Below are 56,460 nucleotides of genomic sequence, written 5' to 3'. Positions count from 1 at the left end.
CGCGGATGAGCGACCCCGACATGATCGACGGCATCATCGCCGCAGTGTCCATTCCGGTGATGGCCAAGGCCCGCATCGGACACTTCGTCGAGGCCCAGGTTCTGCAGGCGCTGGGCGTCGACTACATCGACGAGTCCGAAGTGCTGACTCCGGCCGACTACGCCAACCACATCGACAAGTGGGCCTTCACGGTGCCCTTCGTCTGCGGGGCGACCAACCTCGGCGAGGCGCTGCGACGTATCACCGAGGGGGCGGCCATGATCCGCTCCAAGGGCGAGGCCGGCACCGGCGATGTCTCGAACGCCACCACCCACATGCGCAAGATCCGCGGCGAGATCCGCCGCCTGCAGAATCTCCCCGAGGACGAGCTCTTCGTGGCCGCGAAGGAGTTGCAGGCCCCGTATGAGCTGGTCAAAGAGGTCGCGCAGGCGGGCAAGCTGCCGGTCGTGCTGTTCACCGCCGGCGGCATCGCCACCCCCGCGGACGCGGCGATGATGATGCAGCTCGGCGCCGAGGGCGTCTTCGTCGGCTCCGGGATCTTCAAGTCCGGCAACCCGGCCCAGCGCGCCGAAGCCATCGTGAAGGCGACCACCTTCTTCGACGACCCCGACATGATCGCCAAGGTCTCGCGCGGCCTCGGTGAGGCGATGGTCGGCATCAATGTCGATGAGATCCCGCAGCCGCACCGACTGGCCGAGCGCGGCTGGTAAGGGTCCGATCGCGTCCGGCATCGTTCGCGACCCGGCCGGCGATCTCACCCAGTCGCCCGCCGATAGGCAGTCCGCTCGCCATGCCAGGGTGTAGGCCGCGGCCAGCCATTGGATGGGTGTCTCGCCGCCCCCGAGATCGCGCACGATGGTCGGGCCGGCGATCGAGGTGATCAGGGCATCGAGCAAATCCATGATCTCCGCGGCGAGGAGGACGCCCGGCGAGGCCTACCGCAGGACGTATGCCGTTGTGCCCTGATCGGGGGCGCGTCGCCGACGCTCCCGGCCGATCGCTATCCCTATCTGACGGCCATAGTCGGGGCGATGACCACCGGCGGCGGCGACGAACGCTTCGCCTTCGGCGTCGAAGTCTTCATCGCCGGGCTCGCCGCCCCGGCCGGACAGGCGCCCTGATCGCTCGCCGGGCCGCCGGCCCTCAGCCTCCCAGCAGCGCCGCCAGATTCCTGCGGTATGCCGTGAAGGCCGCCCGCCCGCCGTCGGTGACGTGGGCGGTCGTCACCCGTCCCGTCTTGACCGTTTCGACGTAGCGGGCCTCTTCGAGCTTGCGCAGGTGGGTGATCAGATTGCTCGGCGTGAGTTCTAGGAGGTCCTGTAGCCGCGGGAAGGACATGGTGTCGCCTGCCGGGAGCTCGGTCAGGATCACCATGAGCCGCAGCCGGACCGGGACGTGGATGACCGGGTCAAGGTCGGTGGCCGTCGTCGTCTCCCGTGTCATCGCCGCGTCACCGTCAGCCACCCGGCCGCCGCCAGGAACCCGCCGCCCCCAAGGACGGCACCGATAAGCGCGGCGGTGACCGGGCCCGCCAAGCCCGCCCCTGCGGCGACGATGAGGAGCCAGGCGCCGAGCACGGCCATCGGGCGCACGCCCCATACGGCCGCCCCGAAGAGATACATCAGGCCGACGACGACCAGGGATCCGACGACACCCTGGACACCCATCGCGGTGGCCGGTGCGCCGGCGCGGACCAGTGCCCCGGCCAGCGCGAAATGGGCGAGGAAGCCCAGGCCCCACCCGAAGCCGTAGATCGAGCCCTGCCAGTCGCTCGATCCGCTGATTCCGGCCGTGGCCTGGCGGGTCCGCACGGCGGTGAGGGCACCGGCGAGCACGAGCAAGATCCCGAAGAAGGCCGCGGTCGCGGCGGTCGGCCCGGCATACGGCTCCTGCCTGCGCACCTGGAGCCAGATGACGCCGATGCCGATGGCGGCGGCGACCGTGACGAGCGCAGCGAGGACGGACCCGATGCCGAGGACTGCGCCGAGCCGGTGTCCGGCCTGGCCCCAGCCGAACCAGGCGATCGCCGCACCGGCGAGGATAGCTGCGCAGATGGCGTTGTCCTTCGCGGCGGAGCCGCGCGGGGCCGGGCCGGTCGGCGTGGTGCGCAGGTGGGCGTGGGTCGTGCTCGTGGTGAGGTCGGTCATCTGTGGTCTCCTGACTTTGCGGCACAAACTTTGCACGGCAAAGCTCGCATTACTTTGCGAGGCAAAGTCGAGGGATCGTCTGCCGCGCGTCTTCTCCGGTGAAGGCAGCGGGGACTGGTCACTAGACTGCCGGCTGTGTCCGGCCGATCCCAAGCGCAGGTGCTGCCAGGAGTAGACGTCACCCTGGCGAGCCCCTCGCCCGCATGACGACGATCGGGGTCCTCGCGGTTCAGGGCGATGTCCGAGAGCACGTCGATGTGCTGCGCAGCCTCGATGTCGACGTTGTGACGATCCGCCGCCCGCAGGAGGTCGCCCGGATCGATGGCCTCATTATCCCCGGTGGCGAGTCGACGACCATGGACAAGCTTGTGCGTGCCTTCGCCCTCGACGACCCGCTCCGGGAGCGGCTTGCGGCGGGGATGCCGGCATACGGCTCGTGCGCGGGGATGATCATGCTCGCCGATCGGATCGAGGGCGGGCGCGCCGACCAGCAGACTCTCGGCGGCCTTGATATCACCGTGCGCCGCAACGCCTTCGGCCGCCAGGTGGACTCCTTCGAGGCGGATCTCCACATCCGGGAACTCGGCCCCGAGCCGCTGCGCGCCGTGTTCATCCGCGCCCCCTGGGTCGAGGCGGTCGGCCCGCACGCGAGCGTCCTCGCGCGGGTCGAGGCAGGACCGGCCACCGGCGCGGTGGTGGCGGTCCGGCAGGGTAATCTCCTGGCGACGTCCTTCCATCCGGAGGTCACCCGCGATCACCGCATCCACCAGCTCTTCGTCCGCATGGTCGAGGGCCGGCCGGTACTATCGCCCGACAGCCCGTAACAACCCGACTTTCTCGAAGGTGACGCATGTCCGGCCACTCCAAATGGGCCACTACGAAGCACCAGAAGGCCGCCAAGGACGCCAAGCGCGGCAAGCTCTTCGCCAAGCTGATCAAGAACATCGAGGTCGCGGCGCGCAGTGGCGGCGGCGACCCGGACGGCAACCCCACCCTTTGGGATGCGATCTACAAGGCCAAGAAGTCCTCGGTCCCCAATGACAATATCGACCGGGCCGTCAAGCGCGGCTCCGGTGCCGAGGCCGGCGGCGCGGACTGGCAGACGATCATGTATGAGGGGTATGCCCCCGGCGGCGTCGCGCTTCTGATCGAGTGCCTCACCGACAACCGCAACCGCGCGGCGGCCGAGGTGCGCACGGCGCTCACCCGCAACGGCGGCAACCTCGCCGACCCAGGCTCGGTGGCCTACATCTTCAATCGCAAGGGCGTCGTGATCGTCCCCAAGGGCGAGAAGAGCGAGGACGACATCCTCGAGGTCGTCCTGGACGCCGGAGCCGAAGAGGTCAACGACAACGGCGACTCCTACGAGATCGTCTCCGAGGCCTCGGACTATGTCGGCGTGCGCAACGCCCTCAAGGACGCCGGCATCGACTACGACTCCGCCGAGGCGTCCTTCGTCCCCAACCTGCAGGTCCCGCTCGACCTCGAGGGCGCCAAGCGGATGATCCGCGTCATCGTCGCCCTGGAGGATTCCGACGACGTCCAGAACGTCTTCGCCAATGGCGACATCTCCGACGAGGTGCTCGCGGAACTCGACGCCGAGGACTGAGCGACGCCGGCATACGGGCCGCGGGCGTGTTGACGGCATACCGGCGGCTCGCATCGCGTACGGTGGGCTACCGAACAGGTGTTCGGTAGTCCACGCGCAATTGCGCCGTCGAACTCACGAAGGAGGCAGCCATGCGAGTGCTGGGTGTCGACCCGGGTTTGACGCGGTGCGGCCTCGGCGTCGTCGACGGCAGTGCCGGCCGTGCCCGGATGATCGCCGTCGGCGTCGTCCGCACGCCCAGCGACGCGGAGCCGGGGGAGCGACTGGCCTATCTCGAGACTCAACTGGGGGAGTGGCTGCGGCGTTTCAGTCCCGATGTCGTTGCGGTAGAACGGGTTTTCGCCGATGCCAATGTCGCATCCGTCATGACCACGGCCCACGCAACCGCCATCGCCCTGCTCACCGCGCACAAGCACGGCGTGCCGATCGTCTTCCACACGCCGACCGAGGTCAAGGCCGCCGTGACCGGGAGCGGGCGCGCCGAGAAGGCCCAGGTCACCACCATGGTCACCAAGATCTTGCGCCTGGACGAACCGCCCCGCCCGGCCGACGCGGCCGACGCCCTCGCGCTGGCCATCTGCCATGCCTGGCGAGGCAGCGCGGCCGCGCGCGTCGCCGCACTGACCCCCGGAGGTATGCCGTGATCGCCAGCATCACCGGAACCATCGAGCACGTCGGCCTCGATCGGCTGGTCTTGCGCGTGGGCGGAGTGGGGCTGCTCGTCCATACGACCCCCGCGACGGCCGCCACCCATCGGGCCGGGACCGAAGCGTCGCTCGCGACCAGCCTCGTGGTGCGCGAGGACAGCCTGACGCTCTTCGGCTTCGGGACGGCGGGCGAACGCGAGATGTTCGAGACCGCGCAGACGGTGACCGGTGTCGGCCCGCGGCTCGCGCTGGCCATTCTGTCCGTCTTCAGCCCGGTGGAGCTAGCCGTTGCGATCGGTGCCGGCAATATCACCGCGCTCACCAAGGTGCCCGGTGTCGGCCGCAAGGGCGCCGAGCGCCTCATCCTGGAGTTGCGTGACAAGGTCGGTATGCCGTCACCCGCCGACGCGGCCGGCCTGCCCACCGTAGTGGCGCACGACCGCGACCAGGTCGTCGAGGCACTCGTCGGGCTGGGCTGGACGCAGAAGGCCGCCGGCGACGCCGTGGACAAGGTCGCTGCCGCCGACAATGCGCCGACCGAAGTGGCCGCCCTGCTGCGCGCGGCCTTGCGAGAGTTGGGCCGGTGAGCGGTTTCGCCAGCGAGATCCGGGAGGGCACACCAGAGTCGGACGACGCTCGCTCGCCGGAGTCGAGCCGGGTAGTGGATCCGGCGCGCGAGAACGACGAGCAAATCGTCGAGGCCGCGCTGCGACCGAAGCGGCTGGCGGACTTTCCCGGGCAGCCACGGGTGCGCGACCAACTCGATCTAGTGCTGCGGGCCGCCCGCCAACGCGGCACGGCGCCGGATCACATCTTGCTCTCGGGGCCGCCCGGGCTGGGCAAGACCACGCTCGCGATGATCGTCGCGGCCGAGTTGGAGCAGCCGATCCGGGTCACCAGCGGTCCAGCCATCCAGCACGCCGGCGACCTGGCCGCGATCTTGTCCTCGCTGGCCGAGCACGAGGTGCTCTTCCTCGATGAGATCCATCGGATGTCCCGGGCCGCCGAGGAGATGCTCTATTTGGCGATGGAGGACTTCCGGGTCGACATCATCGTCGGCAAGGGTCCCGGCGCGACGGCGATCCCTCTGGAGTTGCCGCCCTTCACCGTCGTCGGTGCGACCACCCGGGACGGCCTGTTGCCTGCGCCCCTGCGCGACCGCTTCGGCTTCACCGGCCGGCTCGACTTCTACGACCCGGCCGATCTGGCCCGGATTCTGCGCCGGTCCGCCGGGTTGCTGGCCGTTCAGATCGACGACGACGCGGTGGTCGAGATCGCCGGCCGATCGCGCGGCACCCCGCGCATCGCCAACCGGCTGCTGCGCCGGGTGCGCGACTGGGCACAGGTGCACGGCGACGGGCGGATCGACCGGGGGGCCGCCGCGGCGGCGCTGGATCTCTTCGATGTCGATCCCGTGGGCCTGGACCGCCTCGACCGTGCGGTGCTCGATGCGTTGTGCCGCAAATACGGCGGCGGCCCGGTTGGCATCACCACGCTCGCCGTCGCCGTCGGCGAGGAACCCGACACCGTCGAGACGGTGGCCGAACCCTACCTCGTGCGCCAGGGCTTCCTCGAGCGGACGGCCCGCGGACGCACCGCCCTGCGGGCGGCGTGGACGCACCTCGGCCTCATACCGCCGCATACGGCCATCGGCCAGGACGTCCTGCCGTTCGACGGCGTCGCCACCCGCTTCGAGTGACGGGCCCTGTTCCTCAACCCTGGTAGCAGCACTTAGGTCACGTTCAGCATGGTCGAACCTGCTGCAGGTGACCTAAACCCTGCTAGCAGACTTTAGGGACAGGGGGAACCACGGGCTCGGGCGGGCCGTTCACCTCGGCGGACGCCACCGATGGCCGTATGCCGCCCACTCGCCGACGCGGGGTCGGCATTCGTCCCGCTGCGGGGGCGTCGCCTAGACTCGGTCGGTGGCTCCCGCGTGAGCCGTCGATTCCGCACGCCTGACACCAAGGATTTCTCACGATGCATACGGGCTTGGCCACCGCCACCCAATCGGGCTCGGGCATGGGCAGCGTGCTTCTGCTTCTCCTGCCGCTCGTCCTGCTCTTTGTCCTGATGTTCTCCCAGCGCCGCCGCACCCAGGCGCTCAAGAATGTCCAGGCCTCCATCGGGGTGGGTGATGAGGTGGTGACGACGTCGGGCATGATCGGACGGGTTGCCGCGCTGGACGGTCAGGTGACCACGCTCGAAGTTGCCCCGGGTGTGCGCGTTCGCTTCGACCGCCGCGCGATCGGGTCGCGCTACCAGCCCGCGCCCCCGACCGGCCCCCTCGACCAGACCGGACCCGTCGATCAGGGGAGCAACTGACCCATGGCTCGTGCATCGACGCGCCCGACGCGCGGTCGCCCCGATGGTGCCGTCCGCACCCTTGTCACCTTCTTCGTGATGGTCGCAGCCCTGGCCGCTGTGCTCGGCGGCGCCGTGTGGAAGAGCACTGCCCAGTGGACACCGAAGCTCGGTCTCGACCTCGAAGGCGGCACCCAACTCGTCCTCAAGCCTCGGCTCGTCGGCGACCAGACGGTCACGTCGCAGCAGGTGGCCCAGGCCCGCGACATCATCGCCGAACGTGTCGACTCCCAGGGCGTCAGCGGCGCCGAGGTCACCACGCAGGGCGCCGACAATATCGTCGTCAGCATGGCGGGTGACCCCACCCGGCAGCAGGAGGACAGCCTGCGGCGATCGTCGGCCCTGCAGTTCCGGCCGGTCCTGACGGTGGCTGCCGGGACGCCTGCACCCACGCCGACGTCGACCTCGACCGGTTCGTCGACGTCCACCGGCACATCGACCAGCACGTCGGCCTCCAGCACCGACAAGAGCACGAGCAGCGCGTCGGGGGGCGCCACGTCGTCGGCCGCCCCCTCGGGCACGCCGACCAGCGCGACCGACCAGGCCTGGGTGACGCCCGGGCTGACTACTCAGTTCGACGCGCTCGACTGCAGCAAAGACGGCGTGCTCGACACGATCGTCGATGACCCGGCCAAGCCCTTGGTCACCTGTAGCACCGACAAGACGGCCAAATACATCCTTGGCCCGGTCGCCGTCGGCGGCGCCGACATCACCGACGCCCAGGCGGGCTACCGCCTCGCGCAGAACGGCCAGCCGACCAATGTCGTGGAGATCCAGCTTTCGCTCGACTCCAAGGCGACCAAGACCTATGGCGACCTGAGCATCGAGATGCTCAACCTGCCCAGCCCCCGCAACCAGCTCGCGTCGGTCCTGGACTCCAGCGTGATCATCGCCCCGCAGTTCAACGAGCCGATCACCAACGGCCAGGCCTCGATCACCGGCGGCTTCACCTTCCAAGAGGCGCAGGAACTCGCCAAACAGCTGAAGTTCGGCTCGCTGCCGATCTCCTTCGACCTGCAGACGCGCACCCAGATCAGCCCGACCCTGGGTGAGGAGCAGTTGCGTCTGGGCATCCTCGCCGGGCTCGTCGGACTGGTGCTCGTTGTCCTCTACTCCCTCTTCCAGTACCGCGCCCTCGGCCTGGTCACGGTCGCCTCGATCGTCATCGCGGCCCTGCTGACCTATCTGACGATCGCCATCCTCGGCTGGGCGCAGAACTACCGCCTGGACATGGCCGGAGTGACCGGCCTGATCGTGGCCATCGGTGTCACCGCCGACTCCTTCATCGTCTACTTCGAGCGCATCCGCGACGAGGTCCGCGACGGCCGCACCCTGCGCACCGCGGTGGACTCCGGCTGGAAGCGCGCCAAGCGAACCATCGTGGTCGCCGATGGCGTGAACTTCCTCGGCGCCCTGGTGCTCTACCTGCTCGCCTCGTCCAGCGTCCGCGGCTTTGCCTTCACCCTCGGCCTGACGACCCTCATCGACATCCTGGTGGTCTTCGTGTTCACGCACCCGGTGGTCTCGCTGCTCGCCCGGCGCAAATTCTTCGCCGACGGGCACAAGTGGTCGGGCCTAGATCCCGAACGCTTGGGCGCCAAGGTCCGGTATGCCGGCCGCGGCCGCATCTCCGCACCCCACCGCGCCGCGGCTGAAGGAGGCCAGGCATGACGAGCTTCGCCCAGTTCGGCAACGATCTCTACACCGGCAAGCGGTCGATCGACTTCATCGGCCTGCGCCGCCGCTGGTATGCCCTGTCGGCCATCGGCCTGCTCCTCGCGGCCCTCGGTCTCGGCGTGCGCCACCTCAACCTCGGTCTGGAGTTCACCGGCGGCTCGGAGTTCCGGGTCTCGACGACCTCGGTGCCGGCCAACTACGAGCAGGTCGCGAGCGACACGCTCAGCAAGGTCGCGCCCGGCCACGAGGCCGGCGTCACCAAGCTCGGCAGCGACACCATCCGCCTGCAGACCGAGAAGCTCAGCGACGCCCAGAGCAATGACGTCCGCGACGCCCTCGCGACCGCCTTCAACACCCCGCAGGAGAAGGTCAGCGCCAATTTCATCGGACCGTCCTGGGGACAATCGGTCAGCAAACAGGCGCTGAAGGCGCTCATTGTCTTCCTGGTCCTGGTCTCGCTGGTCATGGCGATCTACTTCCGCACGTGGAAGATGTCGGTCGCGGCCCTCGTCGCGTTGATTCACGACATGGTCTTCACCGTCGGCATCTATGCCCTGACCGGCGTGGAGGTCTCCCCGGCGACCATGATCGGCTTCCTGACGGTGCTCGGCTACTCCCTCTACGACAACGTCGTGGTCTTCGACAAGGTCCGGGAGAACACCCAGGAAGCCTTCGCCAATCGCCGCATGTCGTATGAGCGGGCGGCCAACCTCGCGGTCAACCAGACCCTCGTGCGCTCGATCAACACCACGGTTGTCGCCCTGCTGCCGATCGCCGCGGTGCTCGTCATCGCCTTCACGAAGCTCGGCCCGGGCACGCTGCTCGACCTCGCGCTCGCCCTGTTCATCGGTATGGCCGTCGGTGCCTACTCCTCGATCTTCATCGCGACGCCGCTGCTCGTCACCATGCGCAGCCGGGAGGACGACGTCGTCAAGCTCGCGAAGCAGGCGGCGCGCGCCGAGACCAAGGCCGCGACCCGCGCCGCCGTCCCCGCCGCGTCGACAGCCCCGGCTGCGCCCATCCAGCCGTATGCCGGCGCCCCCACTACCGCGACCGCCCTCGCCGACGATCCGGCGGATGACGTGCGTGACGCCGCCACCGGTCAAGCGCCCGCGGGTGGCACCATCACCGGCCGGCAGGTCCACAAATACGCCCAGCAGGGTCCGCGCAACCAGCCGCGCCGACAGCCGAAGTCCAAGCGTTGAGCGCCATCGCGGCGATCGTGGCCGGGTCTCTGCGGAATGTTCCGGACTTCCCGAGCCCAGGCATCCTGTTCAAGGACATCGGTCCGTTGATCGCCGATCCGGTCGCCTTCGCCGCGGTCATCGAGCACTGGCGTGCACGGCATACGGGCCGTCTGGAGGTGATCGTCGGCATTGATGCGCGCGGCTTCATCTTCGGTGCCGCCCTGGCGCACGCGCTCGGGACCGGCTTCGTGCCGGTGCGCAAGGCGGGCAAGCTGCCCGGCCCGACGATCGAGCGCAGCTACGACCTGGAATACGGCAGCGCGACGCTGGCCATCCAGGTCGGGGCGATCAGCGCTGGTCAGCGCGCTTTTGTCGTCGATGACGTCTTGGCCACTGGCGGCACCGCCGAGGCGGCATGCCGGTTGGTCGAGGAGGTCGGCGCCGAGGTCGCCGGCATCGGGATCGTGCTCGAACTCGCCGGCCTCGGTGGTCGTCCGCGCCTGGCCGAGTGGGATCTGGAGACCCTCGCTACTGCCTGACCGGGCGATCGTCGAGCGCAGCGAGCTTGATCGTCCGGAACGACGCTGGCGTGAGCGGAGCGAACTCCGTCCCCGGGTCTCAGCGACCGAGCGGAGCGCAGGTCGATGACCGGGCGATCGTCGAGCGCAGCGAGCTTGATCGTCCGGAACGACGCTGGCGTGAGCGGAGCGAACTCCGTCCCCGGGTAAAGTCTGTTCATGGACGAGGACGGCGGTGCCGGCACTGGCACGACGAGCACGGTCACCACAGCGCGGGGACGCGCGCGGGCCCGGCTCGAGCGCTTCAGCCGCCCGCGCTCGGCGAGCATCAACCCGACACTCGAGCCGCTCTTCACGCTGGTTCGCGCCAGCCATCCACGCGCCGACCTGACCATCATCGAGCGGGCCTACGAGGTCGCGGAACTTGCGCACCGGGGGCAGATGCGCAAGTCCGGGGATGCCTACATCACGCACCCGCTGGCGGTCACGACCATCCTGGCCGAGTTGGGCATGACGCCCGAGACCCTGGCGGCCGCGCTCCTGCACGATGTCGTCGAGGACACCGACTACCCGTTGGCGGAGATCGAACGCGAGTTCGGCCCCGACGTGGCGCACATGGTCAACGGCGTCACCAAGCTCGACAAGGTCAAGCTGGGTGAGGCCGCAGCGCAGGCCGAGACGCTGCGCAAGATGGTCGTGGCGATGGCCGGCGACATCCGCGTCCTGGTTATCAAGCTCGCCGACCGCCTCCACAATGCCCGCACCTGGCAATACGTCCCGGCCGCGTCGGCGGCGAAGAAGGCGAACGAGACCCTCGACATCTATGCGCCGCTCGCCCACCGGCTGGGCATGAACACCATCAAATGGGAGCTGGAGGATCTCTCCTTCAAGACGCTCTACCCCAAGGTCTATGAAGAGATCAAGCGGCAGGTGGGCGAGCGCGCGGGGGAGCGGGCCGAGTATCTCGCCCAGGTGCAGCAGCAGGTGGAGGCCGATCTCGCCGACGCCCGGGTCAAGGCCAAGGTGACCGGCCGGCCCAAGCACTATTACAGCGTCTACCAGAAGATGATGGTCGGCCAGCGGACCTTCGACGATATTCACGATCTCGTCGCGCTGCGGGTGCTGGTGGACACCAGCCGCGACTGTTATGCCGCGCTCGGGGCGCTGCATGCGCGATGGAAGCCCATTGCCGGGCGCTTCAAGGACTACATCGCCATGCCCAAGTTCAATATGTACCAGTCTTTGCATACGACGGTGATTGGGCCGAGCGGGCGGCCGGTGGAGATTCAGATCCGCACCTGGGATATGCACCGCCGGGCCGAATACGGGGTGGCCGCGCACTGGAAATACAAGGAGAACAAGTCCACCGGTCGCAATGAACTCGCGAGCGAGACCGGGCCGATTGCCGATATGCAGTGGCTCAAGCAATTTCTCGACTGGCAGAAGGAGACCGAGGATCCCACCGACTTCCTCGACTCCCTGCGCTATGAGATCAATGCCCGTCAGGTGTATGTCTTCACGCCCAAGGGCGATGTCATCGCCCTCCCCGCCGGCTCGTGTCCGATCGACTTCGCGTATGCCGTGCACACCGAGGTCGGGCACCGCACCGTCGGTGCGCGCGTCAACGGCCGCCTGGTGCCGCTGGAGTCACCGCTGGAGAACGGCGACGTGGTCGAGGTGCTCACCTCCAAGGCCGAGGGCGCCGGCCCGTCGCGCGACTGGCTCACCTTCGTGCACTCGCCGCGGGCGCGCAACAAGATCCGCCAGTGGTTCTCGCGCTCTCGCCGCGACGAGGCCGTCGAGCGCGGCAAGGACGCGATCGCCCGGGCGATGCGCCGCCAGCACCTGCCGCTGCAGCGGCTGATGACAGCCGATTCCCTGACGGGGATCGCCACGGACTTGCGGTTCGCTGATATCGATGCGCTCTATGCCGCGGTCGGCGAGAACCAGGTTTCCGCCCAACATGTCGTCTCGCGCCTGATCAAATCGCTCGGCGGTGAAGAAGGCATTCAAGAGGATTGGGCCGAGGCGCAGAACCCCAATCGGGAGGCGCGCCGCCGGACCGACGATCCGGGCATCATCGTCAAGGGCATGAATACGGCCGATGTCTGGATCAAGCTGCGTCGCTGCTGCACGCCAGTTCCCGGTGACGAGATCCTGGGCTTCATCACTCGCGGCGACGGCATCGCGGTCCACCGCGTCGACTGCACAAATGTCAAGTCACTGCGCGAGCACCCCGAGCGGATCATCGAGGTTGCGTGGGCACCGCGCGCCGGCTCGCTCTTCCTCGTTCAGATTCAGGTCGAGGCGCTCGATCGCAATCATCTGCTCGCCGATATCACCCGGGTGCTGTCGGACAATGGCGTGAACATTCTCGGTGCCCAGGTGCATACGACCAAGCGGCGGGTGGCCTATTCGACCTTCATGTTCGAGATGGGCGATCCTGCCCATCTCGAACACGTGCTCAATGCGGTGCGCAATGTGCAGGGCGTCTTCGACGTCCAGCGCGGTGCCGGCGCCGTTCAGCGCGAAGCCGCCGCGACATAAGAACCGGCTCAGTCGCCCATGAGGACGTCGGGGCGCAGGTCCGCTGCCGGTGGTGTCCACGCGGCCGGGTCGGCGGCCACTTGGTCGCCGGAGCGGATGTCTTTGACCTGGTCGCCGTCGTCACGCGGGAACCAGACGTAGGGTATGCCGCGGCGATCGGCATACCGGATCTGTTTGCCGAATTTGTCGGCCTTCGGGGCGACTTCGCACGCGATGCCACGCGCCCGGAGAGCCGTGGCGACCGCCGTGGAGGCTGGCCGGCTCGCCTCGTCGGTGACGGCGACCAAGACGCAGGCCGGCGTCGATCGGGTGGCGGCGAGCCGCCCGTGACCGAACAACAGCCCGAGGATCCGGCTGACCCCGATGGAGATGCCGACGCCCGGATAGGTGGTGCGTCCGTCGGAGGCGAGCGCGTCGTAGCGGCCGCCGGAGCACACCGCACCCCAGTCCTCGTGGCCGACCAACTGGGTCTCGTAGACGGTGCCGGTGTAGTAGTCGAGGCCGCGGGCGATCTTCAAGGCCGCGACCACGCGGCCGGGCGCGTTGGCCGCCGCCGTCTCGATGACCGCGGCGAGCGCGTCCAGACCCTCATCGAGGAGGGGGTGATCGACGCCGAGGGCCCGTACCTGGTCGACGAAACTTAGGTCGGGGGTGCGGATCGCCGCGAGGTCGAGGCAAGCCTGCGCCTGGGTCGCGGTGCAGCCGGCGGCGGTGAGCAGATCCGCCACGGCATCGGGGCCGATCTTGTCGAGTTTGTCGATGATCCGCAGCGTCCCGGCGACATCCGTGATGCCCAACCCGGCATAGAAGCCGTTGGCGAGCTTGCGGTTGTTGACCTGGATGACGAAGTCCCCGATGGGAAACTTCTCGAAGACATCGGCGACGACGAGCGGCATCTCGGCCTCGAAGTGCGGCGCGAGCGTGCCGACATCCACGACATCGATATCGGCTTGCGTGAACTCGCGGTAGCGGCCCTCCTGGGGCCGTTCGCCGCGCCACGCCTTCTGGATCTGATAGCGCCGGAAGGGGAACTCCAAGGTGCCGGCGTTCTCCAGCACATAACGGGCGAACGGCACCGTCAGGTCGAAGTGCAGCCCCCAGCGCATGCCCTCGGCGTCGCCGCCCGCGAGCCGGGCGATGCCATAGATCTCCTTGTCGGCGTCCTCGCCCTGGGAGCGCAGCCGCTCGATGGGCTCGATCGCGCGGGTCTCGATCGAGGCGAACCCGTGCAACTCGAAGGTCTCCCGGATGACGTCGAGGAAGCGCTGCTCGACGATGCGCTGGCCCGGGGAGTACTCCGGGAATCCGGAGATGGGGGCGATCTTGCTCACGCGCCCAATCCTTGCAGGTAGGGGTTGGTGGCGCGCTCCCTTTTCATGGTCGTCGCGGGGCCGTGCCCCGGCAGCAGGAGCGTCGAATCGGCAAGGGGGAGAACAACATTGCGCAAGGACTCGCGCATGGCCGTGTCGCTGCCGCCGCTCAGATCGGTGCGCCCGATCGACCCGGCAAAAACGACATCACCAGTGACCATCGTGCGGTCCAGATCGGCGGGCACCCCGTCGGGGACAGCGTCGATCCCGAACATCATCGACCCTTCCGTATGCCCGGGGGCGTGCCAACAACTCAGCTCCACTCCCGCGATGCTCACCTGAGCGCCGTCGGTGACCGTGACGATGTCGTCGGGCTCGGTCCAACTCGCCTTGGCGCCGAACTGCTGCTCGAACATGCCGACCAGGCCCGGACCCAGCAGGCTGATCGGGTCGGCGAGCCGGTAGCGGTCGTCGGCGTGGATATAGGCCGGCAGCACGGCGGGGGCCGTGGAACGGCATACAGGAGTGACCGAATAGACGTGGTCGAGGTGGCCATGGGTCAGCAGCACGGCGGCCGGCCGCAGGCGGTGCTCGGTGAAAACATCGCGCAGCGTCTCGACCACGCCGATGCCCGGATCGACGACGAGGCACTCCTGCCCGGGGCCTTGCGCGACGACATAGCAATTGGTCGCGAATGCGGCAGCGGGGAAGGCGATCATCAGCACCCGCCGACCCTATCCGGCCGCATGCCTAGACTTAGCGGCCGTGACCAAGGAGCAGGAGCGCGCGCGGGCCAAACGGCGCTACGTCCGTCAGCAGGACAATGCTGCGCAGCAGCGGGTCCAGCGGCAGCGGAACCGGCAGATCGCGGCCGTCGTCGCCGTCTTCCTGGCGCTCGTTGCCGGCCTGATCTGGCTGGTGAACATGATGGGTTCGGAGCCGACCGCGGCCTCACGCACCCCGGAGCTGGCCGCGACCGTGGCCGACGGGTGCATTGCTGCACCTGCGGTCCCGGGCACCGGCGCCACGCTGGACAAACCGGATGCCGCCCAGATCGCCAAGGTCACCGGCAAGACGGTCACCGCGACCATCGAGACCAACTGCGGGCGGATCGTGCTGTCGCTGGACGGGGCCAAGGCGCCGACGACCGTGGCGTCCTTCGTTCAGCTGGCCCAGCAGAACTATTGGAAAAATGCGCCGTGCCACCGCTTGACCACCTCGGGGATCTTCGTGCTCCAGTGCGGAGATCCGACGGGGACCGGCAATGGGGGACCGGGATACGGCTACGGGATCGAGAATGCGCCCACGGACGCGATGTATCCGCGGGGCACCGTGGCGATGGCCAGGACCGCAGACCCGAACAGCAATGGTGGTCAGTTCTTCATCGTCTACAAGGACTCGACGATCGACGCGAGCACGGGGGGCTACTCAATTTTCGGCACTGTCACCCAGGGGCTGGATATTGTGGACAAGATCGCCGCCGGAGGGGTGGGCAACGGGGTCGCTCCCACGTTCCCCATCAGCTTCTTGTCGGTGACGACCGAGACGAAGGGCTGAGCAGTGACCGATACCCCGACGACGCCGGACCGCGACGTGACGGCGACGGACGAGCCGGCGGCTGACGTGAGTTCAGTCGGTGCCGACGTCCTCGCCGCCGAGGCGGCGACCGCACCGGACGAATCGACTGCCGAGCCCGACGTCCCCGCTGCGGAGAATGACGTAGCCCCGAATGACGTGGCCCCCGTGGAGCAGGAGCCGGCAGCCGATGAGCCGGCAGCGGAAGAGCCGGTTGCCGAGAGCGTCGTCGTTGAGGCCGCGGCCGTCGATCCCGAGCCCGTGGCAGCAGACGAGGCGGAGGCCGCGGCCGAGTCCGCCCCGGCGGCGAGCCCCGCAGCCCTACCGGCACCGTCCGCGCCCAAGCCGGGTCCGCGACCGGGCATGCCGAGCCCGGCGATGTTCGCAGCCAAGCCCAAGCCGGCCGCCGCGCCGGCCCACCCGCACTCCGACTCTGTCCGCTTCGGGCGGGTCGACGCCGACGGGACCGTCTATGTCGGCGAGGGCGAGGGCGAGCGGGCCGTCGGCTCCTACCCCGGTGCCAGCAATGACGAGGCACTCAACTACTTCGCCCGCAAATACGACGAGCTCTTCGCCGCGGCCGAACTCCTGCACCAGCGGGTGGCGGTCCCGGAGGTCACCGCCAAGGATGTCGCCGAAGGCCTCAAGGGCCTGCGCAAGCACATCGGTGACGCCAATGTCGTCGGCGACCTCGCGGCGCTCAACGCCTTGGTCAGCACCATCGAGGGCGAGCTGACCAGCAAGCGGCAGGCCGAGGGGGAGGCCCGCGCTGCGGCGAGGGCCGAGGCGCAGACCGCTCGCGAGGCCCTCGTCGCCTCGGCCGAGCAGATCGCGGCCGTTCCGGTCGAGCGCGTCCAATGGAAGACCGCGAGCGCAACCATGCGCAGCCTGCTCGACACCTGGAAGGAGCACCAGCGCTCCGGGGTTCGGCTCGACAAGGAGATCGAGGCCGCCTTGTGGCAGCGCTTCTCGAAGGCTCGCAACTCCTTCGACAAGGCCCGACGCAGCCACTTCGCGGAGTTGGAGTCCACGCGCGCCGGCGCCCGAGCCACCAAGGAGAAGCTCGTCGCCGAGGCCCAGCACTTGGCCACCAGCACCGACTGGGCGGCCACTGCCGGCGCTTTCAAGCGGCTGATGGATCAGTGGCGCGTCGCCGGCCGGGCCTCGCGCGCCGAGGACGATTCCCTCTGGGAGCAGTTCAAGTCGGCCCAAGACAGCTTCTTCAACGCCAAGGACGCCGTCGTGGCGGCCGAGGACGAGGAGTACCGCGCCAACCTCGAGGTCAAACTCGCCTTGCTCGCCGATGCCGAAAAGTTGCTCCCGGTCACCGACCTCGAGGTCGCCAAGGCGGGCTTGCGCGGCATCCAGGACAAGTGGGACAAGGCCGGCAAGGTGCCGCGCGCCGACATCGAGCGCACCGAGAAGGGCCTGCGCCGCATCGAGGCCGCTGTCCGCGACGCCGAGGATCGCAAGTGGCGCCGCTCCAACCCTGAGGTCGCCTCGCGCGCCCACTCGCTCGCCACCCAGCTGGAAGCGTCGGTCGCCAAGCTGGAGGCCGACCTCGCCGCCGCCGAGGCCAAGGGCAACGCCAAGCAGGTCGCCGACCTGACCGCGAAGCTCACCGCCCAGCGGGCCTGGCTCGATCAGGCGCGGGGCGGCTTGGCCGAGTTCGGCGGCTGACGCTGACAGGCCGCCGCGCGGGCATAAAATGCCTGGCGGAGGGCATCCAACCCGCCGGCCGCGATGACATCGTCGTCACCGCGGATTCCTTTCCCGGACAAGGGAGTCACGCAGTGAAGATCGGCGTCCCCAGCGAGGTCAAGAACAACGAGTTCCGCGTCGGCATCACGCCCGTGGGGGTGGCGGAACTCGTCGCGCACGGCCACGAGGTGCTCATCCAGAAGGGCGCGGGCGAGGGCAGCGCCATCGCCGATGCCGACTTCGTCGCCCAGGGTGCGCGCATCATCGACGACGCTGACGACGTCTGGGGCGAGGCCGATCTGGTAATGAAGGTCAAGGAACCGGTCGCCCAGGAGTACCACCGCCTTCGGCCCGGCCTGACGCTCTTCACCTACCTCCACCTCGCGGCCGATCGGCCACTGACCGACGAACTGCTCGCCAGGCAGGTCACCGCGATCGCCTACGAGACGGTTCAACTCCGCTCGGGGATGCTGCCCCTGCTCTATCCGATGTCCGAGGTCGCCGGCTGCCTCGCGCCCCAGGTCGGCGCCCACTCGATGATGAAGGCCAACGGCGGGCGGGGCGTCCTGATGGGCGGCGTCGGCGGCGTCGCCAATGCCAAGGTCGTCGTCCTCGGCGCCGGCGTCGCGGGCCAGAATGCGGCAAATATCGCGCTCGGCATGGGCGCCGAAGTCACCATGCTCGACACCGACCTCGACAAGCTCCGCATGAGCTTCTGGCGCTACGACAACCGCGTGCGCCAGATCGCCTCGTCCGCCTTTTCGGTCCGCGAAGAGGTGCTGCGCGCCGACATGGTCATCGGCACCGTGCTCATCCCCGGCGCCAAGGCCCCCAAACTGGTCACCGACGAGATGGTCGCCCAGATGAAGCCTGGCTCGGTCCTCGTTGACGTCGCCATCGACCAGGGCGGCTGCTTCGAAGGCTCGCGCCCGACCACGCATGCCGACCCCACCTTCACCGTGCACCACTCCATCTACTACTGCGTCGCGAATATGCCCGGCGCCGTCCCCAACACCTCCACCTGGGGCCTGACCAATGCCACCTTGCCGTATGCCGTGCGCCTGGCCGACTCCGGCTGGCGGGCCGCACTCGCGGCCGATCCCGCGCTCGCCAAGGGTCTGAACACCCAGGACGGGCAGATCACCTGCCCGGGTGTCGCGGCGGCCTTCGACCTGCCCTGCCAGGACGTCGCCGACCTCTTGGCGTGAGCGTGCCCGGCGCCGGCACCGCGCGGGCGATCGACGCCTGGCTGGTCCACCTCGAGGTCGAGCGCGGGCTGTCACGGCATACGTTGGCGGCCTATCACCGCGACCTGCGCCGGTATGCCGATTTCCTCGCCGCCCGCGGCATCGACGATCTCACACGGGTCGATGAGGCAATGATCACCGACTTCCTCGCCGCCCTGCGGCAGGGGGACGCCGAGCACCGGGCCCTCGCCGCGACGTCCGCAGGCCGCACGCTGGTCGCGGTCCGGACCTTCCACCGGTTCCTCGCCCTCGACGGCGTGCTGCCGTCCGATCCGGCTCGCCCCGTCTCGCCACCTCAGACGGCTGCCCGCCTGCCCAAGGCCCTGCCGCTGGATCAGGTCGAGGCCATCCTCGACGCCGCTGGCGTCGGGGACACGACGGCCGCGCTGCGCGACCGCGCTCTGCTGGAGGTGCTCTATGGGCTGGGCGCCCGCGTCTCCGAGGCGACCGGGCTGGATGTCGACGACATCGTGCCGGGTGCCGGCATCGTCCGGCTGCGCGGCAAGGGCGGCAAGGAACGATTGGTGCCCCTTGGCTCCTATGCCGGGGCCGCCCTCGACGCCTATCTGATCCGGGCGCGCCCTACCCTCGCGGTCGGCGGCCGCAGCGCCTCGCCGGCGCTCTTTCTCAATCACCGCGGGGGGCGCCTGACCCGGCAAGGCGCCTGGGGGATCCTCAAGGCAGCGGCGGACCGGGCCGGCGTGCGGGCCGCGGTCACACCGCACACGCTCCGGCACTCCTTCGCCACGCACTTGCTGCAGGGCGGGGCGGATGTCCGCATCGTCCAGGAGCTGCTCGGCCACGCGTCGGTGACGACGACGCAGATCTACACCAAGGTCACCATCGACCAGCTCCGCGAGACCTATGCCGCGGCTCATCCCCGGGCGCGCTGATAGGGTCGAGGCCGATCAGCGCGAGGCTGACCGCGACGGCAATCGGCAGGGTGTGGAGGAATGACGGTGGACGAGGCCGAGGTCCTCCCCGGCATCGATGCGGCCTTCGTCGGCACGACGGGGCCTACGGGCCGCCCGCTGCCCGTCTTCCCCGACCCGGCCCCGCTCGCCGGTCACGGCCCGGCCCGCGTCATCTCCCTGTGCAACCAGAAGGGTGGCGTCGGCAAGACGACGACCACCATCAACCTCGGCGCGGCGCTCGCCGAGTGCGGGCGAAAGGTGCTGCTGCTCGACTTCGACCCCCAAGGGGCGCTCTCGGTCGGCCTGGGCGTCAACAGCAATGATCTCGACGTCACGATCTACAACCTGCTCATCGAGCGCGGCCATGACATCCGCGAGATCATCCGGCCCACCCGCGTGCCCGGCCTCGACATCGTCCCGGCCAATATCGACCTGTCCGCCGCCGAGGTCCAGCTCGTCGGTGAGGTCGCCCGCGAGCAGGTGCTCGCCCGGGTGCTGCGCCCGGTCATGGACGACTACGACCTCATCCTCATCGACTGCCAGCCCTCCCTCGGTCTGCTGACCGTCAACGCCCTCACCGCCAGCCATGGCGTGCTCATCCCGCTGGAGACCGAGTACTTCGCCATGCGCGGCGTCGCCCTGCTCGTCGAGACGATCGAGAAGATCATCGACCGGCTCAACCCCGGCCTGCGCATCGACGGCATCGTCGCGACGATGTACGACGGCCGCACCCTGCACAGCCGCGAGGTCGTCGAGAGCGTGGTGGCGCACTTCGGCGACCAGGTGCTGCATACGGTCATCGCGCGCACCGTGAAGTTCCCGGACGCAACGCTCGCCGCCGAACCCATCACGACGTATGCCGCTACCCACCCCGGTGCCGCGGCCTACCGGCAGCTCGCGCGCGAGTTGATCGCCCGCGGCAGCGCCCCGTGACCCGGCGCCGGGACGCCGCGCGATGACCAGCGACCTGCTGCTCAGTGAGGGCGAGGTCCCCGGCGGGGTGCTCACCCGCCGGGCATCCGGCACCGCGTTCGAGGTGCACCTCGACGTCTTCGAAGGACCCTTCGACCTTTTGCTCGGCCTGATCGCCAAGCACAAACTCGATATCACCGAGATCGCGCTCGCCCAGGTGACCGATGAGTTCATCGCGCACCTGCGCGAGCGCCGCGAGAGCAACGACTGGGATCTGTCGCAAGCCAGCGAGTTCCTGCTCGTCGCGGCTACTTTGCTCGATCTCAAGGCTGCCCGACTGCTGCCCCAGGTGCGCCCCGAGGACGAGGACGACATCGCCCTGATCGAGGCGCGTGACCTGCTCTTCGCCCGGCTGCTGCAGTATCGCGCCTTCAAGGACGTGGCGGGCGAGTTCGCGGAGCGACTGGCCGTCAACCGGGCGAGCCTCGCCCGCCGGGGAGGTCTGGAGCCGCGCTTCGCGGCCCTGCTCCCCGAGTTGATCATCGGCGTCTCGCCCGAACAACTTGCCAAGATCGCCGCCCGGGCGATGACCCCCAAGGCCGTGCTCAGCGTCGGCCTGGATCACCTGCACGCGCCGGCCGTCAGCGTCCAGGAACAGGCGGCGATCCTCGGCGAGCGCCTGCGCCGTCATCAGGTCGCGACCTTCCGCACCCTGATTGCCGACGCCGACTCGACGCTGGTCATCGTCGCCCGGTTCCTGGCGCTGCTGGAGCTCTACCGGGAGGCGTCGGTGTCCTTCGAGCAGGTCGAAGCGCTGGGGGAGCTGACCGTGCGCTGGACGGGCGCCGACGACGGCGAGATCACCGTGAGCGACGAATTCGACGAATCCGACCTGGCGCCGCCGGCCGATGCCGGACCGATCAAGGAGCACGCATGACGCAGACCACCGAGCCGGCGCCAGCCGTCGGCCCGCCCCCCGAGGTCGAACCTGACGTCCTGGACGTTGCGGCCATGCCCGGCGGGGTGCCCGGGGCCATCGAAGCGATCCTCATGGTCGTCGATGAGCCCGTCAGCGATATCGCCCTCGCGACCGCCCTGGAGATCCCGCTCCCGGAGGTCACTGACGCGCTGCGGGCGCTCGTCGACGACTACGACGGTCGCGGTTTCATGCTGCGCGAGGTCGGCGGGGGCTGGCGCATCTACAGCCGGCCCGAGTACGCCGCCGCCGTCGAACGCTTCGTCCTCGACGGCGCCCAGGCCAAGCTCAGCCATGCCTCCCTCGAGACGCTCGCGATCATCGCCTACCGACAGCCGATCTCCCGCGGCCGGGTCAGCGCTGTGCGCGGTGTCAACGTCGACGGCGTTGTGCGCACCCTGCTCTCGCGTGGCCTGATCGAGGAGACCGGCGCCGAGTCCGAGACCGGCGCCGTGCTCTACGGGACGACGGGCTACTTCCTGGAGCGGCTCGGCCTGCGTGACCTGGGCGAGTTGCCCGCGTTGGCTCCCTATCTGCCCGCCGTCGAGACTCTCGACGACCTCGCCGAAGCGGGGCGGTCATGACGCCCCGGCCCGCCCGAAATGGCGGCAATGACGCGCGTGGCGGGGGCCGCGGGCAAAGCGGTGGTGGCCAAGGTGGCGGACGGCCCCGCGGCGCTCCCGGCGCGGCTGGGGGCTCCGGCCGCGGGGCCTCCGGCGGATCGCGCGGCTCCACCGGTGGTCCGGGCGGTGGCTCGTCCGCTCGCGCGGCCGGAGGAGGCGGTTCGGGAGGTCGCGGTGGCCGCGGCCGGCCCGTCGGCGGAGCCAAGACCCGGCTCGGGCAGCCGGGCGGCCTGAGCCCGGCACCACCCGAGCGCGACCGCGTCGACGTCCACGATCCCGACGGCACCCGGCTGCAGAAGATTCTCGCGGCCGCCGGCGTCGCCTCCCGGCGTGGCTGCGAGCAGCTGATCAGCGAGGGCCGGGTCGAGGTGGACGGCCAGGTCGTCACCGAACTCGGCATCCGCATCGACCCCCTACGGCAGGTCGTCCACGTCGACGGCGTGCGCGTCCAGACCGATCTGGACAAGGTCTACCTTGCCTTCAACAAGCCGCTCGGCGTGGTCACGACCATGCAGGACGAGCTCGGCCGGCCCTGCGTTGGCGACTATGTCGCCAAGCGCCGCGAGCGGCTCTTCCACGTCGGGCGGCTCGACACCGACACCGAGGGCTTGTTACTGCTGACCAACGACGGTGAGCTTGCGCACCGGCTGCAGCACCCGGCATACGGGGTCCGGAAGACGTATGTCGCGCAGGTGCCCGGCCCCATTCCGCGTGATCTCGGCAAACGGTTGCGCGCCGGCATCGAGCTGGAGGACGGCCCGGTCGCCGTCGACAGCTTCAAACTGCTCGACAGCGCGCCCGGCCGCGCGGTGGTCGAGGTCGTCCTGCACGAAGGGCGCAACCACATCGTGCGTCGCCTGCTGGAGGCGGTCGGTCACCCGGTCATCGCCCTCGCGCGCACCCAGGTCGGACCGGTCCTGCTCGGTGACACCAAGCCCGGCAAGACGCGCGCGTTGACGCGGGGCGAGATCGGGGCCCTCTTCGCTGCGGTGGATCTCTAGGAGCCGTATGCCCGCGTCCATCCCGCCCGCCCGCCTGCCCGCCAGCGTGCACGTCATCGGTGCCGGCCTGATCGGCACGAGCATCGCGATGGTGCTCGCGCGCGCGGGCGTCCGGGTCACCTTGGCCGATGGATCACCGACCGGTGCGGCCCTGGCCGCCGACCTCTCCGGAGGGGTCGTGGCGGAACCCGGGGAGGTCGACCTCGTCGTAGTTGCCACGCCACCCGATGTCGCCGGTGGTGTCGTCGCCGTCGCGCTGGATCGCTGGCCGCGGGCCTTCGTCACCGATGTGGCCTCGGTCAAGCGCGCGGTGCGCGCCGATGTGCTCGCCGCGAATCCCACGGCAGCCGAGCGGTATGTCGGTGGCCACCCGATGTCGGGCCGGGAGCGGTCCGGGGCGATCGCCGCGCGCATCGACCTCTTCGAGGGGCGCACCTGGGTGATCACGCGGGCCGAGGAGACCTCGGACGCCGGAGTCGGCCTGGTCCGCGGCGTCGCCGAGGCGGCGGGCTCGGTGGTCCGCGTGCTCTCACCCGCCGAACACGATCAGGCTGTGGCCGCGGTCTCGCACGTGCCCCAGGTGGCCGCATCGCTCGTCGCCGCGCGTTTGGCCGACCTGACCGAGGAGTCGGTGGCCCTCGCCGGTCCCGGCGTGCGGGATGTCACTCGAATCGCGGCGAGCGATCCGCGGCTGTGGACCCAGATTCTCACCGGCAATGCCCCGGCCGTCGCGGGCGTGCTGCGCGAGCTGGCGCTCGACCTCGGACGCGTCGTCGACGCCCTCGATGCCCTGACCGACCCCGATGCGCTCGCCCCGGGGGCCCGGGCGACGATTGCGGGGGCGATCGCGGCCGGCAACCGGGGCCACGACCGGCTACCGGGCAAGCACGGGGCGCCGCAAACGGCATACCGGATCGTGACGGTGCTGATCCCCGATGAGCCGGGCCAGCTCGGCCGGCTCTTCCAGGACGTCGGGGACGCGGGCGTCAACCTCGAGGAACTCAATCTCGAGCACGGCCTCGGCGCGCCCTTCGGCCTGCTGGAGCTCTCCATCGTCCCCGAGGCTGAGACCACGCTGATCGCTGCGCTGACGGCGCGCGGGTGGCGGCTGCATACGTGACCCTGGTGGCACGCACTCGGTAGGCTCCGGGCCCATGCAGCCAGTCGTCGTCGCGATCGACGGACCCTCGGGGTCCGGCAAGTCCAGCGTCTCGCGCGCGGTCGCGCGGCACTTCGGCTATGGCTATCTCGACACCGGGGCCATGTATCGCGCGGTCACCGTCTACTGCCTGCGCCAGGGCATCGACCTGTCCGACGCCGACGCCGTGGTGGCCGCGGCGGAAGAACTCCCCCTCGGCCTGGGCGCGGATCCGGACGACCCGGCCGTGACCCTCGACGAGGAAGACATCGCCGCGGCCATCCGCACCAGCGAGGTGTCCGCCGTCGTCTCGGCGGTGGCGACCAACCTCGGCGTGCGGGCCGTCCTCCAGGACGCGCAGCGCGAACTCATCGACGCGATCGCCGAAGACTGGGGCGGTGTCGTCGCCGAAGGCCGCGACATCACGACGGTTGTCGCGCCCGACGCGGACGTCCGGGTTCTGCTCACGGCGTCCGAGGAGGCTCGCCTGGCGCGCCGCAGCACCGAGCTGCACGGTTCGGCCGACGAGGCTGCTGTGGCCGCCACGCACGATCAAATCGTGCGGCGCGACCGGGACGACTCCACTGTCTCCCAGTTCACCGAGGCCGCCGACGGCGTGGTCCTGCTGGACACCTCCGCACTGGATTTTGACGGCAGCGTCGGCGCCCTCGTCGAGATCGTGACCGCAACGCTCGCGCGCGCCTCGTGAGTGGGCCCGCGCCCTGGCAGGCGGTCTGGGCCAGGCACACGGGCAGCGTCCTGTTCCGCGTGCTCTATGACAGTCGCGCCTACGGCCGCGAGAACGTCCCTCGGCGCGGGCCGGTGATCCTCGCCGCAAACCACCTCGGTTTCCTCGACGGCGCTCTCGTGCTCGGGATGGCGCCCCGGCCCTCGCACTTCCTGGTGTGGGACGGCTCCTTCGACCGCGCCGTCGGGCCGCTGCTGCGCCTGAGCGGGCAGATCCCGCTCGCGGAGGCCCACGGCGACCGGACTGGCCTCGGGCAGGCGCTGGAGGTGCTCAAGCGCAATGGCGTGGTCGGGATCTTCCCCGAGGGCGCGCGGGGCAAGGGGGATCTCGCGACCGCGAACAAGGGGGTGGCCTGGCTCGCTCTGCAGTCGCGGGCGGCGGTGGTGCCGACCGCCGTTCTCGGCACCCGCGCGACCGGCCGCCTCGCGGACTCGGTGCCGCGACCGCGGTCCCGGTTGGTGGTCGACTTCGCCCGCCCGATCATTCCCACGCCGCCGATGGGTGTGCCCGGCAAGAAGCGTCTCGAGGTTGCGGCGGAGCAGATCCGCACTGCCCTGGCCACCCACGTGTCGGCCGCGTCCGCCGAACACGGCATCCCGCTGCCCACCGACATCCCGCCCGACCTCTGGAGCTGATCTCGTCGCTGGTCGGCGGGGCAGCGGGCATACGGGACAATGGTCGGATGACCAGTGTGACCCGGCCGCCGGCCGATGACGACGCCCTCGACCGGGCCTTGCGTGCCGGCCTGGCGGACTTCGAGCTGACCGACGAGGACCGCGCCCTCGTCGACGGCCTGGCTCCCGATGAGTCCGGGGCGGCGGGCACCGGCCCGGTCCCCGTGGTCGCCATCGTCGGCCGCCCGAATGTCGGCAAGTCGACCCTCGTCAACCGCATCCTGCGCCGGCGCGAAGCCGTCGTCGAGGACGTCCCCGGCGTCACCCGTGACCGCGTGTCGTATGACGCGGAATGGGCCGGCCGCCGCTTCACCGTCGTCGACACCGGCGGCTGGTCGATCGACGCCACCGGCATCCACCTGCGGGTCGCCGAACAGGCCGAAGTCGCGGTCGACCTCGCCGACGTCGTGGTCTTCGTCGTCGATGCCAAGGTCGGCGCAACGGACGACGACGAGGCCGTCGTCAAACTGCTGCGCCGGGCCGGCAAGCCGGTGATCCTCGTGGCCAACAAGGCCGACGACGAGCGCACCGAGACCGATGCCCTCACCTTGTGGAATCTCGGCCTCGGCGAGCCGTATGCCGTCTCCGCCCTTCACGGCCGCGGCTCGGGGGACTTCCTCGACCGGCTGCTCGAGGTGCTCCCGGCGACCTCCGCAGTCGCCGGTGATCGTCCCGTCGAGGGCGGTCCGCGCCGCGTCGCGCTCATCGGGCGCCCGAACGTCGGCAAGTCCTCGCTGCTGAACAAGCTGGCGGGCACCACCCGGGTCGTCGTCGACGACCTCGCGGGCACGACGCGCGACCCGGTCGATGAGCTGATCGAGCTCGGTGGGCGGCCCTGGATCTTCGTCGACACCGCCGGCATCCGCCGCCGGGTGCACCAGACCAAGGGCGCCGACTTCTATGCCTCGCTGCGCACCCAGACGGCGCTGGAGAAGGCCGAGGTCGCGATCGTGCTGATCGACGCCGAATCCTCGATCACCGAGCAGGACATCCGGGTCGTCCAGCAGGTGATCGACTCCGGGCGGGCCCTGGTGCTGGCCTTCAACAAGTGGGACCTGCTGGATGCGGAGCGCCGCTACTACCTCGAGCGGGAGATCGAGCGCGAGTTCGTCCAGGTCTCCTGGGCGCCCCGCGTCAATATCTCGGCGCGGACCGGGCGGCATACGGATCGCCTGGTGCCGGCTTTGGAGGTCGCGCTCGACTCCTGGGATCAGCGCATCCCCACTGCGCGCCTCAACGCCTTCCTCGGCGAGGTCGTCGCGGCTCACCCGCACCCGGTCCGGGGCGGCAAGCAGCCGCGGATCCTCTTCGCCACCCAGGCGAGCACCCGGCCGCCCCGCTTCGTCATCTTCGCCACCGGCTTCATTGAGGCCGGCTACCGGCGCTTCCTGGAGCGGAAACTGCGCGAGATGTTCGGCTTCGAGGGCAGTCCGATCGAGTTGTCGGTACGCGTCCGCGAGAAGCGCAAGCGCTGACTCCGCCCGGCGTGGCCACGATTCGGTGGCACCTGGGCGATGGGTTAAGCTTGCGCCTGCCCTTCCACGCACGGGAGGGCATTGCCACGGGCTGTGGCGCAGTTTGGTAGCGCACTTGACTGGGGGTCAAGGGGTCGCAGGTTCAAATCCTGTCAGCCCGACCGAGTGCCGTTGTGCGACAAGGGATATGGGCTCTGGCGCGTCGTCAGCTCCGGGGTCCTTGGGATCTCCCGGCGACATCGGACCCCGACCCGGCGACGACCTCGCTGACCATCCTGGTCTCGCGGTTCGAGTGCAATAGCGGCGAGACCGGGCAGGTGAAGGCGCCGCGCGCCGCCGAAGGGGCGGACAGCATCGTCATCACGGCGTTTGTCGCACCATCCACCGCACGATCTGGCACCTGCTTGGGCAACGACCAAGTGCCGCTCGACGTGCACCTTGCTCGGCCTTTGGGCTCCCGGACGCTGGTCGACGGGGCCTGCGTCGGACCGGCCACCAAATAGCCATGTGCGTCGACGACGTGCGCTGGCCGCGCCCGGCACACTGACCTGGCGCGCGCATACGGGGAGCCAGCATTACTGACCCGTATCGGAGTCAAAGTGGGCGGTATCGCGCACTCGTTGCCGCCTCTACTGCCGGTAATCATCCGGTGATGACGAAACGGCCCGCCCCCGGGAGCGGGGGGCGGACCGTTTCAGCTTGGACGGTCAGCGACCGGTCAGCACCAGTCGACCGAGCCCTGAACGTAGGCGGTGAGCTTGATCCCGGACTGCGTCTGGACCTGACACTTCACCGCGTCCACACGACCGAGGAACCAGCCGTCCGGCGTGAAGACGACCTTGCCGTTGACGACCTTGTAGGTGCCGCCGTTGACCCGGACCGAGCTGACCGCGTTGCCATTGATGTCTAGCAGCGTCAGGGTGGACAGCACGAGCGGCATTGGGTGCGCCCGCGCAGTCATTGGCGAGGACATCGACCGTGACCGAGGTGTTGCGGTAGGTGGTCGCCGTGTCCGGGCGGGCGATCGGGGTCACCGTGGTGACATCGACCGACACCGTCGAGCTGACGGTATTGCCCATGTCGTACGAGACCCTGTAAGTCGCCGCCGGAGCGGTACCGGCGAAGTCGGCATTCGGGGTGAAGACGACCTTGCCGCCGACGACCGAGTAGGTGCCACCCGAGACGCTCAGCGTGGTGACCGCGTTGCCATTGCCGTCGATCAGCACCAGCGAGGACGCGACCAACGGCACAGCCGCGGAACCCGCGGAGTCGTTTGCCAGCACGTCGATGGTCACCGGGGTGCGGACCGGGGTCGTCGCACTGTCGGCGTCAGCCTTCGGCGCAACGGACTCACCGCAACGGTCACGGGGTGTTGCCGAGTTCGTCGGAGACCTCGTAGCGCACCGACGGCGCGGTCCCAGGGAAGTTGGCGTCCGGGGTGAAGACGACCTTGCCGCTGACCGCGGAGTAGGTGCCACCGACCACGTTCACCGAGTTGACGGCGTTGCCGCTGCCGTCGATCAGCTTCAGGGTGGTCGGGTCGAGCGGCAGGTCGGTGGCGCCACCAGCGTCATTGGCCAGGACGTCGACCGTGACCGGAGTGCGGGCCTCGGTCGTTGCGGTGTCGTTCGCCGCCGTTGGCTTGACGGTCTTGACGGTGACCGTGACGGTCGAGCTCGCGGTGTTGCCGAGGGTGTCGGCGACCTGGTACTTGACCGTGCCGGCGGTGCCCGTGAACTTCGCGGCGGGGGTGAAGACGATCTTGCCGTTGACGACCTTGTAGGTGCCGCCCGAGACCGTCAGGGTCGAGACCGCGTTGCCGCTGGCGTCGATGAGGGTCAGGGTGGAGGGGTCGAGCGGGTAGGTCGAAGTCCCCGGCGCGTCCTTGCCCAGGACGTCGATGGTGACCGGCGTGGCGTAGTCGGTCGTCGCGGTGTCGGCGCTCGCCTCCGGGGTGACATCGATGCCCTTGGCGTTCACCGGGTCCGAAACCGGAGAGGAGTCGGAGTTCGGGCCGGACATCACGACGGAGTAGGTCTCGGTGAACTGGGCGTTCTCCGCGACCGTCGCGTCGATGACGACGACGGTGGTTGCCCCGGCGGCGAGGGCCGGAACGTTGGCGACCACATGTCCGCTCGAGTCCTTGACGACGCCACCGGTCTGGTCGACATACCCGGTGTTCTTGACGACGAGGGACAGCTTGGTCGTTCCGGGAAGAATCGAGACACTGGGCGCGGTGTTGGCGTCCGAGTTCTGGCCGTCTGCGGTCAGGCCGGAGGGTCTGTTCGGAGTCTTGTCGGCGATGTAGGCGACGATGGATGCCTTGGGCGTCTGGATCCCGCCACCGCCGGCGCCGCCGAAGTTGAAGGATGACGAGCTGACAGTGGTGACGCCGGTGGCACCCGAGGTGCGGATCGTCGTGACGTGGTACGGACCGGTGACACTGTTAACGATGGCGTCCTCGGTCAGCAGGACCGCGTCACCGGTCGTGCCGACGCGCGCCCCGACAAGCGTCAAGGTGAAGCCCTTGTAGGCCTCGGTCTGGGTATAGGTGACGGTGACCTGGGTGTCGGTGCACGAGACGACCTGCCTGTTGAGCGGATCGCTGGCCGAGGAGGCGAAGTAGCCGGTCACGTTGCCCTTGTCCGGCCCATAGAAGTAGCGGACGCCGTTCGCCCCGGTGATGCGTCACAGTTGAACGTCGCGTCCGGCTGTGAGCCCGGGTCGATGTTGAAGGTCTGCGTCATCTGGACGCCGACGTCGGCAGGCTTGAAGTACGGGGCGGATAGAGGTAAGCGAACCCGGGCTGGGCGCTCTGCGTGCTCTGGGCCAGCGTCGTCGACTCGCTGAAGCCGAGGTTCTCCGAGTACGAGAGCGTCAGCTGTCCACGGATGGCCGTGTTGCCGGCGTTGGTGACCGAGATGTCCTTGCTCGTGTTGTTGGTCTACTGAGCGGCGATGGGGGAGAGCGTGCGGGTGATGTGGACCGACACATTCTCGTGGGTGTTGACATAGCTGCTGTAGATCAACCTGTAGGTCTGACCGCTCCCCGAGGGCGTGCCCACGATGTTGCCGTCTGCGTCCGGGACCTGCATGCCGCAGACGGGCGCGCCCTGGACATGGTTCGGCAGGGTGAAGGTCGGGGTGTCGCCTTCGGTCGCCCCGCTCGGGACATCGAAGCTCCAGCTGAGCTTCATCGTGTCCGTGGTGTTGATCTTTGAACCCGATGCCGGCGTGTCCAGTGTCGCGGCGAAGTTGGTGACGGCGATCTCGGTCGGGGCGGAGGCGGACGTGGCCATCGCGAGCGCGCCGACGGCGGTGAATACGGGGATTGAAGCGAGGGTCGGCGTGGTCAGTAGACCGGTCGCGGCAACGACCGCGGTGCCGCGACCGGAGCGGGTCTTGGGCGCGGTGTGCCGGGCGCGATACGCGTTCGACATGGGAATCATTTCATCGATCATGGCTTTCGCCACGTGGAAAAATGACGAAGCTACTCCTCGGTCAGCCAAATAACAAAGAGGGAAAGCCGTGTCTCGCGATGTGGCAAGGTAACAACGTCATGTTTACCCTCGGCAATATCCGAATTTTGACGTTACCCACGGTTGGAACCGCAGCTCAGGGGTTCAGGGAATCCATGAATGATCTTTTAGCTAATCGCGGAAACGCTTTTGCGCGCATATAACGAAACGGCCCCGGAGAGTCTCTCCGGGGCCGCTCAATAGGCGGGACTTCGAATGTCACAAGTTATCTATGACGCGAACGCTCCCGCACAGAAGCTGTCAAACGGTCAACTATCTCGCCCAGGATCGCGGGGGAGGTGGCGATGTTCAAACGGACATGGCCCGACCCGCGCGGGCCGAAGGTCGGCCCGGAATTCAGGGCTACTCGAGCCCGGTCGAGGAAGAAGGCGGCCGGATCCTCGGCAAGCTCCAGCGCCCGGCAATCCAGCCACATCAAGTACGTGGCCGCCGGCATTCTGACGGTGATCTCGGGCAGGTCCCGTGCAAGCTGTTCAACGACGAGACGCCGGTTCTCGTCCAGTTCGGCAAGCAATCGCGCCAACCAAGCGTCCCCGTGGACCCAGGCGGTGGACTGCGCGATGACCCCGGACAGGCTCGCGTTCGGGCCGTGGGCCAACTGCTGGAGAACCGCCGCGCCGTCGCTGCCGCCGACGAGCATGCCGGCCTTGAGGCCCGCCAACGAGAATGTCTTTGCCGCGGAATGCACGGCAAAAGCACCCTCTGTCATTGGCACGGTCAAATGGGGCACGAAAGTCGATGGCGCATAGACGATCGGTGCGTGGATCTCATCCGAGATCACCGTGACGCCGTAGCGGTGCGCCAACCGCGCCAGGGCGGACAGCTCCTCCACATCGTGGACAGTGCCCGTCGGGTTGTGGGGGCTGCACAGCAGGTATGCCGCTCGCCGGCCGGTCCGCGTAGCCGCGGCGAAGGCGCTCTCGAGGGTCTGGAGATCGAGTCGATCATCGACCGTCAACTCGGCACGGAGCACCTGACGCCCGGCGAGCCGGGGGAAGTGATCGAACGGCGGATAGACCGGATCGTTGATCACCACGCTGTCGCCCTCGTCGGTCACCTTCAACAGCAGCAGCAGGATGCCCATCATCACGTCCGGCGCCAGGCGAGTCAGTTCCGGCGCGACCGCCCAGCCCCAGTGCCGGTGGGCGAAGTCGACGAAGGCAGAGGTGTAGGTCGGCGCGGTCGGATACCCCGTGTCGCCCAAGTCGAGGGCAGCGCCCAGGGCCGAGCGCACCTCGGGGGCCAGGCGCACGTCCATCTCGGCTACCCAGGCCGGGATGACGTCGGGGGGATAGGCCGTCCACTTGGCGCTCGTGCGCTCGCGCAAGGCGGCCAGGTCGAGATCGAGGATGCGCTCACTCATACGGAAGTCTCTCGTCGTCGGTGGGATGTCGAAGGGAATGTAACGCCGCTGCTCGGCCCACCGTTTAGGCTTCCGGTGTGGCTCGTGAGGCAGTGGCAACAGGAACGGCGGATCGGGTCTGGACCATCCCCAACGTCTTGTCCATGCTTCGCCTGCTCGGCCTCCCGGTCTTTCTCTGGGCGATCCTGACCCATCGCGACGGGCTCGCGCTGCTCGTGCTCATGGGCTCGGGGATCAGCGATTACCTCGACGGGAAGATCGCCCGCTCCTTCGGACTGGTCTCGAATCTGGGTGCGGTCCTCGATCCCGTCGCCGACCGGCTCTACATTCTGACCACGCTGCTCGGGCTGGCCTGGCGCGAGATCATCCCGTGGTGGCTGGTCGTGGTCCTGATCGGCCGCGAGGTCTTCCTCACGGTATTGCTCCTCATCGCCCGCACCCGCGGCCTGCGTGAGTTGCCTGTGCATTTCGTCGGCAAGGCCGCGACCTTCAATCTGCTCTATGCGTTCCCCCTGCTGCTGCTCGCCGACGGCACGGGCACTCCCGCCACCTGGGCCCGCCCGATCGGCTGGGGCTTCGCCTGGTGGGGTGTGGTGCTCTATTGGGTCGCCGGTCTGATGTATGCCGCGCAACTGCGCCGTTACCTGCGCGCCGCCCGCAGCTCTCCCGTATGACCGCCCCCACGACGCGGCGCGTCGATGAGTCCATGACGCTGATCACCGCGATGATCGAGCGTCCCCAAGACCCGGCGTATGCCGCGGCCGCCGCGCGCCGCGAACGCGCCGGATTGCCCGGGGCCACCCCGGTCGGCACCCCGGTCGTCGTCGTTACCGCGATGCTCATCGGCCTGCTTCTTGCCCTGGCTTCGACCACTTTGCGCACGGATCAGGTCGCGGGCGCCAAAGTCCGCGCCGATCTGATCGCCCAAATCGACGCTCATCGCACTCTCGTCGATGAGCGTTCGGGGGCGATCCAGGAGCGCGCCCGCGACATCGCCACGCTGGAACGAGCCGCTCTGTCGCGGGCGCAACTGAGCGGCCTGTCCGGCGAGATCGACAAGCTCCGCCTGACCACCGGGATCGAGGCCGTGCACGGTCCCGGCATCACCGTCACCCTCGATGACGCCGCGACGGCGGCGAGCGGGTCCGACGGAACCACCGGCACGGTGCTCTCGCGGGACGTCTTCATCGTCACCAACGCCCTGTGGGAAGCCGGCGCCGAGGCCATCGCGATCAACGGGCAGCGGCTGACCGCCAGATCGCCCATCCGTTTTGCCGGGAGCGCGATCCTCGTCAACTACCGGCCGCTCGTGCCGCCCTACCGGATCGTGGCGATCGGTGACCCCGACACGCTGCTGGCGCGTTTCGGGGCGGGCCTGGGCGCGGCATACGTGAAATCCTTGACCGACAACTACGGAATCCGCTCCGACATCTCCACCCAAGGCGATGTGACCCTCCCGGGCGCGCCCGTGCCGGCCACCGAACGCGCCCACCGACCGACAGAAGGCAGCTCGTGATCCCCGCTCTCGGCCTGGTGGCCGGCATCCTCATTGGCCTCGTCGTCAAACCGGACGTGCCGCTCTGGCTGCAGCCCTACCTGCCCATCGCCGTCATCGCGGCCCTCGACGCGGTCTTCGGCGGCATTCGCGCTGTGCTGGACGGCAACTTCAACGACAAAGTCTTTGTCGTCTCGTTCCTGTCGAATGTCGTGGTCGCCGCGGTGATCGTCTTCCTCGGCGATCAACTCGGCGTCGGCTCACAACTGTCCACTGGCGTCGTCGTCGTCCTCGGCGTGCGCATCTTCTCCAACGTGGCCGCCATCCGCCGCCACCTCTTCCACGCCTGATCCCGTATGCCGATCGACGACTCCGCGAGTGCGCCGCCCACCCCGCCGGCCGGCGACGACCGAGGCGCCTGGCGTCGCCTGATCCGGATGGGCGGTCCGCGGCCGACCCGAGCCAATCTGCTGGCGCTGTGCTTGGCGCTGCTGCTCGGATTCGCCATCGCCACGCAGGTACGTCAGACGCGCAGCCAGGGCCTTGAGACGCTGCGCGAGCAGGATCTCGTCGGGATCCTCGACACCGTCACCCAGGAGGGGGTCCGCCTCGGCGTCCAGTTGCGGGAGTTGGAGCGCACTCAGGACCGGCTCGCCAGCGGCGCCGACAGCGAGGCCGCCGCCTTGGCTCTGACGAAGTCACGTGCGGATTCGCTGGCGATCCTCGCGGGCACCGTCCCGGCGCAGGGACCGGGCATCAAGATGACGATCACCGATCCGCAGGGCAAGGTCGGTGCAACCCTCCTGCTCGACACCCTGCAGGAGCTGCGGGACGCGGGGGCGGAGGTCGTCCAAATCGGCGACGTCCGCGTGGTCGCCCAGACCTTCTTCACCGAGAGCGACGGCGCCGTCAGCGTGTCCGGCACCAGCGTGAGCGCCCCCTACACCTTCCTGGTCATCGGCGATGCCCAGACGCTCTCCTCGGCGATGGGCATCCCCGGCGGGGTGCAGGAGTCGGTGCGTAATGCCGGCGGTGAGGTCACCATCGTGCCTGTCGAGTCGGTGCAGATCACGGCCGTGGTCACCCCGAGCACACCGCGATTCGCCGAGCCGGTACCCTCACCGTCACCGACCTCGGGCTAGCGGCGGAAGCTGCGTCTTGGGCACATTAGGGTTGACACAGACCGACGACGAAGGAGCCGCTGCCATGACGGAGTTCGACTACCCCGAAGATCTGCGTTACACCCCTGAGCACGAGTGGGTGCGTCTGGGTGCGGCCGACACCGTTCGGGTGGGCATCACGGCATACGCGCAGGATGCGCTCGGCGACGTCGTCTATGTCACCTTGCCGACCGTTGGAGCCGACCTCACCGCGGGCGATGCCTGTGGCGAGATCGAGTCGACCAAGTCGGTCAGCGACTTGTACTCCCCGCTGAGCGGCACGGTCACCGCGGTCAACGAGGCCCTCGACGGTGCACCGGAGTTGCTCAACACCGATCCGTACGGCGAGGGGTGGGTCTACGAGATGACCGCCGGCGACGCCGCTCAAATCGAAGCGCTGATGGACGCGGCTGGCTACCGCGACAATCTCGCCTGAACCACCGCCAGTCCCGGCCCGAGGAGGCCCATCATGAGCGACGCGACGTCGAACCCGGACGGACCACCGCCGGAGGATGTCTTACGATTCGGCCCGTCCACCCAGCGCCTCCCGGCCACCGGTGGCGGGCCGGACTGGTCCGATCCCGACCCCGGGCTCTCCCGCGAGGATCTGGGGCTGATCGATGCCCTGCGCCCCGGCACCGCCTTGCTCATCGTGCAACACGGCGCCAATGCCGGTGCCCGGTTCCTGCTCGACAATGCGGAGGTCACCTCCGGGCGCGGCCCGGACAGCGACATCTTCCTCGACGATGTCACGGTCTCACGCAAGCACGCCGTCTTCAGCTGGGAGGACGACCGCTTCGTGATCCGGGATGTGGGATCGCTCAACGGCACCTATGTCAACCGCCAGCGTGTCGACGAGGTGGCCCTGCAGGACCACGACGAAGTCCAGATCGGCAAGTTCCGCCTGGTGTTCCGCCAAGCCCGCGGCTGAGCCCACCCATGGCCCTCCGCCGGATCGGCGCCGTCCTCGATGCCCTGCGCGAGGAGTTCCCGGATGTCAGCATCTCCAAGATCCGCTTCCTCGAGGCCGAGGGCCTGCTGACCCCGCAGCGGGCTCCGTCCGGCTATCGCCTGTATGCCGATCACGATGTCGAGCGGTTGAGCTTCGTCCTGCGCGCCCAGCGCGACCGTTTCTGGCCATTGAAGGTGATCCGCGAGGCCCTCGACGGCATGGATCGTGGGCTGAGCGTCGACCTCGGTGCCCCAGCGGGGTCGACACCGGAGCCGCCGGCCGTCACCACGGACCCCGACCTTCCGGCCGCCGAGTCGCTGCGCGATGCGGTCGATGCGCGCCTGACCCTCGCCGAGCTCGCCCGCACCTCGGGCGCCTCGCGAGAGCTGATCGAGGAGTTGGTGTCCTACTCGATGCTGCGCGCCGACAAGGATGGCCATTTCAGCGGTCAGTCCGCCCGGATCGCCTCGGCAGCTGCCGATCTCGGACGCTTCGGCATCGAGGCGCGTCATCTGCGGGTCTTCCGTACGGCCGCGGAACGCGAGGTGGGGCTGGTCGACTACGCGGCCGCCGGGGCAAGCAGCCCCGATGCCGCCTCGGTCGCGCTCGCCTGTCTGGGGCTTCATACGGCCCTGGTCAAGGACGAGCTGGGGCGTCGCGGCTGAGCGGTGTGGTCGCCGGGGTACGGTGAACGCGTGAAGCCGCTCGACGTCCTGGGTGTGCGGGTCGAAATGCCCACCAACCAGCCCATTGTCCTGTTGCGCGAGCGTGACGGAGCCCGGCATCTGCCGATCTGGATCGGGGCTGCGGAGGCCACCGCGATCGCCTATGCGCAGCAGGGGGTCGTGCCGCCGCGTCCGCTGACCCATGACCTGCTCGTCAATGTCGTCACGGCCCTCGGGGACGAGTTGCGGACGGTGCGCATCGAGCGTATCGACGACGGGGTGTATTACGCCACGCTCGTGCTGGGCAGCGGGGTGGAGATCGACTCGCGCGCCTCCGATGCCATCGCCCTGGCCATCCGCACCGGTGCCGAAGTGGTCACCACCGAGGATCTGCTGGCGGAGAGCGGCATCACGCTGGCGGAAGAGACCGATGACGAGGTGGAGAAGTTCAAGGAGTTTCTGGATCACATCTCGCCGGAAGACTTTGACACCTAAGTGAATGGTGTGACGGATGTGGTCTAAGGGTTATGTTGACATTGAGGGTCTAAATCGTTACCTCCGATGGAGCGACACGCCGATCGGCGCTGGCGCGATGTCGTTGACCACGCCCGTTCACAGGCCTACCGTCGAAGACGACAACGAACCGATAGGTCGCCATCAGGAGGAAGCGTGAGCGGTGCCGACGAACGTGGCCAGCTGCCGGCGTCGCCGCAGGTCACCCAGGACGCGCTCTTCGACGACCTAAGCGACCCCTATGGGCATATCGGCTACCGCGGGGTGACCGCGTGCAAGGCTGCGGGCATCACCTACCGGCAACTCGACTACTGGGCCCGGACCGGCCTGGTGGAGCCGTCGGTTCGGCCGGCCTCGGGCTCCGGGTCGCAACGGCTCTACGGCTTCCGCGACATCCTGGTCCTCAAGGTCGTCAAGCGCCTGCTCGATACCGGGGTGTCGCTCCACCAGATCCGGCTGGCGATCGAGCACCTACGCGCTCGCGGCGTCGACGACCTGGCTCAGGTGACGCTGCTCAGCGACGGTGCCTCTGTTTTCGAATGCACGTCACCGACCGAGATGTTCGACCTCCTGCAGGGCGGGCAGGGCGTCTTCGGGATCGCCCTGGGCAAGGTCTGGCAGGAGGTCGAGGGTTCCCTGGCGCACCTGCCCGGGGAGGAGTCGACCGACGAGCCGGCCGAGCACCCCGAGGATGAGCTGCGGGCTCGGCGGGCCGCGCGCATCGGCTGACCCCGAAGGCCGGCGGACACGCCCTGAGGTCGCGGGCAAGTAAGCTCACAGCGCCGTCCATTTCAGGGAGTCGTCGTGAGTGTGTTGCCCGAATTCGCCGCCCGTCACATCGGTCCGCGCGAAAGCGATCTGGAGCGCATGCTCGGTGTCGTCGGGCAGAGCAGCCTCGATGCTTTGTGCGATCGGGCCATTCCGCGGGCGATCCGCAGCGACACGGTCCTAGCGATCGCCCCGGCCGAGTATGAGCACGCGGTCATCGGCGAGTTGCGTGATCTCGCCGGCCGCAATGTCGTCACCCGCTCGATGATCGGGCAGGGCTATTACGGCACGATCACGCCGCCGGTCATCGCCCGCAATGTCCTGGAGAACCCGGCGTGGTACACCGCGTACACGCCCTACCAGCCCGAGATCTCCCAGGGCCGGCTCGAGGCCCTCGTCAACTTTCAGACGATGATCGCCGACCTGACCGGCTTGGCCACGGCCGGAGCGTCATTGCTGGACGAGGCGACAGCCGCCGCGGAAGCCATGGCCTTGATGCATCGGTCGGTCCGCGGAATCCCCGACGGCGTGCTGCTCGCCGACGAGCGCATCTTCGGCCAGACGCTGGATGTGGTGCGCACCCGCGCCGAAGCCATCGGCATTGCGGTGGTGGTGGCGGACCTTCGCGACGTGAGGACCACGGCCGCCTTGGTGGACGCGACCGACGGGCGTGACGTCTTCGGTGTGCTGGTGCAATACCCCGATGCCCGCGGCGAACTGCGCGACTATCGCGACCTGGCCGCCGCTGCCCATGAGGCCGGTGCGTTGATAACGGCCGCCGCGGACCTGCTGGCGCTGACGATCGTGGTGCCGCCGGGGGAGTGGGGCGCCGATATCGCGGTCGGCAGCAGCCAGCGCTTCGGTGTGCCGATGATGTTCGGCGGTCCGCACGCGGGCTATATCAGCGTCCGCAAGGGACTGGAGCGCACCCTGCCCGGGCGGCTGGTGGGTGTATCGGTCGACAGCGCCGGCCACGCGGCATACCGGCTCGCCCTGCAGACCCGCGAGCAGCACATCCGCCGCGAAAAGGCGACGTCGAATATCTGCACCGCCCAAGTGCTGCTCGCCGTCATGGCCTCGATGTATGCCGTCTACCACGGCCCCCACGGCCTGAAGGCGATCGCCGAGCGCGTCCACGACAAGGCGATGGCGCTCAAGGCCCACCTGACCAGGGACGGCATCGAACTCGCCGGTGATCACTTCTTCGACACCCTGACCGCGGTCGTCCCCGGCCGGGGCGACGCCATCGTCGCGGCCGCCGATGGCCGGGGGATCAGCCTGTTCCGGGCCGGTGAGGACCTGGTGAGTGTGAGCGTCGACGAGACGACGACGGACGCCGATATTGCCGCGGTCCTGGAGTGCTTCGGGTCCAGTCCCGCCGGAAAGGCCGATGCGGCGCCCGGTGTGCCCGAAGCCCTACAGCGGACCTCGGAGTACCTCACCCACCCGACCTTCCACCGCCACCGCAGTGAAACCGCGATGCTGCGCTACCTGCGGGGGCTCGCGGACAAGGACTTTGCCCTGGATCGCGGCATGATCCCGCTCGGTTCGTGCACGATGAAACTCAACGCCACGACCGAGATGGTGGCCGTCACCTGGCCGGAGTTCGCCGACATCCACCCCTTCGCCCCGTCGGCGCACACGGCGGGCTATCGAGAGCTCATTGCGCAACTCGAGGGCTGGCTGTGCGAGATCACCGGCTATGACGCGGTGTCCGTCCAGCCGAACGCGGGCTCCCAGGGTGAACTCGCCGGGCTGCTCGCCATCCGTGACTACCACCGAGCCAATGGTCAAGCGCACCGAACCATCTGCCTGATCCCGCAGAGTGCGCACGGCACCAACGCCGCCAGCGCGGTGATGGCCGGGATGAAGGTCGTCGTCGTCGCGACGGACCCGATCTCCGGCAATGTCGACATGGATGACCTGAAGGTCAAGCTCGAAGACTACCGGGAGTCGGTGGCCGCGATCATGGTCACCTATCCCTCCACCCACGGCGTGTACGAGGACACCATCGGCGACCTATGTGCCTTGGTGCACGACGCCGGTGGTCAGGTCTATGTCGACGGCGCAAATCTCAACGCCCTCGTCGGCCTGGCCCGCCCGGGCCGATTCGGGAGCGATGTCTCGCACTTGAACCTGCACAAGACCTTCTGCATCCCCCACGGCGGGGGCGGGCCCGGCGTCGGCCCGGTCGGGGTTCGGGCGCACCTGGCACCGCACCTGCCGCGCAACCCCGAACTGCCCGAGCGGCACGGGGAGCCGGTGTCGGCGGCACCATTCGGGTCGGCTGGCATCCTGGCAATCTCTTGGGCCTACATCCGGCTGATGGGGGGCGCGGGGCTGACGCGGGCCACCCAGATCGCCGTCCTCAACGCGAACTACATCGCGGCCCGCCTGCGCGAGGCCTATCCCGTGCTCTACAGCGGCACCGACGGGCTCGTGGCCCACGAGTGCATCCTCGACCTGCGCGAGTTGACCAGGATCAGCGGCGTCACTGTCGACGATGTCGCCAAGCGGCTGATCGACTACGGATTCCACGCGCCGACCATGTCCTTCCCGGTGGCCGGCACCTTGATGGTCGAGCCGACCGAGTCGGAGGATCTGGGCGAGATCGACCGCTTCTGCGCGGCCATGCTGGCCATACGGGCCGAGATCCAGGAGGTCATCGACGGCCTGGTCCCGGTCGCCGACAGCGTGCTGCGGCAGGCACCGCATACGGCCGCGGCGATCGTCGGAGAGTGGACCCACCCCTACGACCGCGAACGCGCGGTCTTCCCGGGCGGGCATGCCGGCCAGAAGTACTGGCCGCCCGTCGGCCGGATCGACGGCGCCTACGGCGATCGCAACCTGATGTGCAGTTGCCCCCCGATCGAGGACTTCGCCTGATCAGGCGGTCGCAGCGAGAGTCGTCGTGGTGGCGAGCGTCGACCCCTGCGGCGATTTCGTCACGGTCAACTGCGCCGGAATGCGGTCGCGCAACTCCGGGACGTGACTGACCACACCGACCGCGCGGCCGCCGTCGCGCAACGCATCCAGCACCCCGAGGACATCGTCCAGGCTCGCCTCGTCGAGCGCGCCGAAGCCCTCGTCGATGAAAAGAGTCTGTAGCTCGATGCCCCCGACGCTCTCGCGCAAGGCATCGGCCAGGCCTAAAGCGAGGGCGAGCGAGGCGATGAAGGATTCGCCGCCGGAGAGGCTGGACGGCGCGCGTGTCGTGCCCGACCAGGCGTCACGAACGCGCAGCCCGAGCCCGCTGCGGGCGCCACGGCCGGCCAGCGAGTCGTCGTGTTCGAGTTGAAAGCGTCCGTCGCCCATCAGTCGCAGCCGCTCGTTGGCCAGATCGACCACCCGCTCCAGCCGCGACGCGAGCACAAAGGTCGACAGTCGCATCCGCAGTGTGTTGTCTGGCGAGGTGCCACCGGCCAGATCGGCCAGGGCGGCGACGCGGGCCGACTCGCCGCGCGCATCGGTCACGGAGGCGGCGCCTTCGAGTACGGCGTTGACCGCAGCCCGAGCCGCGTGCGCGATCCGCTCGGTGTCGTGACGTGCCCGATCGGTGGACATGGCGGCCTCCCGAGCCGTTGTCAGGGCCGCACCGGTCATCTCCGGGTTCGTGGCCTGCGGCCGGGCGAGCGCCGCTGCGACCTCCGGGTCGTCCAGGGTGGCCCGGTTGATCGCCACCTGCTGATCATGAGCGGTGATCTGGGTCTGCAGGCGGGCGCAGTCCGCGGCCGGGAGCAGCGCCGCTTCGAGGCTCGCTCGATCGCCGAAACCGGAGCTTGCGAGAGCCAGCGCAAAGGCGGCCGCAGCGGTGTTCAGGGCGTCCGCGGTCGAGGTCGCAGCGCCTTCGGCGGAGTGAGCCTCGTGGAGTGCGGCAGCGTAGCGCTGATGTGCCCTGAGCACGGCGACGGCTCTATCCGTCGCCGCCGCCGGCCCGTCGCCGCCCGGCCGGCACGGGCAGCCGCGGGCATGATCGGCGACGGCATCGCCGAGCTGGTCGATCGCGACGTTCAGGTGAACGGCCGCCGAGTCGGCGGCACCCTGGGCGTCCGCAAGACTCGCCTCCGCCCTGGCGGCGGCGAGCGCCAAACGCTCGGCTTCCTGCTGATCGGAAGCGCCCTGTGCCTCCAGCGCCGGCAGCGTCGCCGCGGCGTCGGCGGCTACGGCGGCCCGCGTGCTCAGCTGCCGAAGAGTTGTCGCCTGCGCGATCAGCATCGCCTGCCACGGCCCGATCCCCGCCGGCGGCGGAGCCTCGAGCTCGGACGCGAGATCAGTGAGCAATCGATCGCGAATCGCCTCGGTGGCGTGCCGCTCGCGATCGAGCCCTCCCACTCGAGCGGCTGCCGCGTCGACGGCCGCTTCTGTCGCCGCCAGGTCCTCCGGCGACCACCCGGTGGCCGGCGGGGCCGGTTGGGGATGCACGCCCGACCCGCAGACCGGGCACGGCGAGTCGGGCGTCAGCCGGGTCGCCAGCTCAGCCGCAAGGTCGCTCAGCCGTCGCTCCTGCTGGCACACCAATTCCTCGCGTGCCTGGACGTGGGCCTCGCGCGCGGTGAGCAGGTCGGGCACGATCACATCCAGGGCCCCGAAGCAGCGGATCAGGTCCGTCACGAGCGCGTGTACGCGGGTCGCCTGCGCGTGCGACGCCTGGGCGGGCAGGAGGTCGTCGGCGAGGGCACGCTGTCTTGCCTGCTCGTCGGCACGGACCGTGTGGCGCTCGGCCGCCGCCGCGAGGCGCGATGTGCTGTGCGCGTTCCGGGCCTGGGCTTCGGCGAGCCTGGCCACCGCCTCGTCTCGGGTGCGGCGGGCCGTGCGTGCGTCGGCGAGGGCGGTGCGGATCCCGTCGAGTTGGGTGCCCAGCTCGGGCTCCTCGGCGGCCAGCCGCGCGATCTCACCCGTGGTGACCGGGCGGACGAGCACCTGCGCGAGCGCCTGAGCGGCCGAATCGGCCTGGCTCGCGGCACGGGCACGAGCCTGCTCGGCGGTGACCAGGCTGGCCAACTCGCCGCGCAACTCACCGGCCAGGGTGGCCTGATGCAGCCGGTTGCGCGCGCGATCGATCTGCTCGGACCGGGTGACCAGTGCAGCCAACGCGGCGGTCGCGTCGGCACCGCGGCGCACCTGCCTCGCGATCTCAACGGCCTCGTCGTGCCGACTCTGGCACTGCATCGCGTGGCTGGCGGCCTGCTCGGCATCGCCGAGCGCCTGGGTCGCTGCTGCCTCCAGACGCGCGAGCAACTCCGGTCCGAGCGTGGCCCACTGCTCCACGGCGGTCGCCGTGAGCATCGACCGGTCACCCGCAGGCGAGTCGTCGCCGTCCGCGCCCGGCAGCCCACTGCACAGGTCCGCGAGCGCGCGGACCCGGTAGCCGAGTTCGAGGGTCAGCGCGGTGACCTGCTCGGTATGGCTGCGTCGAACGTCCGCGAGCCAGGTCTCGACATCCTCGTAGGTGGCGACGTCGAACAGCGCCGTGAGGAGTTGGTGGCGATCGCGCGGCTCCGCGCGCAAAAAGTCGGCGAACTGCCCCTGGGGGAGCAGAGCTACGCGCTGAAACTGGGCCAAGCCCATCCCGACGACGTCCTTGATCAGGTCGGCGGCCTCGTCGATCCGTGTGGACCGGACCGCCCACGCTCCGTCGATGCGCTCATCGAGCACGACGCGGGCCGGCGCCTTGGTCATCCCGGTGCCGCGACGACTGGGCCGGACGTACTCCGGTGACCGGGCGACCCGGAAGCGCCGGCCGGCGCTGCTGAACTCCAGCGTCACGGCCGTGGGGCGATCCGCGGCCGCCAGATCGGCGCGCAAGCCGCGGCTGGCCCGGGCGCCGGGGACATCGCTGAACAAGGCGAAGCAGACGGCGTCCAGGACGCTGGTCTTGCCCGCCCCGGTCGGTCCGTGCACCAGGAAGAGCCCCGCCGATCCGAGATCGTCGAAGTCGACGTGCTGTGGCCCGACGAAGGGCCCGAAGGCGTCGACGGTCAGAGCGTGGAGTCTCACGAGGCCTCGGCCGTCCTCGCACCGGCAGCCACGCCCTCGTCCTCACGAACCGCGCGGTCCCTGCGGGCCGCCTCCACGGCGCTCGATAGCAACTCCCGCTCGGCGGCATCGGCCCCGGCCCCACCGCGGACGTGGCTGACGAAGTCGCAGCACACGTCCAGTGGCGTGCGGTCCTGGACTCGGCGGGCATACGTCATCGGGGCACCCACGCTGCCGGCCGGCTCGAAGGTCAGCTCGATGGCATGCGGAAAGCGGGCCCGGAGCCGATCCATCGCTCCCAGCGGTCGCACCGGATCGGTCAGCACGACCGAGCACCAGGCAGCCTCCGCGGCCGTATGCCGTGGGTCGGCCAGCAGGTCGGCCAACCGGCCGCGCAGACGGGCCAGCGGGCGGTCGACCGGGACCGGCGCGCGCGCGACGCGCACCTCGCCGGACGTCGAGATGTCCACCAGAGTCCAACTCTTGGAATGGGTGGCCTCGCCAAAGGACATCGCCCACGGTGATCCGCTGTAGTTGACCCTCGGCGTCAGCTGCTGGGGGCCGTGCAGGTGGCCCATCGCGACATAGGCCGCCCCGGCAAACACGCGCGCCGGGATGGCGGACAGCCCGCCCGCGGCGAGTTCGCGCTCCGACTCACACCCCTGCCCACCGGTGACGACCGCGTGCGCGAGCACGGCATACGGCCCGCCGCGATGCCGGGAGCGCACGCGGGCGATCGCGGCCCGCATGACTGCGGCGTGGGTGCGCTCGGTCGCGCCGAGGTGGTCCGCACACACAGTGGGCTCGAGATACGGGATGGGGTAGATCGTCACGCCGGAGATCTCGACGCCCCGGCCGATGTCATCGAGTGCGGTCGCCAGATGCACGCCGGCCGGGCGCAGCAGGGCCGACGCGAAGCCCAACCGGGTGGCCGAGTCGTGATTGCCGCTGCTCACGACGACGCGCGCACCGGCGTCGACGAGTCGCTCGAGGGTCTGCGAGAGCAGGCTCACCGCGTCCGGTGCGGGCACGGCGCGGTCGTAGACATCACCCGAGACGAGCACCGCCTCGATCCGCTCGGACCGCACGACCTCCACGAGCTGATCGAGCGCGCGCGCCTGCACACCCAGCATCCCGACGTTCTTGAACGCCCGGCCCAGGTGCCAGTCGGAGGTGTGCAGGGCCCGCATGGTTTTCAGGCTAGGTGGGAGCACCGACAACCCCTCGGAGGGTGGGCGCGTGTTGCCTGATCCGTCCGGCTGCGAGCGGTCCCGCACAGGCGCCTGCAGATGTGGTTGGGTGTGCCAATGGGCGTCGAAGTCGAGTCGAAGAGCTATACCCGCGAGGAACGCCAGCGGTACCGCGAAAAGGTCCGCCAGAATCTCGACGTCTTCGAACGCATGCTCGCGGACAGCCAGTTCGACTTCGAGCGGCCGATGACCGGGATGGAGATCGAGCTCAATCTCGTCGACGACCATTTCCAGCCGCGATTCGCCAACCTCGAAGTCCTCGAGGCCATTGCCGACCCGGACTTCCAGACCGAGCTGGCGCAATACAACATCGAGATGAACGTCAGCCCGCGGCCGCTGCCGGGCGACGCCGCGCTCGAACTCGAGGGCGATCTGCGCCGCTCGCTGAACGAGGCCGAGACCAAGGCGCGCACCACCGGCTCGCGCATCGTGCCCATCGGCATCCTGCCGACGATCATGCCGGAACACTTCGCGGGCGACTGGATCACCGCCAACAACCGGTATGCCGCCCTCAACGACTCGATCTTCTATGCCCGCGGCGAGGACATCTACCTCGACATCGAAGGCCCCACGGGGGAGCGGGTCTCGACCTATAGCGACACCATCGCGCCCGAATCCGCGTGCACCTCGGTGCAATTGCACTTGCAGGTCGCCCCGTCCGACTTCGCCGCCTATTGGAACGCCGCCCAGGTGATCTGCGGCCCCCAACTCGCGCTCGCCGCGAACTCGCCGTTCTTCTTCGGCAAGCGACTGCATGCCGAGACGCGGATCGAGTTGTTCAAGCAGGCCACCGACACCCGGGCTATCGAGTTGAAGAACCAGGGCGTCCGCCCCCGCGTCTTCTTCGGGGAGCGCTGGATCACCTCGATCTTCGACCTCTTCGAGGAGAACGTCCGCTATTTCCCCGCGCTGCTCGCCGAATGCAGCGACGAGGATCCCATGCGCCAGCTCGACCAGGGCATCGCTCCGACCCTCGCCGAGTTGCGCCTGCACAATGGCACGATCTACCGCTGGAACCGGCCGATCTACGACACCGCCGGCGGTCGTCCCCACCTGCGGGTCGAGAATCGCGTGCTCCCCGCGGGCCCGTCGATGATCGACGTCCTCGCCAACGCGGCCTTCTACTACGGCTGCGTCCGGGTGCTGGCCTCCGAGGACCGCCCGGTCTGGTCGCGCATGAGCTTCCCCGCAGCCGAGGAGAACTTCCAGCGGTGCGCCCGCGACGGCATCGACGCGCGCATCTACTGGCCGGGCTACGGCGAGGTCCCCGTGGACGAGCTCATCCTTCGGCACCTGCTACCCCTGGCCCACCAGGGCCTGGCCGACTGGGGTGTCTCGCAGGCCGTCCGCGACCGCTACCTGGCCGTGATCGAGGGCCGGTGCACCACGGGCATGAACGGAGCGACCTGGCAGACCCAAGTGGTCGCGAAGCTGGAGGATTCGGGGCTCGACCGGCCCACCGCCCTCGCCACCATGCTGGAGCGGTACGCCGCCAATGTGCACACGAACGCCCCCGTGCATACGTGGTCGGTGCACGCGTGACCTCGGTCGGTGAGGAGCGCACCGGCCCCGGTCTCGGCGCCCGGTCCGTCGAGTTCACCCGCATCGCATCCGGCCGGTATGCCGCCCGCAACCCCCGTGGCGGCGAACTCACCTTCGGTTCGGGCGACGACAGCGACTTCACCCCGGTCGAGTTGTTGTTGACCGCGATCGCGGGCTGCAGTGCCGTCGACGTCGATCTGATCACCGGCAAACGGGCCGAGCCCACGGCCTTCGACGTCACCTCGAACGGCACCAAAATCCGCGACGAGAGCGGCAATCGGCTCACCGACATCGAGGTCACCTTCACCGTCCGGTTCCCGGACGACGAGGCCGGAGACCGGGCCCGCGAGATGCTGCCGCGCGCAGTGGCGATGTCGCACGACCGCCTGTGCACGGTGTCCCGGACCGTGCAAGTGCCGACGCCGGTGACGATGCGCCTGAGCGACCCGGAGAGCCCCATCGACTGATGTGGTCACAGGATGGAAGGCCCCTCGCGCCCGCGTGTCCCCCTCCGATTAGATAGGCGTATGCAGCGCGCCCCCCAGCAGGTCCATGCCGCCGCCCGAAAAGTTCTCGCGGATCTCGACCCCTATCGCCAGGAAGAGTTTGCCCAGCGGCTCGACCGCTGGTTTGTCGTGATTCAGACCAGTCTCGATCATCTCTACAGCGCCGAGCGAGATGCGGATGCCCTGGCGTGCGATCTGGTGATCCGGGCCGCGCGGGCCTACCGGGACCGACCGGAGGCCCTGTGCCGCCACGACCGGGAGCGACTGCTGACGCCGGACTGGCTGCAGGACCCCCACATGGTCGGATATGCCTGCTACACAGAGCGGTTCGCTGGCGATCTGCGCGGTGTCGAGTCACATCTGGACTACCTGCAGGAGCTCGGCGTCACCTATCTCCACCTCATGCCGCTGCTGCGGCCGCGCGATGGTGACAACGACGGCGGGTATGCCGTGGCCGACTACCGCTCGGTTCGTCCGGACCTCGGCACCACCGCCGATCTGCAGCACCTCGCCGATGCCTTGCGTGACCGGGGCATGTCCTTGGTGATGGATCTCGTCCTCAATCACGTTGCACTGGAACATGAGTGGGCCGCCCGCGCCAGGGCGGGGGAGGAGCGCTATCGCGACTTCTTCTATACCTACCCCGACCGCGTGCTGCCCGACCAATATGAAGCAACGCTGCCGGAAGTCTTCCCGGACTTCGCGCCGGGCAACTTCACCTTCGACGCCGACCTCAACGCATGGGTTTGGACGACGTTCAACTCCTGGCAGTGGGATGTCAACTGGGGCAATCCGGACGTGCTCGGCGAATATGTCGACATCATCCTTTACCTCGCCAATCTGGGAGTCGAGGTGCTGCGGCTCGACGCGATCGCCTTCACCTGGAAGCGGATGGGCACCAACTGCCAGAACCAGCCCGAGGTGCACGACCTGACCGCCGTGCTGCGGGCGCTCGCGCGGATCGCCGCGCCGAGCGTCGTCTTCAAGGCCGAGGCGATCGTGGGTCCGCGCGATCTGATCCAGTATCTCGGCGTCGGCGACTTCGTCGGCAAGGTCAGCGATCTGGCTTATCACAACTCCCTCATGGTGCAGGGCTGGTCGATGGCCGCTGTCGGCGATGCGGAGTTGGCGCGCGCGGCTCTGCGGGCCCTGCCCGAGACCCCGGCGGCCGGGACCTGGATCACCTACACGCGTTGTCACGACGACATCGGCTGGGCCATCGACGACCGGGATGCCGCGGGTGTCGGCCTCAACGGTTTTCTGCACCGGCGCTTCCTCGCCGATTGGTATGCCGGCGATGTCGCCGGCTCGTGGGGACGCGGGCTGGTCTTCCAGTACAACGAGGCGACGGGGGACAAGCGCACCAGCGGCACCGCCGCGTCGCTGGCCGGCCTGGCGGCCGCGAAGGACGAAGAAGCCGCGCAGGCGGCGATGGCACGGATCTTTCTGGTGCATGCGCTGGCATACGGCTGGGGCGGCATCCCGGTGATCTGGTCCGGTGACGAACTCGGGACGCTGAACGACCCGCAGTGGGCCTCGGAGGCCGGTCACGAGGACGACAATCGCTGGGCTCACCGGCCCCGGTTGGACTGGGAGGTGGCCAAGGATCGCGACGACCTGACGACGGTGACCGGCAAGATCTTCCAGGGGCTGGTGCACCTGGCGCGCGTTCGTGGCTCGCTGCCGCAGTTGCACGCGGGTGCGGACTCCCGAGTCTTCGGCGATCACATCGACCGAGGCGTGCTCGCGACGCTTCGCCGGCACGCATCTGGGCCGATGCTGTGCCTTTACAACCTCACCGAGGACTGGCGCCCGTTCCCCGGGATGGAGTTCGAAGGGATCGGCTTCGTCAACCCCGTCAATGCGCTCGGCGACCGGCATCCGGTGACGATCGGCGGCGACGGCTATATCTGGCTGGCGCCCTTCTCGGCCTGGTGGGTCGTCGACGGCTGAGCCCGGCCGAGCTCGGGCTCAGCTGTCCGCGAGAAAGACGAGGGTCGGCAGGTCGCTGGGGCTGACCGAGGTCGTGGCCGCGGCCGCGTGGCCGGCGCTCGGAGCGTGCCCGCGGGCGGCGCCAACGCGCTGGCGCGGCTGTGCCGCGACGAGCGTGCCCGCCTCCCAGCGGTAGGCCGTAAAGGTGGTGGTGTCCGTGGTGGCGACGGCGATCATGTCCTGGTCCTTGTCTCGGGTCGGATTGTCCGGCAACAAGATTCACTTTCTCGGCCGATCCTGTGGCAACCCTGTGGACTGCGCGTGTGCCTGCTGCGAAGAGCCGAGAAACTTCCTGGGTGGCCGGCCGGGTCTCGCAGGGGTGTGCTAGACACAGAGGCATGGCTGATACCGCATTCAAAGGCACCCCTGTCCACACCGTCGGCGACCTGCCCGGGGTCGGCGCCCCCGCCCCCGATTTCGCCTTGACCGGCACCGACCTCGGCGATGTCACGCTCGCCGGGCTGGCCGGCCGGCGCGTCGTGCTCAACATCTTCCCGAGCGTCGACACCGGCGTCTGCGCCGCCAGCGTGCGCAAGTTCAACCAGCTCGCCGCTGGCCTCGAAAACACCACCGTGGTCTGCGCCTCGGCCGACCTGCCCTTCGCGCTGGGCCGCTTCTGCGGGGCCGAGGGCATCGAAAACGTCACTGCCGCCTCGAGTTTCCGCAGCGACTTCGGCGATGCCTATGGCGTGACCATGTCCGACGGGCCGTTGCGCGGGCTGCTTGCCCGGTCGGTCGTCGTGGTCGGCGCGGATGGCACGGTCGCCTACACCGAGGTGGTTCCCGAGATCACCACCGAGCCCGACTACGACGCCGCCATCGCGGCGCTGCGATGAGCTTGCCCCGCTGAGTTCGCTGAGTTCGAAGGAGGACGCCATGACCGTGGCCGACGATGTCCTACGAATGCGTCACCACGCTCTGGCGGATCTCGTGCACCGCAGCGCCGCGCGGTATGCCGACAAGCTCGCCGTTAGCGACGGCGACGTCGCCTTGACGTATGCCGAGTTCGAGACCCGCGTCGAGGCGGGGGCCGCCGCCTTGGCCGAGCTCGGCCTGAGGCACGGCGACCGGTTGGCTCTGGTTTCCCGAAACAGCTGGCAGTTCGCGGTGCTCAACTTCGCCACGGCGCGGCTGGGCCTGGTGCTGGTGCCGATCAATTTCATGCTCGGTGCGGGGGAGATCGCGTTCATCCTCGACCACAGCGGCGCGCGCGCCTTCGTGGCGCAGGCCGGCTTCCTGCCGGTGGCGCGGGAGGCGATCGCGCGCGCCGAGCGGGGCAGCGTGGAGATCACCGCGGTCATACCCGGACGCGATGGTGCGGCCGAGGGTGCGGGGGACGGCTGGATCGACGCGGGCGCGTGGTTCTCCGGGACGGCGCGGGCACCCGAAGTCGTTGTGGCTGACGACGATCCGATCCGGCTGATGTATACGTCCGGCACCGAATCCCGCCCCAAGGGCGTGCTTCACTCGAGCCGGTCACTGCTGTGGCAGTACGTCAGCTGCATCGCCGACGGCGGCATGGATCGCGACGATGTCGAACTGCACACCCTGCCCCTCTACCACTGCGCCCAACTGGACTGCTTCCTCGGCCCGGACATCTATCTCGGGGCCAGCAGTGTGCTCCTGCCGGCGCCGGACCCGGCGGCGATCCTCGCCACCATCGAGCGTGCGGGCGTGACGAAGTACTTCGCCCCGCCGACGGTGTGGATCGGGTTGTTGCGTCACCCCGGCTTCGACGGCGCGGACCTGTCATCGCTGCGCAAGGGCTACTACGGCGCCTCGCCGATGCCCGTCGAGGTGCTCAAGGAGTTGCAGGACCGACTGCCCGAGGTCTCCTTCTGGAACTTCTACGGACAGACCGAAATGGCGCCGCTGGCAACGATCCTGCGCCCGAACGAGCAGCTCGCGCATGCCGGTTCGGCCGGCCGCGCGTCGTTGAACGTCGAGACGATCGTCGTCGACGACGCCGACCAGCCCGTTGCTCCGGGCGTCGTCGGGGAGATCGTGCATCGCAGCCCGCACGCGACCCTTGGCTACTACAACGACCCGGACAAGACCGCCGAGGCGTTCCGCGGCGGCTGGTTCCACTCCGGCGACCTGGGCTACCTCGATGACGACGGGCACCTCCATGTCGTCGACCGCAAGAAGGACATGATCAAATCGGGCGGTGAGAATGTCGCCTCCCGCGAGGTGGAGGAGGCCATCTACCTGCTCGACGGCGTGGCTGAGGTCGCGGTCTTCGGCATTCCCCATCCGCTCTGGGTGGAGTCGGTGACCGCGGTGGTCGTGCCCAAGGCGGGGGCCGACTTGACCGAGGAGGCGGTCATCGCGCATACGCGCTCCGTGCTGGCCGGGTTCAAGACACCGAAGCACGTCGTTTTCGCCGACGCCCTCCCCAAGAATCCGAGCGGCAAGATCCTCAAGCGCGATCTGCGCCAGGAGCACGCCGGACTGGGCGCCGGCGACTGAGGCCGGATGCGGTATCAGACCCGGTGGGCGACCACGGCCACCTCGTGGTGGTCGGTCTGCGGGAACATGTCGAAAAGCCGCGCTTGACTCACCCGCCAGCTGGTGAGTGCGGCGAGATCGCGCGCGAGGGTCGCGGGGTTGCAACTGGAATAGATCAGGGTTGTGGCCGGCGCGTCGTCGAGCCGGGCGAGCAGATCGGGATCCAGGCCGCGGCGGGGCGGGTTGACGATGACCACGTCGGGCGGAGCCGGCAGCGTGTCCGCGGCGTGCGCGGCATCACCGATGGCAAAGGTGAGGGCCGGTGGCGTCAGCCCGAGTTCGGCGCTCGTGCGACGCGCGGAGGCGATTGCACCGGGGGCGATCTCGACACCGCCCACGCGTCGGCCCGGGGCGACGGCGGCGAAGGCGAAGCCGCCGACGCCGCAATAGAGGTCCCAGACGGTCGTCGGGTCGGCCGCGTCGATCCAGGCCTGGGCCTGCGAATAGAGGGCAGCCGCAACCGTGCTGTTGGTTTGGAAGAAGCCGTCCGGGCGCAGATAGAGCGGGGCCGGGCCGACCGTCATACGCAGTGAATCTTCCTGCGTGAGAACGATTTCGCGGTCACCTTCGATGATGGCCGCCGGTTTGGGCTGGATGTTGAGCGAGACGACTCGAGCTTGGGGGAGGGCCGCGAGCAGACGGGGCAGCCGGCTGCGCATGAGCGCCTCCTGGTGGGTACTGCGCAGAACGAAGCGGATCATCAGCTCACCGCTCGGCGCGGCGGTGACGACCACATGCTTGAGCTCACCGTGGCGGGTGGGCACGGCATACGGGATCAGGCCGATGGTGTCGACGAAGTCGGCGAGGTGGGGGAGTGCGGCGACGATCGCGGCCTCGTGCAGGCCGCAGCCACGCAGATCGACGCCTGCGCCGCCGGGGCCGAGGATGCCCAGCGTCACGTGGCCAGGGACGCCACCGGCGACGAGCTTGGCCTTGTTGCGGAACCCCTGCTCCGGTCCGGTGACGGCGGGCAGCCAGCGGGCGTCCGGGGCCGCGGGGGCGAGCGCGGCGGCCACGGCCGACTGCTTCGCGGTGACCTGCGCGGCATACGGGCTGCCCATCAGCGTGCACGAGCGACACGCGCCCGCGTCGTAGTAGCGGCAGTCCACGAACGACGAGAATACGGGTGTGCAGGTGAGCATCCGCGTCCGTCCTGGCGCCTCGCGGACCCGAGTCGGTGGGCTGTGGGGCGAGGAGGCCTTGGTCGTCGCGGTGTCCGCACCCGCCGTGGACGGACGCGCCAACGAGGCCGTATGCCGTGCCCTCGCCGCCGCGTTCGGCGTGCGTCCACGGGCCGTCACCATCGTTCGTGGCACGACCGCTCGGAGCAAGGTCGCCGAGATCGACGCGGTGGCGGCAGGCCTGCAGGTGCGCCTGGCCGAACTGCGCGCCCTAGGCTGACCGTCATGGCTCGCCTGCTCGATGTCCACCCGGTCGACCCCCAGCCGCGCGCGATCCGCGCCGCGGTCGATGTCCTGCGGGACGGCGGCCTGATCGCCTATCCGACCGACTCCGGTTATGCCCTCGGAGCGACCATGGGCAATCAGGAGGCCAAGGACCGGATCCGCGAGATCCGCCGGCTCGACGACAAGCACCACTACACGCTCGTCTGTCGCGACTTCGCGCAGCTGGGTCATGTCGTGATCGTCGACAATGCGGTCTTCCGGGCGGTCAAGGCGGCAACTCCGGGCCCGTACACCTTTATCCTGCCGGCGACCAAGGAAGTGCCGCGAAAGCTCTTGCAGGCCAAGAAGAAGACCGTGGGCGTGCGCATTCCCGGCACGCCGATCGTGCAGGCGCTCCTGGCCGAACTCGGCGAACCGATGCTCAGCAGCACCTTGATCCTGCCGGGGGAGGAGGAGCCTATGACCGAGGGGTGGCTGGTCAAGGACGAACTCGACCACAGCGTCGACCTGATCTTGGATGCCGGGGAGTGCGTGGCCCGTCCGACGACCGTGGTCGACTACTCCAGTGGCGTGCCCGAGGTGGTGCGCGTCGGGGCGGGCGATCCGTCGCGCTTCCTCGACTGAGTGACAGGGACGCTTAGACGACGGGGAGCAAGGGACGCGAAGCAGCCAGGGCGAGCAACGGCGACGTGTGCTCGCCGTCGGGTGAGGTCCACGCGATGGTTGCCGCGCCCGTCGCGGTGTCGCCGACGAGGTCGACCCGGTCCTCGCCGGCGCTCCACGACATGGTGATGCTGCTGCCCGAGCCGTCGGCCGTGAAGTCACCGTCGAAGGCCGGGTGGCTGTTCCGGATCCGGATCAAGGCGCACAGGGCACGCACCACGGGCGCGTTCAGCGCGGCTGCGATCTCGTGCCGGGTGTAGAAATGCCGATTGACGTCGCGCCCGATGTTTGTGCGGGTGAGCAGGGCGACGTCATTGTGGCCCGCGAGCAGTCCGACGTAGTAGACCTGGGGGGTCCCAGGCGTGAAGAACTGGATGGCCCGGGCGAGGAGGTACTTGCCGTCATCGGCACCGAGTGCGTCATAGAAGGTCGAATTCACTTGGTAGATATCGACATTCGAGGCGGCGCCACCTGATGCAAAGAGTGAGGTCTCGCCGGAGTTGCGGTGAATCGCCTCGATAAGCGTGGTGATCTGGGCATTCGACAGCAGGCCGGGGTTGCCCGGGTCGTGGCCATCCTCGGCCACATCGATGACGCCGATCCCGTCGTGGGTGTCGAGCACAGTGACGGCATTGGTCGGCCGCACGGTGAACCAGTGCAGCAGCGGCGCGACGTCGCCCGCGGTCAGGGCGTGCAGCACCAGTGGGGGCAGGGCGAAGTCGTAGACCTTGTCGACCTGAGCAGCGATCTCGACCTGGCGCTGGAAGTAGGAGTGCACCTCGACGATGACATCGAGACCGCGGGCCGCGCACCAGTCGCTGACCTGGTGGATGAAGGCGAAGGTCTCCTCGGTCATGAAGGAGGTCAGCCCGGGTGACTTGACGGCATAGCCGACAGCGTCCAGTCGGACACACTTGACACTGCTCCCGGCGAGCAGATCGAGCACCCGCTGCAGGTATTGCAGGGTCAGGGGCGCCCGGACGTCGATGTCGATCTGTTCCTCGGTGAAGGTGGTCCAGACCAGGTGTTTGGTGCCATCGGCCTGCTCATAGACCGTGAAGGGCAGACCCGGTCGTGGGCGGGTCAGCATCATCAGCTCCGCCTCTGTCGCCCCCTTGGGGAAGGCGCTGCCGAAGGTCAGGAACATCCCGTCATAGGGGGAGTCCGGGCCGTGTCGCAACCAGTCCTGGAACTGCGGTGATGCCGAGGAGACGTGGTTGACGATGAGGTCCGCGGTCACCGGATAGTCGGACGCGATCTCGCGGATGTCGGCCCACGAGCCCAGGCGAGGCTCGACTTCGGTGTGATCGGCCGGGTCGAAGCCGGCGTCGGCACCGTCGTGCGGCCGGTAGAAGGGCAGGATGTGCACACCGCCGAAGAGGCCCGCGAGGGGCCCGTCGAGGACCTGCTTCAAGCCGGGCAGACTGCCGCCCAAACGATCGCAGTAGGTGATGAGTTCGACCTGGTCAGGCATCTGTCCCGCTCCTGTTCCTGGTCATCGTTGACCAGCAACGTCGAGTCCGTGCGGCTTTCTTTCAGGCTAGGCCGCACGTGGTGTTACCCGCGCGTCCGCAGGCACGAATGTGATGCGATGCATGCCACGTTGCGTCCCCCGAACGGGTCACACGCCGTAGAGATGGTCTCCACGGCGATAGCGCTCGTTGACATCGGTGAGCATCGCCGCCAGACCCGACTCGTCGAGCTTGTCGTAGGCCGTGAAGCGGATGCAGGACTTGCCGCAACTGACGCTGCCCAGCTGCTCGCGATAGCGCTCGGCAAGGTACTGACCGTCGATGACCGCGCAGGCATACAGAGCGAGGTGCCGCTTTTGCGGCATGAGTCCGAGGACAGGGATCTGCTGGAGGGTGGGGGAGGACTTCGTGCGATAGTCGATGCGGCCGTAGCCGAGGCCGGCCCCGCCGAAGTTCCAGTCCTTAAAGACGCGCTCCATGTCAGGGGCGTATGCCGTGATGGCAGCGTCCATGCGACGCAGGTCCGCTTCTCGAGGGCCGGCAGCCGCGAACCATTGCTCGATCGTGTCGGCGTCCACCCGCATAGTCGTACGCTACAGGCGCCGCCACCAAGGGAGGTGCGACCGATGGCCGTCAACGCGCCCGGAAACTCCGAGTCCGTTTTCACGTATGGCGCGCCCCGCCTCAAGCTCGGGGCCGGGGCCTCCGCCGAGATCGGTTACGACATCGCCCAGCTGGGCGCGAAGCGGGCCCTGCTCATCACCGATGCCGGGGTGGCAGCGACCGGGGCCCCGGCACGCATCGCCGAGCAGATGCGGGCATACGGCGTCGAGTGCGAACTCTTCGACGACGTGCACATCGAGCCGACCGACGCCAGCCTGCGGCACGCCATCGCCTGGGCGCGTGACGGCGGGCCGTATGACGCGTATGTCGCGGTCGGCGGCGGGTCGAGCATCGACACAGCCAAAGCGGTCAACCTACTGACAACGAACCCGGGGGAGTTGCTCGACTATGTCAACCGGCCGGTCGGCGCTGGCCGGTCGCCCATCGAGCCGCTGCGCCCGCTGATCGCCGTGCCGACCACGACGGGGACCGGCTCGGAGTCGACGACGGTGTGCGTCCTGGACGTGATCGGGCTGTCGGTCAAGACGGGAATATCGCATGAGGCGTTGCGGCCCACGCTGGCGGTGGTCGACCCGGAGCTGACGTTGACCCAGCCGACCGGTGTGACTGCGGCCACCGGGTTGGACATCCTGTGCCATGCGCTGGAGAGCTACACCCGCGCGGCCCTACACCGGCTTCGAGCGGCATCGAGCCGCGGAGCGCGTGCCCTATTGCGGGGCGAACCCGATCGCGGATATGTGGTGCGAGAAGGCGCTAGCCCTGCTGGCCGGCTCCTTCCGGCGCAGCGTCCGCGACGGGTCCGACCGCCAGGCTCGCGGGGAGATGGCACTCGCGGCGACCTTCGCAGGCATGGGCTTCGGGAACGCCGGCGTTCACATCCCGCACGCGAACGGTTACCCGATTGCGGGGCAGGCCAAGGACTTTCGCGCCGCGGACTATCCGCAGGGGGAGGCGCTGGTCCCGCACGGGGTGGCCGTCGCTCTCACGGCGCCCGAGGCTTTCCGATTCACTTTCGCGGCAGCGCCCGAGCGTCACCTTCGCGCCGGCCGGTTGCTGAATCCGGATGCGGTGATGACA

The 56,460-nt window shown here is 69.0% G+C and carries 57 protein-coding genes, 1 tRNA gene and 2 pseudogenes (2 of these 60 running past the window's edge); 45 read left to right on the top strand and 15 right to left on the bottom strand.

The features are described from left to right. Both pdxS and ABD209_RS06725 read left to right on the top strand, forming a co-directional pair. Positions 1-710: the 3' portion of a pyridoxal 5'-phosphate synthase lyase subunit PdxS gene (gene pdxS, locus ABD209_RS06730; RefSeq protein WP_324385387.1), read on the top strand. 202 nt of this gene lie to the left of the window's left edge; 710 of the gene's 912 nt are visible here — the last part of the coding sequence; the start codon falls outside the window, past its left edge; the stop codon is at positions 708-710. Positions 711-818: 108 nt separating this feature from the next. Further along, positions 819-1,121 (top strand): hypothetical protein, encoded by a 303-nt coding sequence (locus ABD209_RS06725; protein WP_344063900.1) that lies wholly within the window; start codon positions 819-821, stop codon positions 1,119-1,121. A gap of 22 nt (positions 1,122-1,143) precedes the next feature. Here the strand turns inward: ABD209_RS06725 and ABD209_RS06720 are convergent, their stop codons facing one another. Together ABD209_RS06720 and ABD209_RS06715 are read right to left on the bottom strand one after the other, a co-directional pair. Further along, entirely contained in the window at positions 1,144-1,443 is a 300-nt protein-coding gene (locus ABD209_RS06720; protein ID WP_344063897.1) for a transcriptional regulator, read from the bottom strand. Further along, entirely contained in the window at positions 1,440-2,147 is a 708-nt protein-coding gene (locus tag ABD209_RS06715; protein ID WP_344063895.1) for a hypothetical protein, read from the bottom strand. Before ABD209_RS06715 ends, ABD209_RS06720 begins: the two co-directional genes overlap by 4 nt. Before the next feature lie 203 nt (positions 2,148-2,350). On the opposite strand from ABD209_RS06715, the gene pdxT reads away from it, so the two are divergent. From pdxT to ABD209_RS06665, 10 genes are all read left to right on the top strand, one after another. Then, positions 2,351-2,971: a pyridoxal 5'-phosphate synthase glutaminase subunit PdxT gene (gene pdxT, locus ABD209_RS06710; RefSeq protein WP_344063892.1), complete on the top strand. Its 621-nt coding sequence runs from the start codon at positions 2,351-2,353 to the stop codon at positions 2,969-2,971. A 26-nt stretch (positions 2,972-2,997) separates the two neighbouring features. Further along, positions 2,998-3,756 carry a YebC/PmpR family DNA-binding transcriptional regulator gene (locus ABD209_RS06705; protein ID WP_344063890.1) on the top strand — a complete coding sequence of 253 codons (759 nt, stop codon included), beginning with the start codon at positions 2,998-3,000 and terminating at the stop codon, positions 3,754-3,756. 131 nt (positions 3,757-3,887) lie between these two features. Continuing rightward, a complete protein-coding gene (gene ruvC / locus ABD209_RS06700; protein WP_344063887.1) occupies positions 3,888-4,400 on the top strand; it encodes a crossover junction endodeoxyribonuclease RuvC in 513 nt (170 codons plus the stop codon). Further along, complete coding sequence (gene ruvA / locus ABD209_RS06695; protein WP_344063884.1) at positions 4,397-4,990, top strand: Holliday junction branch migration protein RuvA; 594 nt, start codon at positions 4,397-4,399, stop codon at positions 4,988-4,990. Before ruvC ends, ruvA begins: the two co-directional genes overlap by 4 nt. Positions 4,991-5,064: 74 nt before the next feature. Beyond that, the gene (gene ruvB / locus ABD209_RS06690; protein WP_425564603.1) at positions 5,065-6,102 is read left to right on the top strand and encodes a Holliday junction branch migration DNA helicase RuvB; all 1,038 of its coding nucleotides are present in this window, start codon (positions 5,065-5,067) and stop codon (positions 6,100-6,102) included. Between the two features lie 281 nt (positions 6,103-6,383). Continuing rightward, the gene (gene yajC / locus ABD209_RS06685) at positions 6,384-6,728 is read left to right on the top strand and encodes a preprotein translocase subunit YajC (protein ID WP_324385394.1); all 345 of its coding nucleotides are present in this window, start codon (positions 6,384-6,386) and stop codon (positions 6,726-6,728) included. Between the two features lie 3 nt (positions 6,729-6,731). Beyond that, positions 6,732-8,438: a protein translocase subunit SecD gene (gene secD, locus ABD209_RS06680; RefSeq protein WP_344063880.1), complete on the top strand. Its 1,707-nt coding sequence runs from the start codon at positions 6,732-6,734 to the stop codon at positions 8,436-8,438. Then, positions 8,435-9,649: a protein translocase subunit SecF gene (gene secF / locus ABD209_RS06675; RefSeq protein WP_324385396.1), complete on the top strand. Its 1,215-nt coding sequence runs from the start codon at positions 8,435-8,437 to the stop codon at positions 9,647-9,649. The genes secD and secF overlap by 4 nt, the downstream gene beginning before the upstream one ends. After that, the gene (locus tag ABD209_RS06670; protein WP_344063870.1) at positions 9,646-10,170 is read left to right on the top strand and encodes an adenine phosphoribosyltransferase; all 525 of its coding nucleotides are present in this window, start codon (positions 9,646-9,648) and stop codon (positions 10,168-10,170) included. The genes secF and ABD209_RS06670 overlap by 4 nt, the downstream gene beginning before the upstream one ends. Before the next feature lie 198 nt (positions 10,171-10,368). Continuing rightward, on the top strand, positions 10,369-12,696 hold the full coding sequence (locus tag ABD209_RS06665; protein ID WP_344063867.1) for a RelA/SpoT family protein: 2,328 nt from the start codon (positions 10,369-10,371) through the stop codon (positions 12,694-12,696). Between the two features lie 8 nt (positions 12,697-12,704). On the opposite strand, the gene hisS is transcribed toward ABD209_RS06665, so the two are convergent. Beyond that, positions 12,705-14,027, bottom strand: a complete 1,323-nt coding sequence (hisS, locus tag ABD209_RS06660; protein ID WP_344063864.1) for a histidine--tRNA ligase — start codon at positions 14,025-14,027, stop codon at positions 12,705-12,707. Beyond that, positions 14,024-14,731, bottom strand: a complete 708-nt coding sequence (locus ABD209_RS06655) for an MBL fold metallo-hydrolase (RefSeq protein ID WP_344063861.1) — start codon at positions 14,729-14,731, stop codon at positions 14,024-14,026. Before ABD209_RS06655 ends, hisS begins: the two co-directional genes overlap by 4 nt. A 40-nt stretch (positions 14,732-14,771) precedes the next feature. Between ABD209_RS06655 and ABD209_RS06650 the strand changes: the two genes are divergently transcribed. From ABD209_RS06650 to ABD209_RS06590, 13 genes are all read left to right on the top strand, one after another. Next, positions 14,772-15,563: a peptidylprolyl isomerase gene (locus ABD209_RS06650; protein WP_344063858.1), complete on the top strand. Its 792-nt coding sequence runs from the start codon at positions 14,772-14,774 to the stop codon at positions 15,561-15,563. A gap of 3 nt (positions 15,564-15,566) precedes the next feature. After that, the gene (locus tag ABD209_RS06645) at positions 15,567-17,261 is read left to right on the top strand and encodes a DUF349 domain-containing protein (RefSeq protein ID WP_344063855.1); all 1,695 of its coding nucleotides are present in this window, start codon (positions 15,567-15,569) and stop codon (positions 17,259-17,261) included. 113 nt (positions 17,262-17,374) lie between these two features. Next, positions 17,375-18,490: an alanine dehydrogenase gene (ald, locus tag ABD209_RS06640; protein ID WP_344063853.1), complete on the top strand. Its 1,116-nt coding sequence runs from the start codon at positions 17,375-17,377 to the stop codon at positions 18,488-18,490. Next, on the top strand, positions 18,487-19,422 hold the full coding sequence (gene xerD, locus ABD209_RS06635; RefSeq protein WP_344063851.1) for a site-specific tyrosine recombinase XerD: 936 nt from the start codon (positions 18,487-18,489) through the stop codon (positions 19,420-19,422). Before ald ends, xerD begins: the two co-directional genes overlap by 4 nt. Before the next feature lie 60 nt (positions 19,423-19,482). Further along, complete coding sequence (locus ABD209_RS06630; RefSeq protein WP_344063848.1) at positions 19,483-20,376, top strand: ParA family protein; 894 nt, start codon at positions 19,483-19,485, stop codon at positions 20,374-20,376. Between the two features lie 22 nt (positions 20,377-20,398). Further along, positions 20,399-21,292: a segregation and condensation protein A gene (locus tag ABD209_RS06625; protein WP_344063845.1), complete on the top strand. Its 894-nt coding sequence runs from the start codon at positions 20,399-20,401 to the stop codon at positions 21,290-21,292. After that, entirely contained in the window at positions 21,289-21,915 is a 627-nt protein-coding gene (gene scpB, locus ABD209_RS06620; protein WP_324387797.1) for an SMC-Scp complex subunit ScpB, read from the top strand. Before ABD209_RS06625 ends, scpB begins: the two co-directional genes overlap by 4 nt. After that, a complete protein-coding gene (locus ABD209_RS06615) occupies positions 21,912-22,955 on the top strand; it encodes a pseudouridine synthase (RefSeq protein WP_344063842.1) in 1,044 nt (347 codons plus the stop codon). Before scpB ends, ABD209_RS06615 begins: the two co-directional genes overlap by 4 nt. Positions 22,956-22,962: 7 nt before the next feature. Continuing rightward, positions 22,963-24,075 carry a prephenate dehydrogenase gene (locus ABD209_RS06610; RefSeq protein WP_324388059.1) on the top strand — a complete coding sequence of 371 codons (1,113 nt, stop codon included), beginning with the start codon at positions 22,963-22,965 and terminating at the stop codon, positions 24,073-24,075. 34 nt (positions 24,076-24,109) lie between these two features. After that, positions 24,110-24,802 carry a (d)CMP kinase gene (cmk, locus tag ABD209_RS06605; RefSeq protein ID WP_344063838.1) on the top strand — a complete coding sequence of 231 codons (693 nt, stop codon included), beginning with the start codon at positions 24,110-24,112 and terminating at the stop codon, positions 24,800-24,802. Next, complete coding sequence (locus ABD209_RS06600; RefSeq protein ID WP_344063835.1) at positions 24,799-25,476, top strand: lysophospholipid acyltransferase family protein; 678 nt, start codon at positions 24,799-24,801, stop codon at positions 25,474-25,476. Before cmk ends, ABD209_RS06600 begins: the two co-directional genes overlap by 4 nt. 47 nt (positions 25,477-25,523) lie before the next feature. Further along, positions 25,524-26,990, top strand: coding sequence for a ribosome biogenesis GTPase Der (gene der / locus ABD209_RS06595; protein WP_344063832.1), 1,467 nt, complete (start codon positions 25,524-25,526; stop codon positions 26,988-26,990). A gap of 87 nt (positions 26,991-27,077) precedes the next feature. Beyond that, positions 27,078-27,151: transfer RNA gene (locus ABD209_RS06590), tRNA-Pro, on the top strand. 557 nt (positions 27,152-27,708) lie between these two features. On the opposite strand, the gene ABD209_RS06585 is transcribed toward ABD209_RS06590, so the two are convergent. The 3 genes and pseudogenes from ABD209_RS06585 to ABD209_RS06580 all read right to left on the bottom strand — a co-directional run bounded on the left by ABD209_RS06585 (position 27,709) and on the right by ABD209_RS06580 (position 29,624). Further along, complete coding sequence (locus ABD209_RS06585; RefSeq protein WP_344063829.1) at positions 27,709-27,951, bottom strand: hypothetical protein; 243 nt, start codon at positions 27,949-27,951, stop codon at positions 27,709-27,711. Between the two features lie 145 nt (positions 27,952-28,096). Further along, positions 28,097-28,468, bottom strand: a pseudogene (locus ABD209_RS19765) (Ig-like domain-containing protein); the annotation flags it as partial. Next, positions 28,353-29,624, bottom strand: coding sequence for an Ig-like domain-containing protein (locus ABD209_RS06580; protein ID WP_344063826.1), 1,272 nt, complete (start codon positions 29,622-29,624; stop codon positions 28,353-28,355). The pseudogene ABD209_RS19765 and the gene ABD209_RS06580, both read right to left, overlap by 116 nt. Before the next feature lie 185 nt (positions 29,625-29,809). Between ABD209_RS06580 and ABD209_RS06575 the strand changes: the two genes are divergently transcribed. Next, positions 29,810-29,941 carry a hypothetical protein gene (locus tag ABD209_RS06575; RefSeq protein ID WP_344063823.1) on the top strand — a complete coding sequence of 44 codons (132 nt, stop codon included), beginning with the start codon at positions 29,810-29,812 and terminating at the stop codon, positions 29,939-29,941. Here ABD209_RS06575 and ABD209_RS06570 read toward each other — a convergent pair. Both ABD209_RS06570 and ABD209_RS06565 read right to left on the bottom strand, forming a co-directional pair. After that, positions 29,935-30,429 (bottom strand): Ig-like domain-containing protein, encoded by a 495-nt coding sequence (locus ABD209_RS06570; protein WP_344063820.1) that lies wholly within the window; start codon positions 30,427-30,429, stop codon positions 29,935-29,937. The genes ABD209_RS06575 and ABD209_RS06570 overlap by 7 nt on opposite strands. A gap of 304 nt (positions 30,430-30,733) precedes the next feature. Next, positions 30,734-31,891: a MalY/PatB family protein gene (locus ABD209_RS06565; RefSeq protein ID WP_344063817.1), complete on the bottom strand. Its 1,158-nt coding sequence runs from the start codon at positions 31,889-31,891 to the stop codon at positions 30,734-30,736. A 77-nt stretch (positions 31,892-31,968) separates the two neighbouring features. On the opposite strand from ABD209_RS06565, the gene clsA reads away from it, so the two are divergent. The 10 genes from clsA to gcvP all read left to right on the top strand — a co-directional run bounded on the left by clsA (position 31,969) and on the right by gcvP (position 40,330). Next, entirely contained in the window at positions 31,969-32,565 is a 597-nt protein-coding gene (gene clsA / locus ABD209_RS06560) for a cardiolipin synthase ClsA (protein WP_344063815.1), read from the top strand. Further along, complete coding sequence (locus ABD209_RS06555; RefSeq protein ID WP_344063813.1) at positions 32,562-33,407, top strand: DUF881 domain-containing protein; 846 nt, start codon at positions 32,562-32,564, stop codon at positions 33,405-33,407. Before clsA ends, ABD209_RS06555 begins: the two co-directional genes overlap by 4 nt. Further along, positions 33,404-33,736 (top strand): small basic family protein, encoded by a 333-nt coding sequence (locus tag ABD209_RS06550; RefSeq protein ID WP_324386210.1) that lies wholly within the window; start codon positions 33,404-33,406, stop codon positions 33,734-33,736. The genes ABD209_RS06555 and ABD209_RS06550 overlap by 4 nt, the downstream gene beginning before the upstream one ends. A gap of 6 nt (positions 33,737-33,742) precedes the next feature. After that, positions 33,743-34,528 (top strand): DUF881 domain-containing protein, encoded by a 786-nt coding sequence (locus tag ABD209_RS06545; RefSeq protein ID WP_344063810.1) that lies wholly within the window; start codon positions 33,743-33,745, stop codon positions 34,526-34,528. A 64-nt stretch (positions 34,529-34,592) separates the two neighbouring features. Next, complete coding sequence (gene gcvH / locus ABD209_RS06540; RefSeq protein WP_344063808.1) at positions 34,593-34,982, top strand: glycine cleavage system protein GcvH; 390 nt, start codon at positions 34,593-34,595, stop codon at positions 34,980-34,982. Between the two features lie 33 nt (positions 34,983-35,015). Next, on the top strand, positions 35,016-35,477 hold the full coding sequence (locus tag ABD209_RS06535; RefSeq protein ID WP_344063805.1) for an FHA domain-containing protein: 462 nt from the start codon (positions 35,016-35,018) through the stop codon (positions 35,475-35,477). A gap of 8 nt (positions 35,478-35,485) precedes the next feature. Next, positions 35,486-36,163 (top strand): transcriptional regulator FtsR, encoded by a 678-nt coding sequence (ftsR, locus tag ABD209_RS06530; RefSeq protein ID WP_344063801.1) that lies wholly within the window; start codon positions 35,486-35,488, stop codon positions 36,161-36,163. 30 nt (positions 36,164-36,193) lie between these two features. Beyond that, positions 36,194-36,658 (top strand): bifunctional nuclease family protein, encoded by a 465-nt coding sequence (locus ABD209_RS06525; RefSeq protein WP_344063799.1) that lies wholly within the window; start codon positions 36,194-36,196, stop codon positions 36,656-36,658. A gap of 174 nt (positions 36,659-36,832) precedes the next feature. Then, entirely contained in the window at positions 36,833-37,405 is a 573-nt protein-coding gene (locus ABD209_RS06520; RefSeq protein WP_344063797.1) for a MerR family transcriptional regulator, read from the top strand. A 75-nt stretch (positions 37,406-37,480) separates the two neighbouring features. After that, positions 37,481-40,330 (top strand): aminomethyl-transferring glycine dehydrogenase, encoded by a 2,850-nt coding sequence (gene gcvP / locus ABD209_RS06515; RefSeq protein WP_344063794.1) that lies wholly within the window; start codon positions 37,481-37,483, stop codon positions 40,328-40,330. On the opposite strand, the gene ABD209_RS06510 is transcribed toward gcvP, so the two are convergent. Then, entirely contained in the window at positions 40,331-43,441 is a 3,111-nt protein-coding gene (locus ABD209_RS06510) for an AAA family ATPase (RefSeq protein ID WP_344063791.1), read from the bottom strand. It lies immediately after the preceding gene. Beyond that, complete coding sequence (locus ABD209_RS06505; protein ID WP_344063789.1) at positions 43,438-44,610, bottom strand: exonuclease SbcCD subunit D; 1,173 nt, start codon at positions 44,608-44,610, stop codon at positions 43,438-43,440. Before ABD209_RS06505 ends, ABD209_RS06510 begins: the two co-directional genes overlap by 4 nt. 117 nt (positions 44,611-44,727) lie before the next feature. On the opposite strand from ABD209_RS06505, the gene ABD209_RS06500 reads away from it, so the two are divergent. From ABD209_RS06500 to ABD209_RS06490, 3 genes are read left to right on the top strand one after another with little or no spacing between them, the layout of a single operon-like run. After that, on the top strand, positions 44,728-46,212 hold the full coding sequence (locus ABD209_RS06500; RefSeq protein ID WP_344063786.1) for a glutamate-cysteine ligase family protein: 1,485 nt from the start codon (positions 44,728-44,730) through the stop codon (positions 46,210-46,212). After that, the gene (locus ABD209_RS06495; protein WP_344063782.1) at positions 46,209-46,679 is read left to right on the top strand and encodes an OsmC family protein; all 471 of its coding nucleotides are present in this window, start codon (positions 46,209-46,211) and stop codon (positions 46,677-46,679) included. The genes ABD209_RS06500 and ABD209_RS06495 overlap by 4 nt, the downstream gene beginning before the upstream one ends. A 60-nt stretch (positions 46,680-46,739) precedes the next feature. Continuing rightward, positions 46,740-48,671, top strand: coding sequence for an alpha-amylase family protein (locus ABD209_RS06490; RefSeq protein ID WP_344063779.1), 1,932 nt, complete (start codon positions 46,740-46,742; stop codon positions 48,669-48,671). A gap of 18 nt (positions 48,672-48,689) precedes the next feature. Here ABD209_RS06490 and ABD209_RS06485 read toward each other — a convergent pair whose 3' ends face one another. Beyond that, entirely contained in the window at positions 48,690-48,887 is a 198-nt protein-coding gene (locus tag ABD209_RS06485; RefSeq protein ID WP_344063776.1) for a hypothetical protein, read from the bottom strand. Positions 48,888-49,048: 161 nt separating this feature from the next. Between ABD209_RS06485 and tpx the strand changes: the two genes are divergently transcribed. Then, on the top strand, positions 49,049-49,546 hold the full coding sequence (gene tpx, locus ABD209_RS06480; protein WP_344063773.1) for a thiol peroxidase: 498 nt from the start codon (positions 49,049-49,051) through the stop codon (positions 49,544-49,546). Positions 49,547-49,586: 40 nt separating this feature from the next. Then, on the top strand, positions 49,587-51,179 hold the full coding sequence (locus ABD209_RS06475) for an acyl-CoA synthetase (RefSeq protein ID WP_344063770.1): 1,593 nt from the start codon (positions 49,587-49,589) through the stop codon (positions 51,177-51,179). A gap of 14 nt (positions 51,180-51,193) precedes the next feature. Here the strand turns inward: ABD209_RS06475 and ABD209_RS06470 are convergent, their stop codons facing one another. Beyond that, positions 51,194-52,327, bottom strand: coding sequence for a methyltransferase domain-containing protein (locus tag ABD209_RS06470; RefSeq protein ID WP_344063767.1), 1,134 nt, complete (start codon positions 52,325-52,327; stop codon positions 51,194-51,196). Positions 52,328-52,346: 19 nt separating this feature from the next. On the opposite strand from ABD209_RS06470, the gene ABD209_RS06465 reads away from it, so the two are divergent. Continuing rightward, on the top strand, positions 52,347-52,619 hold the full coding sequence (locus ABD209_RS06465; protein WP_344063764.1) for a DUF167 domain-containing protein: 273 nt from the start codon (positions 52,347-52,349) through the stop codon (positions 52,617-52,619). A gap of 5 nt (positions 52,620-52,624) precedes the next feature. Then, a complete protein-coding gene (locus ABD209_RS06460) occupies positions 52,625-53,248 on the top strand; it encodes an L-threonylcarbamoyladenylate synthase (RefSeq protein ID WP_324388200.1) in 624 nt (207 codons plus the stop codon). Between the two features lie 13 nt (positions 53,249-53,261). Here ABD209_RS06460 and gtfA read toward each other — a convergent pair whose 3' ends face one another. Together gtfA and ABD209_RS06450 are read right to left on the bottom strand one after the other, a co-directional pair. Next, positions 53,262-54,761: a sucrose phosphorylase gene (gtfA, locus tag ABD209_RS06455; RefSeq protein ID WP_344063760.1), complete on the bottom strand. Its 1,500-nt coding sequence runs from the start codon at positions 54,759-54,761 to the stop codon at positions 53,262-53,264. Positions 54,762-54,908: 147 nt separating this feature from the next. Beyond that, positions 54,909-55,343: a DUF1801 domain-containing protein gene (locus ABD209_RS06450; RefSeq protein WP_324388198.1), complete on the bottom strand. Its 435-nt coding sequence runs from the start codon at positions 55,341-55,343 to the stop codon at positions 54,909-54,911. A 42-nt stretch (positions 55,344-55,385) separates the two neighbouring features. Here ABD209_RS06450 and ABD209_RS06445 point away from each other — a divergent pair. Beyond that, positions 55,386-55,898, top strand: a pseudogene (locus ABD209_RS06445) (iron-containing alcohol dehydrogenase); the annotation flags it as partial. Between the two features lie 121 nt (positions 55,899-56,019). Beyond that, positions 56,020-56,460, top strand: partial view of a dehydroquinate synthase/iron-containing alcohol dehydrogenase family protein gene (locus ABD209_RS06440; RefSeq protein WP_344063756.1) — the 5' portion only. 225 nt of this gene lie beyond the right edge of the window; 441 of the gene's 666 nt are visible here — the first part of the coding sequence; it begins with the start codon at positions 56,020-56,022; its stop codon lies beyond the right edge, outside the window.

Origin of the sequence: Nostocoides vanveenii (genome assembly GCF_039531165.1) — a bacterium.
Taxonomy (GTDB): Bacteria; Actinomycetota; Actinomycetes; order Actinomycetales; family Dermatophilaceae; genus Nostocoides_A; species Nostocoides_A vanveenii.
Note: the sequence above shows the minus strand (reverse complement) of the source record. Positions and strands in the feature narration are given on the sequence as shown.

Excerpts from the sequence above, each read along its gene's own strand:
- ABD209_RS06720 (WP_344063897.1), bottom strand. The coding sequence starts at position 1,443 with ATGACACGGGAGACGACGACGGCCACCGACCTTGACCCGGTCATCCAC.
- ABD209_RS06715 (WP_344063895.1), bottom strand. The coding sequence starts at position 2,147 with ATGACCGACCTCACCACGAGCACGACCCACGCCCACCTGCGCACCACG.
- pdxT (WP_344063892.1), top strand. The coding sequence starts at position 2,351 with ATGACGACGATCGGGGTCCTCGCGGTTCAGGGCGATGTCCGAGAGCAC.
- ABD209_RS06705 (WP_344063890.1), top strand. The coding sequence starts at position 2,998 with ATGTCCGGCCACTCCAAATGGGCCACTACGAAGCACCAGAAGGCCGCC.
- ruvC (WP_344063887.1), top strand. The coding sequence starts at position 3,888 with ATGCGAGTGCTGGGTGTCGACCCGGGTTTGACGCGGTGCGGCCTCGGC.
- yajC (WP_324385394.1), top strand. The coding sequence starts at position 6,384 with ATGCATACGGGCTTGGCCACCGCCACCCAATCGGGCTCGGGCATGGGC.
- secD (WP_344063880.1), top strand. The coding sequence starts at position 6,732 with ATGGCTCGTGCATCGACGCGCCCGACGCGCGGTCGCCCCGATGGTGCC.
- secF (WP_324385396.1), top strand. The coding sequence starts at position 8,435 with ATGACGAGCTTCGCCCAGTTCGGCAACGATCTCTACACCGGCAAGCGG.
- ABD209_RS06665 (WP_344063867.1), top strand. The coding sequence starts at position 10,369 with ATGGACGAGGACGGCGGTGCCGGCACTGGCACGACGAGCACGGTCACC.
- ABD209_RS06630 (WP_344063848.1), top strand. The coding sequence starts at position 19,483 with ATGACGGTGGACGAGGCCGAGGTCCTCCCCGGCATCGATGCGGCCTTC.
- ABD209_RS06625 (WP_344063845.1), top strand. The coding sequence starts at position 20,399 with ATGACCAGCGACCTGCTGCTCAGTGAGGGCGAGGTCCCCGGCGGGGTG.
- scpB (WP_324387797.1), top strand. The coding sequence starts at position 21,289 with ATGACGCAGACCACCGAGCCGGCGCCAGCCGTCGGCCCGCCCCCCGAG.
- ABD209_RS06615 (WP_344063842.1), top strand. The coding sequence starts at position 21,912 with ATGACGCCCCGGCCCGCCCGAAATGGCGGCAATGACGCGCGTGGCGGG.
- ABD209_RS06610 (WP_324388059.1), top strand. The coding sequence starts at position 22,963 with ATGCCCGCGTCCATCCCGCCCGCCCGCCTGCCCGCCAGCGTGCACGTC.
- cmk (WP_344063838.1), top strand. The coding sequence starts at position 24,110 with ATGCAGCCAGTCGTCGTCGCGATCGACGGACCCTCGGGGTCCGGCAAG.
- der (WP_344063832.1), top strand. The coding sequence starts at position 25,524 with ATGACCAGTGTGACCCGGCCGCCGGCCGATGACGACGCCCTCGACCGG.
- ABD209_RS06585 (WP_344063829.1), bottom strand. The coding sequence starts at position 27,951 with ATGACTGCGCGGGCGCACCCAATGCCGCTCGTGCTGTCCACCCTGACG.
- ABD209_RS06570 (WP_344063820.1), bottom strand. The coding sequence starts at position 30,429 with ATGTCGAACGCGTATCGCGCCCGGCACACCGCGCCCAAGACCCGCTCC.
- ABD209_RS06565 (WP_344063817.1), bottom strand. The coding sequence starts at position 31,891 with ATGAGTGAGCGCATCCTCGATCTCGACCTGGCCGCCTTGCGCGAGCGC.
- ABD209_RS06555 (WP_344063813.1), top strand. The coding sequence starts at position 32,562 with ATGACCGCCCCCACGACGCGGCGCGTCGATGAGTCCATGACGCTGATC.
- ABD209_RS06545 (WP_344063810.1), top strand. The coding sequence starts at position 33,743 with ATGCCGATCGACGACTCCGCGAGTGCGCCGCCCACCCCGCCGGCCGGC.
- gcvH (WP_344063808.1), top strand. The coding sequence starts at position 34,593 with ATGACGGAGTTCGACTACCCCGAAGATCTGCGTTACACCCCTGAGCAC.
- ABD209_RS06535 (WP_344063805.1), top strand. The coding sequence starts at position 35,016 with ATGAGCGACGCGACGTCGAACCCGGACGGACCACCGCCGGAGGATGTC.
- ftsR (WP_344063801.1), top strand. The coding sequence starts at position 35,486 with ATGGCCCTCCGCCGGATCGGCGCCGTCCTCGATGCCCTGCGCGAGGAG.
- ABD209_RS06505 (WP_344063789.1), bottom strand. The coding sequence starts at position 44,610 with ATGCGGGCCCTGCACACCTCCGACTGGCACCTGGGCCGGGCGTTCAAG.
- ABD209_RS06500 (WP_344063786.1), top strand. The coding sequence starts at position 44,728 with ATGGGCGTCGAAGTCGAGTCGAAGAGCTATACCCGCGAGGAACGCCAG.
- ABD209_RS06490 (WP_344063779.1), top strand. The coding sequence starts at position 46,740 with ATGCAGCGCGCCCCCCAGCAGGTCCATGCCGCCGCCCGAAAAGTTCTC.
- ABD209_RS06485 (WP_344063776.1), bottom strand. The coding sequence starts at position 48,887 with ATGATCGCCGTCGCCACCACGGACACCACCACCTTTACGGCCTACCGC.
- tpx (WP_344063773.1), top strand. The coding sequence starts at position 49,049 with ATGGCTGATACCGCATTCAAAGGCACCCCTGTCCACACCGTCGGCGAC.
- ABD209_RS06475 (WP_344063770.1), top strand. The coding sequence starts at position 49,587 with ATGACCGTGGCCGACGATGTCCTACGAATGCGTCACCACGCTCTGGCG.
- ABD209_RS06460 (WP_324388200.1), top strand. The coding sequence starts at position 52,625 with ATGGCTCGCCTGCTCGATGTCCACCCGGTCGACCCCCAGCCGCGCGCG.
- gtfA (WP_344063760.1), bottom strand. The coding sequence starts at position 54,761 with ATGCCTGACCAGGTCGAACTCATCACCTACTGCGATCGTTTGGGCGGC.
- ABD209_RS06450 (WP_324388198.1), bottom strand. The coding sequence starts at position 55,343 with ATGCGGGTGGACGCCGACACGATCGAGCAATGGTTCGCGGCTGCCGGC.